Annotated in this window: 47 protein-coding genes and 2 tRNA genes; 21 read left to right on the forward strand and 28 right to left on the reverse strand. The window is 67.1% G+C overall.

All coding sequences use genetic code 11. The features are described 5' to 3' along the window. The 3 genes from ACIQ51_RS06300 to ACIQ51_RS06310 all read left to right on the forward strand — a co-directional run. Window positions 1-923, forward strand: a 923-nt coding sequence (locus ACIQ51_RS06300; protein ID WP_396204172.1) for a hypothetical protein, incomplete at its 5' end; no start/stop codon positions are given. After that, window positions 916-1,407 carry an acyl-CoA thioesterase gene (locus tag ACIQ51_RS06305; protein ID WP_396204173.1) on the forward strand — a complete coding sequence of 164 codons (492 nt, stop codon included), beginning with the start codon at window positions 916-918 and terminating at the stop codon, window positions 1,405-1,407. The genes ACIQ51_RS06300 and ACIQ51_RS06305, both read left to right, overlap by 8 nt. 28 nt (window positions 1,408-1,435) lie before the next feature. Then, window positions 1,436-2,713 (forward strand): MFS transporter, encoded by a 1,278-nt coding sequence (locus ACIQ51_RS06310; RefSeq protein ID WP_396204174.1) that lies wholly within the window; start codon window positions 1,436-1,438, stop codon window positions 2,711-2,713. A 57-nt stretch (window positions 2,714-2,770) separates the two neighbouring features. On the opposite strand, the gene rnz is transcribed toward ACIQ51_RS06310, so the two are convergent. Beyond that, a complete protein-coding gene (rnz, locus tag ACIQ51_RS06315; RefSeq protein WP_396204175.1) occupies window positions 2,771-3,709 on the reverse strand; it encodes a ribonuclease Z in 939 nt (312 codons plus the stop codon). A 149-nt stretch (window positions 3,710-3,858) separates the two neighbouring features. On the opposite strand from rnz, the gene ACIQ51_RS06320 reads away from it, so the two are divergent. Then, entirely contained in the window at window positions 3,859-4,224 is a 366-nt protein-coding gene (locus tag ACIQ51_RS06320) for a KGG domain-containing protein (protein WP_396204176.1), read from the forward strand. A 127-nt stretch (window positions 4,225-4,351) separates the two neighbouring features. On the opposite strand, the gene ACIQ51_RS06325 is transcribed toward ACIQ51_RS06320, so the two are convergent. Next, on the reverse strand, window positions 4,352-5,335 hold the full coding sequence (locus ACIQ51_RS06325) for a threonine/serine dehydratase (protein ID WP_396204177.1): 984 nt from the start codon (window positions 5,333-5,335) through the stop codon (window positions 4,352-4,354). Window positions 5,336-5,457: 122 nt separating this feature from the next. Beyond that, window positions 5,458-6,936, reverse strand: coding sequence for a deoxyribodipyrimidine photo-lyase (locus tag ACIQ51_RS06330; protein ID WP_396204178.1), 1,479 nt, complete (start codon window positions 6,934-6,936; stop codon window positions 5,458-5,460). Window positions 6,937-7,068: 132 nt separating this feature from the next. Here ACIQ51_RS06330 and ACIQ51_RS06335 point away from each other — a divergent pair. Beyond that, window positions 7,069-7,141: transfer RNA gene (locus ACIQ51_RS06335), tRNA-Ala, on the forward strand. Between the two features lie 250 nt (window positions 7,142-7,391). Here ACIQ51_RS06335 and ACIQ51_RS06340 read toward each other — a convergent pair. Further along, window positions 7,392-8,690, reverse strand: a complete 1,299-nt coding sequence (locus ACIQ51_RS06340) for a hypothetical protein (protein WP_396204179.1) — start codon at window positions 8,688-8,690, stop codon at window positions 7,392-7,394. 141 nt (window positions 8,691-8,831) lie between these two features. Between ACIQ51_RS06340 and ACIQ51_RS06345 the strand changes: the two genes are divergently transcribed. The 4 genes from ACIQ51_RS06345 (at window position 8,832) to gyrA (ending at window position 13,904) form a co-directional block, all read left to right on the forward strand. Next, window positions 8,832-10,523 carry a glutamine--tRNA ligase/YqeY domain fusion protein gene (locus tag ACIQ51_RS06345; protein WP_396204180.1) on the forward strand — a complete coding sequence of 564 codons (1,692 nt, stop codon included), beginning with the start codon at window positions 8,832-8,834 and terminating at the stop codon, window positions 10,521-10,523. 74 nt (window positions 10,524-10,597) lie between these two features. Then, a tRNA-Gln gene (locus tag ACIQ51_RS06350) sits at window positions 10,598-10,670 on the forward strand. Between the two features lie 158 nt (window positions 10,671-10,828). Next, entirely contained in the window at window positions 10,829-11,254 is a 426-nt protein-coding gene (locus tag ACIQ51_RS06355) for a carboxymuconolactone decarboxylase family protein (RefSeq protein ID WP_396204181.1), read from the forward strand. A 196-nt stretch (window positions 11,255-11,450) separates the two neighbouring features. Further along, the gene (gyrA, locus tag ACIQ51_RS06360) at window positions 11,451-13,904 is read left to right on the forward strand and encodes a DNA topoisomerase (ATP-hydrolyzing) subunit A (protein ID WP_396204182.1); all 2,454 of its coding nucleotides are present in this window, start codon (window positions 11,451-11,453) and stop codon (window positions 13,902-13,904) included. 10 nt (window positions 13,905-13,914) lie between these two features. On the opposite strand, the gene ACIQ51_RS06365 is transcribed toward gyrA, so the two are convergent. The 5 genes from ACIQ51_RS06365 to ACIQ51_RS06385 form a co-directional block, all read right to left on the reverse strand. Next, entirely contained in the window at window positions 13,915-14,706 is a 792-nt protein-coding gene (locus tag ACIQ51_RS06365) for a sulfite exporter TauE/SafE family protein (protein ID WP_396204183.1), read from the reverse strand. A gap of 75 nt (window positions 14,707-14,781) precedes the next feature. Continuing rightward, entirely contained in the window at window positions 14,782-15,150 is a 369-nt protein-coding gene (locus ACIQ51_RS06370) for a DUF423 domain-containing protein (RefSeq protein WP_396204184.1), read from the reverse strand. A gap of 77 nt (window positions 15,151-15,227) precedes the next feature. Beyond that, window positions 15,228-17,417, reverse strand: coding sequence for a DPP IV N-terminal domain-containing protein (locus tag ACIQ51_RS06375; RefSeq protein ID WP_396204185.1), 2,190 nt, complete (start codon window positions 17,415-17,417; stop codon window positions 15,228-15,230). 72 nt (window positions 17,418-17,489) lie between these two features. Then, window positions 17,490-19,109 (reverse strand): GMC oxidoreductase, encoded by a 1,620-nt coding sequence (locus tag ACIQ51_RS06380; protein WP_396204186.1) that lies wholly within the window; start codon window positions 19,107-19,109, stop codon window positions 17,490-17,492. Then, a complete protein-coding gene (locus ACIQ51_RS06385; protein ID WP_396204187.1) occupies window positions 19,106-19,765 on the reverse strand; it encodes a gluconate 2-dehydrogenase subunit 3 family protein in 660 nt (219 codons plus the stop codon). The genes ACIQ51_RS06380 and ACIQ51_RS06385 overlap by 4 nt, the downstream gene beginning before the upstream one ends. Window positions 19,766-19,954: 189 nt before the next feature. Between ACIQ51_RS06385 and ACIQ51_RS06390 the strand changes: the two genes are divergently transcribed. Beyond that, window positions 19,955-20,386, forward strand: a complete 432-nt coding sequence (locus tag ACIQ51_RS06390; protein WP_396204188.1) for an OsmC family protein — start codon at window positions 19,955-19,957, stop codon at window positions 20,384-20,386. Between the two features lie 135 nt (window positions 20,387-20,521). Then, window positions 20,522-20,854 carry an ArsR/SmtB family transcription factor gene (locus tag ACIQ51_RS06395; RefSeq protein ID WP_396204189.1) on the forward strand — a complete coding sequence of 111 codons (333 nt, stop codon included), beginning with the start codon at window positions 20,522-20,524 and terminating at the stop codon, window positions 20,852-20,854. A 117-nt stretch (window positions 20,855-20,971) separates the two neighbouring features. On the opposite strand, the gene ACIQ51_RS06400 is transcribed toward ACIQ51_RS06395, so the two are convergent. Then, window positions 20,972-22,054 (reverse strand): alpha/beta hydrolase family protein, encoded by a 1,083-nt coding sequence (locus tag ACIQ51_RS06400; RefSeq protein WP_396204190.1) that lies wholly within the window; start codon window positions 22,052-22,054, stop codon window positions 20,972-20,974. A gap of 125 nt (window positions 22,055-22,179) precedes the next feature. On the opposite strand from ACIQ51_RS06400, the gene ACIQ51_RS06405 reads away from it, so the two are divergent. The 3 genes from ACIQ51_RS06405 (at window position 22,180) to ACIQ51_RS06415 (ending at window position 27,747) form a co-directional block, all read left to right on the forward strand. Next, window positions 22,180-23,664 (forward strand): flavin-containing monooxygenase, encoded by a 1,485-nt coding sequence (locus ACIQ51_RS06405; RefSeq protein WP_396204191.1) that lies wholly within the window; start codon window positions 22,180-22,182, stop codon window positions 23,662-23,664. Between the two features lie 82 nt (window positions 23,665-23,746). Further along, window positions 23,747-24,322: a hypothetical protein gene (locus ACIQ51_RS06410; protein WP_396204192.1), complete on the forward strand. Its 576-nt coding sequence runs from the start codon at window positions 23,747-23,749 to the stop codon at window positions 24,320-24,322. Between the two features lie 122 nt (window positions 24,323-24,444). Next, window positions 24,445-27,747 carry a WD40/YVTN/BNR-like repeat-containing protein gene (locus ACIQ51_RS06415; RefSeq protein ID WP_396204193.1) on the forward strand — a complete coding sequence of 1,101 codons (3,303 nt, stop codon included), beginning with the start codon at window positions 24,445-24,447 and terminating at the stop codon, window positions 27,745-27,747. Between the two features lie 136 nt (window positions 27,748-27,883). Here the strand turns inward: ACIQ51_RS06415 and ACIQ51_RS06420 are convergent, their stop codons facing one another. Together ACIQ51_RS06420 and ACIQ51_RS06425 are read right to left on the reverse strand one after the other, a co-directional pair. Then, entirely contained in the window at window positions 27,884-28,996 is a 1,113-nt protein-coding gene (locus ACIQ51_RS06420) for an AP protein (RefSeq protein ID WP_396204194.1), read from the reverse strand. After that, window positions 28,993-29,763, reverse strand: a complete 771-nt coding sequence (locus tag ACIQ51_RS06425; RefSeq protein WP_396204195.1) for a DUF1028 domain-containing protein — start codon at window positions 29,761-29,763, stop codon at window positions 28,993-28,995. Before ACIQ51_RS06425 ends, ACIQ51_RS06420 begins: the two co-directional genes overlap by 4 nt. 263 nt (window positions 29,764-30,026) lie before the next feature. Here ACIQ51_RS06425 and ACIQ51_RS06430 point away from each other — a divergent pair, with 263 nt between their 5' ends. The 3 genes from ACIQ51_RS06430 to ACIQ51_RS06440 all read left to right on the forward strand — a co-directional run bounded on the left by ACIQ51_RS06430 (window position 30,027) and on the right by ACIQ51_RS06440 (window position 32,309). Then, window positions 30,027-30,374, forward strand: a complete 348-nt coding sequence (locus ACIQ51_RS06430; protein WP_396204196.1) for a hypothetical protein — start codon at window positions 30,027-30,029, stop codon at window positions 30,372-30,374. A gap of 388 nt (window positions 30,375-30,762) precedes the next feature. After that, window positions 30,763-31,860, forward strand: a complete 1,098-nt coding sequence (locus ACIQ51_RS06435) for an alpha/beta fold hydrolase (RefSeq protein WP_396204197.1) — start codon at window positions 30,763-30,765, stop codon at window positions 31,858-31,860. Between the two features lie 14 nt (window positions 31,861-31,874). Beyond that, entirely contained in the window at window positions 31,875-32,309 is a 435-nt protein-coding gene (locus tag ACIQ51_RS06440; RefSeq protein WP_396204198.1) for a DUF983 domain-containing protein, read from the forward strand. A gap of 118 nt (window positions 32,310-32,427) precedes the next feature. Here the strand turns inward: ACIQ51_RS06440 and ACIQ51_RS06445 are convergent, their stop codons facing one another. The 6 genes from ACIQ51_RS06445 to queC all read right to left on the reverse strand — a co-directional run bounded on the left by ACIQ51_RS06445 (window position 32,428) and on the right by queC (window position 38,674). Beyond that, on the reverse strand, window positions 32,428-33,378 hold the full coding sequence (locus ACIQ51_RS06445; RefSeq protein ID WP_396204199.1) for a hypothetical protein: 951 nt from the start codon (window positions 33,376-33,378) through the stop codon (window positions 32,428-32,430). A 119-nt stretch (window positions 33,379-33,497) separates the two neighbouring features. Next, window positions 33,498-34,334, reverse strand: coding sequence for a YdcF family protein (locus ACIQ51_RS06450; protein WP_396204200.1), 837 nt, complete (start codon window positions 34,332-34,334; stop codon window positions 33,498-33,500). A 25-nt stretch (window positions 34,335-34,359) separates the two neighbouring features. Beyond that, window positions 34,360-36,423, reverse strand: coding sequence for a S9 family peptidase (locus ACIQ51_RS06455; RefSeq protein ID WP_396204202.1), 2,064 nt, complete (start codon window positions 36,421-36,423; stop codon window positions 34,360-34,362). 204 nt (window positions 36,424-36,627) lie between these two features. Further along, window positions 36,628-37,203: a C40 family peptidase gene (locus tag ACIQ51_RS06460; protein WP_396204203.1), complete on the reverse strand. Its 576-nt coding sequence runs from the start codon at window positions 37,201-37,203 to the stop codon at window positions 36,628-36,630. Between the two features lie 102 nt (window positions 37,204-37,305). Next, a complete protein-coding gene (queE, locus tag ACIQ51_RS06465; RefSeq protein WP_396204204.1) occupies window positions 37,306-37,977 on the reverse strand; it encodes a 7-carboxy-7-deazaguanine synthase in 672 nt (223 codons plus the stop codon). Then, a complete protein-coding gene (gene queC / locus ACIQ51_RS06470; RefSeq protein ID WP_396204205.1) occupies window positions 37,952-38,674 on the reverse strand; it encodes a 7-cyano-7-deazaguanine synthase QueC in 723 nt (240 codons plus the stop codon). Before queC ends, queE begins: the two co-directional genes overlap by 26 nt. Before the next feature lie 81 nt (window positions 38,675-38,755). Between queC and ACIQ51_RS06475 the strand changes: the two genes are divergently transcribed. Together ACIQ51_RS06475 and ACIQ51_RS06480 are read left to right on the forward strand one after the other, a co-directional pair. Then, window positions 38,756-39,481, forward strand: coding sequence for a TerC family protein (locus ACIQ51_RS06475; RefSeq protein WP_396204206.1), 726 nt, complete (start codon window positions 38,756-38,758; stop codon window positions 39,479-39,481). A gap of 92 nt (window positions 39,482-39,573) precedes the next feature. Then, window positions 39,574-41,406, forward strand: coding sequence for a hypothetical protein (locus ACIQ51_RS06480; protein WP_396204207.1), 1,833 nt, complete (start codon window positions 39,574-39,576; stop codon window positions 41,404-41,406). 90 nt (window positions 41,407-41,496) lie between these two features. Here the strand turns inward: ACIQ51_RS06480 and ACIQ51_RS06485 are convergent, their stop codons facing one another. From ACIQ51_RS06485 to ACIQ51_RS06530, 10 genes are all read right to left on the reverse strand, one after another. After that, window positions 41,497-42,108 (reverse strand): hypothetical protein, encoded by a 612-nt coding sequence (locus tag ACIQ51_RS06485; RefSeq protein WP_396204208.1) that lies wholly within the window; start codon window positions 42,106-42,108, stop codon window positions 41,497-41,499. Next, complete coding sequence (locus tag ACIQ51_RS06490) at window positions 42,105-43,163, reverse strand: agmatine/peptidylarginine deiminase (protein WP_396204209.1); 1,059 nt, start codon at window positions 43,161-43,163, stop codon at window positions 42,105-42,107. The genes ACIQ51_RS06485 and ACIQ51_RS06490 overlap by 4 nt, the downstream gene beginning before the upstream one ends. Next, the gene (locus ACIQ51_RS06495; RefSeq protein ID WP_396204210.1) at window positions 43,164-44,084 is read right to left on the reverse strand and encodes a carbon-nitrogen hydrolase; all 921 of its coding nucleotides are present in this window, start codon (window positions 44,082-44,084) and stop codon (window positions 43,164-43,166) included. Window positions 44,085-44,200: 116 nt separating this feature from the next. Beyond that, on the reverse strand, window positions 44,201-44,923 hold the full coding sequence (locus ACIQ51_RS06500; protein ID WP_396204211.1) for a TetR/AcrR family transcriptional regulator: 723 nt from the start codon (window positions 44,921-44,923) through the stop codon (window positions 44,201-44,203). Between the two features lie 109 nt (window positions 44,924-45,032). Next, window positions 45,033-46,580: a glycerate kinase gene (locus ACIQ51_RS06505; protein WP_396204212.1), complete on the reverse strand. Its 1,548-nt coding sequence runs from the start codon at window positions 46,578-46,580 to the stop codon at window positions 45,033-45,035. Between the two features lie 53 nt (window positions 46,581-46,633). After that, entirely contained in the window at window positions 46,634-47,206 is a 573-nt protein-coding gene (locus ACIQ51_RS06510) for a peroxiredoxin family protein (RefSeq protein ID WP_396204213.1), read from the reverse strand. A gap of 471 nt (window positions 47,207-47,677) precedes the next feature. Next, window positions 47,678-48,562, reverse strand: a complete 885-nt coding sequence (locus ACIQ51_RS06515; protein WP_396204214.1) for a diacylglycerol/lipid kinase family protein — start codon at window positions 48,560-48,562, stop codon at window positions 47,678-47,680. 36 nt (window positions 48,563-48,598) lie between these two features. Next, complete coding sequence (locus ACIQ51_RS06520) at window positions 48,599-49,138, reverse strand: peroxiredoxin (protein ID WP_396204216.1); 540 nt, start codon at window positions 49,136-49,138, stop codon at window positions 48,599-48,601. Between the two features lie 104 nt (window positions 49,139-49,242). Next, window positions 49,243-51,927, reverse strand: a complete 2,685-nt coding sequence (acnA, locus tag ACIQ51_RS06525) for an aconitate hydratase AcnA (RefSeq protein ID WP_396204217.1) — start codon at window positions 51,925-51,927, stop codon at window positions 49,243-49,245. Window positions 51,928-52,165: 238 nt separating this feature from the next. Then, window positions 52,166-52,702, reverse strand: coding sequence for a ferredoxin (locus ACIQ51_RS06530; protein WP_396204218.1), 537 nt, complete (start codon window positions 52,700-52,702; stop codon window positions 52,166-52,168). Window positions 52,703-52,743: 41 nt separating this feature from the next. Here ACIQ51_RS06530 and ACIQ51_RS06535 point away from each other — a divergent pair, with 41 nt between their 5' ends. Next, a complete protein-coding gene (locus tag ACIQ51_RS06535; protein WP_396204219.1) occupies window positions 52,744-53,421 on the forward strand; it encodes a response regulator transcription factor in 678 nt (225 codons plus the stop codon). Further along, the coding region (locus ACIQ51_RS06540) for a sensor histidine kinase (RefSeq protein ID WP_396204220.1) at window positions 53,414-54,562 on the forward strand (1,149 nt) is incomplete at its 3' end. The genes ACIQ51_RS06535 and ACIQ51_RS06540, both read left to right, overlap by 8 nt.

The raw sequence follows: 54,562 nt of genomic DNA on the forward strand, positions 1-54,562 counted from the left end.
TGGCGTCATGGCGCAAGGCACACCCTGCCGAACTCGAGGTAGATCCGAGCGCCGATGATGTGCCCGACGATCCGCGGACCGTCGTGCACGACGAGATCGAGATCCTCGATGTGCATGGCCCCTACATCACCTTCGAACATCTGCTCAATGCCGACGTCGACGGTGGCCCGCCCCATCAGCATCGCGGTAAGCGGTACGTGGTGGATGTGCGCTCCGGCCATGGCCCCCAGCTGTCCGAGCTCCTCGGCGGGCCCGAAGCCACGCGCGTACTGACCGACGCCCGGGCGTCGCTGACGCAGCTCACCGACAGCATTCGCAAGGCGGGGGCGTCGGGCGACGACCGAGCCGCCGCGGCGGTCGAAACGCTCGACAGCTTCGTGTTCGACTCCACCAGCTTCGGCATCACCGATCTCTCGCGTGAGCCGGCGGTATCGTTCATGGTGCCCGGCAGTGCGGAGGACGGCGAGGCGCTCGCGCTGTACCTCCCCCCGCTCCGGGTGAAGACGCCGGTCTGGTGGCAGGCCGTACGACGCACGTTACCCGAGTGGAGCGCCGACTCCAGCCGGGTGCGATGGGCAAGAGCTCCATACGAAGTGGTGGCCTCCCCGTCGGAGGATGGTGAGTCGCTGGCACTGGTCCTGCGCTCACGTGGGCTGGCCTCGTCGAAGCGCGAGTGGCCGGTCGCCACGGTGGCTGCGCCGGCCTACCAGCTCATCGCCCTCGACAGCCCCCCGCTCGACAGCGCCGCTCGCGCTGCCCTCGCGCGCGCGTTCGACATGTCCACCGCGCTCGATGGACTCGTGCAGCGGGCCGCGTGGCCGTGGCCTTCACCGGTGCGGCCCGTACGGAACCGCGCGCTTCGCAGGGCTGCGCGCGTCGCACCGCCCGCCAACGCCCCTCCAATCGGTTTCGCGAATGACTGATCGTGCCGCTCGATCCGTGGCTGCCTCGCAGCACGAAACCAGTGAGCTGATCATGCCGCAGGATGCGAACATCCTCGGCCATGCCTTCGGTGGCGCCATCATGGCCATGGTCGACAAGGCCGCCGCCGTGGCAGCGTTCCGACATGCGCGGACGGCGTGCGTGACGGCGTCGATCGATCGTGTGGATTTCCGCGAGCCGATTCACGTGGGCGACCTGGTCACCTGCAAGGCCTCGGTCAATTTCGTGGGCCAGACATCGATGGAAATCGGCGTGCGCGTGGAGGCTGAGGACATGATCAACGGCACGCGGCGCCATACCAATACCTGCTACCTCACGTTCGTCGCGATCGACCGCAATGGGCGCCCAGTGCCGATCGCCAAGGTCCTGCCCGAGACCGACGAACAACAACGGCGCTACGACGCGGCGCAGGCGCGCCGGCGTCGGCGTCTGGAAGAGCGTGAGGACGAGGCGCGGCAGGGGTAGCCGCCGGGGTAGCCGTGTAGATTCGGACATGTCCGTTTTCGCCCCGGAGGGTGAGGCGCCGCGCGACACGTTCGCCGCGCTCCGCTTTCCCAACTTTCGCCGCTACATCCTGGCGCTGTTCACGCTGACCCTTGGCATCCAGATCCAAGGGACGGTGGTGGGGTGGCAGATCTACGATCTCACCCATGATCCGCTGGCGCTTGGCCTGGTGGGGCTGGCGGAGGCGTTGCCGGCGATCAGCATGTCCCTCTTCGCCGGTCACGTGGCGGATACGCACGACCGTCGGCGCATCGCATTGGCTGCGCTCCTCGTGCTGGTGGGATGTTCGATCGGCCTGTGGTGGTTGGGGTACCCGCACCCCATCGCCCTCGGCGCACTCACGGCCCCGGCGCGCGTGCGTGCCATCTATGCCGTGATCGTGGTGAGCGGAGTGGCGCGCGCGTTTCTGCAACCGGCACGCCAGGCGCTGAGCGCCGAGTTGGTGCCACGCACGTTGTATAGCAATGCGGTCACCTGGCGAAGCGGCAGCTGGCAGTTGGCGGCGGTGCTCGGTCCCGCCCTCGGCGGACTGCTGTATGCGATCGGTGGCATCACGTTGAGCTACGCCATCGATGCGGTCCTCATGATCTTCGCCGTGGTTGTCCTCGTCACCGTGCGCCACCGATCTCCGGCACGCGATGTGACGCAGGCCGAGCCGATGCGCGTGGCGATCCTTGGAGGTCTGCGTTTCGTGTTCGGCGATGCGCTGTTGTTGAGTGCCCTCACGTTGGATCTGTTCTCGGTGTTGTTTGGCGGCGCCGTAGCGCTGCTGCCGGTGTTCGCCGGTGAGATCCTGCACGCCGGTCCCACCGGGCTCGGACTCCTGCGCGCTGCTCCGGCTGCGGGGGCTGTGGTGTCGAGCGTGCTGCTCACCCGCTTTCCCCCCTTCGCGCATTCGGGGCGCAATCTGCTGCTGGCCGTGACCGGCTTTGGCCTCTGCACGATCGGCTTCGGACTCAGTCGGAGCCTGCCGCTGTCGATCGCCTTCCTCGCCCTCGGCGGCGCAAGCGACATGGTGAGCGTGGTGATCCGCAGTCTCATGCTGCAGATGCGGACCCCGGAGGCGCTGCTGGGACGCGTATCCAGCGTCAATCAGATCTTCATCGGGAGCTCGAACGAGATCGGCGCGTTCGAGAGCGGGCTGACTGCGCGGTGGTGGGGCGCGGTCACGGCCGTCGTCGTGGGTGGCGTCGCCACGCTTGGCGTGGCGGCAACGGTGGCGTGGCGCGTCCCGGGGCTGCGGAGGCTGCGGCAGCTCGCGAAGTAGGCACGCAAGCACTCGCGGCGCGTCTCGCGAAGCAGCAGCAAAGGCGAGCGGGGTCGTCTACGCCTTGGTGGCGAGTTCCTCGGTGAGATCGAGTTCGATCTCGAGGCCGTCCTTTGCGATCGTGGTATTCCTGAACACCTGCCGGGCCTCGCGCTCCAGTTCCTTGGCATTGAGGGAGTACCGCGCCGAGATGTGGGTCAGCACAAGGCGGCGGGCGCCGGCGGCCAGCGCCACCTGCGCGGCTTCGCGGGCGGTGCTGTGGCCCGTTTCCACGGCGCGGGTGGCTTCCTCGTCGGCGAAGGTGGCCTCGTGGATCAGCAGGTCGGCGTCGTGTGAGGCGTCGATCGTGGCCTGGCAGGGGCGGCTGTCGCCGGTCAGCACGATCCGGCGACCGCGTCGACGCTCGCCTACCAGCACCGACGGTTCGATGACGCGGCCATCCTCGAGCGTGATCGCCTCGCCGCGGTGGATGCGTCCCCAGAGCGGCCCTTCAGGAATTCCGAGCTCGCGGGCGAGGTCGGGGTTGAAGCGCCCCTTCCGCTCCTCTTCCACCAGCGCGTAACCGAGGGACGTGGACGGGCCGTGGTCAACGGCAAAGCACTCAATCCGGTAGTCGCCCCGCTGGAGTGTGGCGCCGGCTTCGAGTTCGGTGATGTCCACAGGAAACGTGGTGCGCTCGCCACCCAAGCTGATGCATTGACGCAACGTTTTTCCCGCACCGCGGGGCGCCCACAACCTCAGTCGTTCGGTTCGTCCCTGCAGCACCAGTGTGCGGATGAGGCCGGTAAGGCCGAGCACATGGTCGGAGTGCGTGTGCGTGAAGAAGAGGTCTTCGAAGGCAAACGAGACTCCGTATCGCATCATCTGGCGCTGCGTTCCTTCGCCGCAGTCGAACAGTAGAGTCTGCCCTTCGCGGATGATGGCGAGGGAAGCGACCCCCCGTTCGACGGTGGGGCGTGAGGCGGCGGTGCCGAGGAAGCGAACGAGCAGTGGCATGGGAGGAATATAGACCAGTCCTGCCCGCGCCAGCGCGCGGCATTGGGCTTGCAGTAGAGGCCGGATACAATCGCCGCGGTGTCCGATTTCCGCCACACAGTAAATGATCGGAAATGGTGGGCCGCACTTCAATACAAAGTGGAGGGGATATGACCGGAAAGAGCCGACGCGGCTTCGCGTCCATGGATCCGACGCGTCAGCGCGAGATCGCGAGCAAGGGTGGCCGAGCGGCCCACGAAAAGGGGACCGCGCACGAGTGGTCGTCCGACGAAGCACGGCAAGCGGGTCGCAAGGGCGGAGTGACGGTAAGTCGTGATCGTGCGCACATGGCCGCCATTGGACGCGAGGGCGGGGAATCGCGAAGTGCTGCCGCTCGACAGGCGCGCCTCTCCCGAATGAACGAGCGGGAGATACCCATGCCGGTGGCCCGCGACGCCAACAGTGAGCAGCGCACGGCGCCCGCGGAACGCCCCCACAGCGACGGGCCGCGCGTCGACGACGCCTCCGCCCGCTGACCTGCGGCGGTGCACCGTGTCGTCATACAGAAAGGCCGGGCTACCCTGATGTAGGCCCGGCCTTTCCATTGCTGCCGTCAGGAAACCCGCTGCGTTTGAGCAGCGGGTTCCATGAAGGTGAGCGGACTCAGGCGGGAAAGCGGGTGGTCAGCAGGTCGAGCGTCGACGGGTCGATGTTGCGTCCGCTCACCAGCGCCACGAGGGGGCCGGTGGCCGCGTCGATGTGGCCGTGACGCAGCGCCGCTACCGTAACCGCCCCGGCGCCCTCCACCGCCATCCCCGTGGTGCGGTGCAGCCACGCGATGGTTTCGCCGAGCTCTTCCTCGCTCACCAGCACCAGATCATCGGCGCAGCGTTGCCCGATGTGCAGCGCGTCGGCGTCGATCTGGCCGGCCAGACCATCGGCTAGCGTGGGGGTCACGACCGTATCGATCACTCGGCCGGCCCGCACGCTGTGGGTCATCGCCGCGGTCTCCACGCTCTGTACCCCCACCACGCGCACGCCCGGGGCCAGCTGTCGCAGCACGCTTCCCATGCCCCCCAGGAGGCCACCACCGCCGGTGCAGATCACGACGGTTTGCATGGCTGGACACTGGTCGAGGAGCTCCAGCGCCACCGTCCCCTGGCCGGCCAACAGGTCCAGCCCAAGACAGGGATTGATGAAGCGGATCCCTTCCCGGGCGGCGTGCGCCTTGGCCACGACCATCGCCGCGTCGTAGTCCGGCTGTTCGTCGTTCACGAGGGTGCCGAGCGCCCGGATGCCGTCCTTCTTCACCTGCGGCGCGGTCCGCGGCACGTAGAGCATGGCCGGGGTCCCAAAGGCCTTGGCCGCGTAGGCCACCCCCAACCCGTGGTTGCCAGCGCTGGAGGCGACGACGCCACGGGCACGCTCCTCCGGAGACAGACCGGCCAGCACGTTGTACGCGCCACGCACCTTGAACGACCCCGTGGGGTTCTCCAGCTCGAGCTTGAAGAGCACCTCGATCCCGAGCTGGTCGGAGAGGGCGTCGGAGCGGACCAGGCGCGACGGCGACATGAACGAACGCAGCCGTGTGGCGGCGGCGCGCACCGCCGCGGCTTCGGGAACGATGGAAAAGTCGAGCAGGGACATCACACGAAACTACAGCCCGCGGTCATGATCGGCGAAAGCCCGACCGGCGACAACGCGACCGGCGAATCGGCGCGGGGAAGCGCTCCTTCCCGCGGGTGCACGTGGTGCCGTATGGCGGTCCATCACAGCAGCCGGCTTTCCGTCACCCTCGCCACATATCCCTCCACATCGAACTTGAGCTTCGCGCGGCTTGTGACCATCGGGCGGATGCCGCCCCAGATCGGCTTGTTGCCCCACGGCCGGTCCCAGAGCCCCAGGCACCACATGATGCCGCCCACGCTGTTCGGGTCACGACCGTCGAGGGCGTACTTGTCGTTCAGGTGGAAGAGCCACGTGCGCGCCTGCTCGTAGTTGGCGGTCCAGAGCAGCACGGTCTTGCCCCAGAGCATGCGTGGGTAGTTGTGAATCACCCCGTCCGTCACCAACTCGCGCTGGGAGGCATTCCACAGTCGGTCGACGGTCGCGCCGGACTCGAGCGTGTGGAGATCGTACTCATATGGACGAGGATCGTTCGCATGCTCCGCCATGGTGCGCTGTATCCAGTCGGGAAGCGCCTCGAGGCGATCGAAGTTGGGGGTGCGCAGGCACCAGTTGAACGCCAGCTCACGCCAGGTGGTGACCTGCTGCACGAAGGCGTCGTGGCTGGTGGCCGAGAGTCCGGCGGTGCGGGCCTCGCGCACGAGTCGCGCCGAGGGGATCTGACCGTAGTGCAGGTAGGGTGAGAGCCGCGAGGTGCCGTCGCCGTCGCTCGCCTCGTTGCGCCGCACGTCGTAGTCCGGCAGCACGCGCTCCAATACGTGCTGCCAGCGTGCGTCGGCCGCCACACGGCCACCGGCCAGCGACACCGCCGGCACCGAATGGTCGATCTCGCACGATGCCACCTCGGCCGCAATGTCGGGGTCGCTCATCGTGTCGATCGGTAGCGGAGCCAATCCGCCGCCGGCCGCGATGGTTTCACGAAGGGACGCGCGCAGCGCGTCCGTTACCGCCACCCGCGGCTGGCCCTCGGCGACCGGCTCGATGGCATGATCGAGCAGCTTCGCGATCTTGGGGCGGATGGTGCGCGCTGCGAACTCGGCCTTGGTGAAGGCGCCGCTCGGGACGGTGCACACGCTATCGACCGCAAGCACCCGGCAGGTGACCCGTTCGCCGAAACGGGCCACCCGCTCGCGGATGCCGGCGGTGGGGAACAGGTCGGTGAAGACCACATAGGCCCGCGCCGCCAGGCGGTCCACCACGCGGCGATCGTCGTCGCGGCGGCGACGAAGTACAAACTGGTAGTGCACCCCGCGTTGCGCCGCGTCGCGCGCTGTATCGCGCGCGCCCTGCAGGATGAACGTGTGGTGCCGGTCGCTCGCGTGCGGATAGGTGGGGTCGAGCCCTTGATGGATGACCAGCGGCAGGTTCACGCGATTGGCGGTGCGGATTGCTGCGCGCAGGGCCCAGTTTTCGTCGAGGCGATGCGTGCTTTGCATCCAGTAGAGCACGTACTCGCCGGTGGGGTGGTAGGTCTTGCCGTTGACGTCCACCGTGCGCGGTACCAGCTGGTCGCGGACGTAGTCGGATTCGAGGGCGTGCGGCGTGTGCGCTGAAGGGCTCATACGGAGGAGCAACGCGACGCCGCGCGTTGTTGTGCCGTCCCTTGACACTTGCCGGTCACGGACTAGCTTCTACGATGTTACCCGATGGGCCCCGCGCCACAGGAGCGGGGCTTTTGTTGTCCGGGCAACCATGGGGCTGTAGCTCAGCTGGGAGAGCGCTGCATTCGCATTGCAGAGGTCAGGGGTTCGAGCCCCCTCAGCTCCACTGTACATTCCGGGTCGTGGCACGAATCTCGCCAGACCGGATACCGGATGGTTACCACGTGTGACTGATCCGCTGCTGGTGTGACGCCGGAACCCGGTGCATCGTCCAGTGTACAACGACGCAAGCCCGCCGCTGTTCGGTAGGACGGAGAGTTCCAATGACGGCGCGCGCGGCAGTCTGAGAACCCCACCAGGTCTGACCTGGTGGGGTTCCGTGTTTCCGGGCGGCCGCGGCGCATCGTCCAGAGCGGCTAGGAGGTGCGGACCAGCGCCTCCATATCCGAGCGCATCGCCCGGAATAGCTCGATCAGGAACAGGTTTTCCTCCTCTTCGACCTTGCCGGCAAAATCGCTCATGGCGGTAAAGCCGAGGTTGCCAAGCCACCGCATGATGGCGCTCTCCTGGACGGCCACATCTACCACGCGCTCACTGAGCGTCTGGCCAGTGGGTCCCGTGTGCAGCCCCAGCTTGAAGTACACGCCCTGCCCCTCGAAGGGGTGACGGATGGCGGCGCTGAGCAGTCGTTCGGCGATCAGCGGCAGGTGCCACTTGGGCTCCTTGGTGAAGCGGAGCTGCCACGCCCGTTCGCGCGGCGTGTCGACGTGCACGAACTCGCCCACCATGTTCGACACGCCGACGGAAAACAGCCCAAGCTTGGCCAGCGCGTCGACGGTGAGCTGTAGCGTGTCCGGCATTCGACGGGCGGCGCCCGCCAGCGGCTGGAGCGCGCCATTGCGCGTGCGGAAACGTACGGTGAGCACGCGGTTCACGGCGCGCATATCCCACCACTCCGCGCCGTAGCGGTCGGTCAGTCGAAAACGATAGCGGGCCGGTTCCACGTACTGCTGCAGATACTTGGCGTACGCCGGGAATCCGGCGGCGATGTTTCGCGCATCGAGGCGGATCTGCATCGACACCACCGTGGACCCATCGAGTTGCGAGACGGCGCTGATCGTGTCGATCGAGAGGAGTCGGCCGAGTGCGGTCGCCGTACGGGGAAACGCCGTGCGGTAGTCCACACGCATGGCACTCCCGGGGCGCTCGGCGGACTGCAAGAACGCGCGCGCCACGGCGTTGAGACGTGACGGGGGGACCGTGCCCACGTGGTGTTCCACCACCGTGTGCCAGAACCAGTCGTGTTCGCCGCGCTGGCTCACCGCGATGAGGTGACGCTGGTCGCCCACCCGGGCCGGGGTGGGCGTGTCGTGGCGCGCCGCGAACTGGTACTGATTGTTCACCATCCCGGCCTGCCACTCCGCTTCCCGCTCGGCTCCGGTGCGGGTGGTCCGCATGGCCGTCCAGATGGCGGTGTCGTTCACCAGCTTGGATGGGGCAAAGGCGTACCGGGCAATCCGCATGCGCCCGTAGTTGACCTTGGACTGGCGCGTCACGTTGGTGAAGCGGTATTCGAAGCCGGTCACCAGGGCGTCGAGATTCACCTGGGCGCCGGCCGGGTCGTTTCCGTGCGCAAAGACCGCCGCGCGGCACCCGCCGGAGAGCGCGAGAGGCACGAGGGCCGCGGCTACGAACGTGGCGAAACGACGGGGCATGCAGGCAGGATAACGCGGAGACCGACGCAACGGATACGGGGCGGCACCTTCGCAGCGGGGGTCCCGCCGTACCCCGATGTATACCGATCGGGATTAGATTCACGAGTCATCCTTACCCGCACACTCGTGTCCGATTCCCCGATGTCTGACAATACCCTGTCGCCGCGCCGCGACTTCATCCGCGAGATGGTCGCGGACGACGTCGCCACTGGCCGTTTTGGTCGTGGGCCGGCGACGCGTTTCCCCCCCGAGCCGAACGGCTTCCTGCACATGGGGCACGCGAAGTCGATCTGCCTCAATTTCGGCATCGCACAGGAGTTCGGCGGCACCTGCAACCTCCGCTTCGACGACACGAACCCGGCCACGGAAGACGTGAAGTATGTGGAGGCCATCCAGCGCGACGTGCAGTGGCTTGGCTTCCAGTGGGACGGGCTGTACTACGCCTCCGACTACTTCGAGAAGCTGTACGAGATCGCCGAGATGCTCGTGCAGAAGGGGAAGGCGTATGTGGATGACCAGAACGAAGAGCAGATCCGCACCAATCGCGGTACGGTGACGAGTGCTGGTACGCCCAGCCCCTGGCGCGATCGCACGGCGGACGAGAACCTCGACCTGCTGCGCCGCATGCGCGCGGGTGAGTTTCCCGACGGGGCCAAGGTGCTGCGCGCGAAGATCGACATGGCGCATCCCAACATGATCATGCGCGATCCGCTGCTGCTGCGTATCCGACATGCGCATCACTATCGCCGTGGCAACGACTGGTGCATCTACCCGCTGTACGATTTCGCCCATGGCCTGAGCGACGCGATCGAGAGGATCACGCGCTCGCTGTGCACGCTGGAGTTCAAGGATGCGCGGGAGATCTACGACTGGCTCGTGCGTGAAGCGGGCTACGAGAATCCGCCCACGCAGATTGAGTTTGCGCGTCTGGAGCTCGACTACACGGTGCTCAGCAAACGGAAGCTGCTGCGGCTGGTGAACGAGGGGTATGTGAGCGGCTGGGACGATCCGCGCATGCCGACGATCGCCGGGCTGCGCCGTCGCGGTGTGCGTCCCGAGGCGATTCGGGCGTTCGCCGAGGTCATCGGCGTGGCGCGCAAGGATGCGCGCGTGGAGATCGCCACGTTCGAGCACGCGGTACGCAACGACCTGAACATGGAAGTGCCGCGCCGTCTGTGCGTGCTCAATCCGCTCAAGGTGGTGCTCACGAATTACCCCGAGGGGCAGGTCGAGCAGCTCGAGGCGCAGGACTATCCGCACGACGTCCCGAAGACCGGTTCGCGCACCATCCCGTTCTCGCGCGAGCTATACGTGGATCGCGACGACTTCATGGAAGATCCGCCGAAGAAGTTTTATCGGTTGGCCCCAGGGCGCGAGGTGCGCCTGCGCTTCGGCTATCTCATCACGTGCCAGGACGTCGTGAAGAACGACGCCGGTGAGGTGGTCGAGCTGCGCTGCACCTACGATCCCGAGACCCGCAGCGGGAACGCGCCCGACGGTCGCAAGGTGCAGGGCACAATCCACTGGGTGAGCGCCCCGCATGCGGCCACGGTCGAAGTGCGACTGTACGACCGTCTCTTCTCGCAGCCCGATCCCGACGACGTGCCCGAGGGCCAGGACTTCCTCAGCGCGATCAACCCGCAGTCGCTGGTGGTCATTCCAAACGCCAAGGCGGAGCCTGGCGTGCTCGAGGATCCGATCGGGTCGCGCTACCAGTTCGAACGCGTGGGCTACTTCTACAGTGAGCCGGAAGACAGCACCCCGGAGACGCGGGTGTTCAACCGGATCGTCGGGCTGCGCGACAGCTGGGCCAAGGAAGTGAAGAAGGGGTAGGGGACCCCACCCCTTCCACTTGGATCCGGACGGGATATATTTGACGGCTCGCCGGGTTATCCCGGAGTGCCAGCTGCCCCTTAGCTCAACTGGCAGAGCGTCTGACTCTGGATCAGAAGGTTCCAGGTTCGAAACCTGGAGGGGCAATCTTCGTGTAATCGCAAGCGCCGCCATCACTTACGTGATGCGCGGCGTTTGTGCTTTTCGGGATGCCACCCAGCATGCCCGGTCGTTCGGGAGGCGTCGCCGGTGTCGTTGGTGATATCGTCCGTTCGCCCACGGCATCCCCCCTCACCGGAGTCACCATGACCACACGAACCGCTCCCTCCGCTCCCGAGCACGACGACCGGGTGAAGGCGGTGTTCGACGACATCCGTAGCACGCGCAACACGGACTACATCAACAACCTCTGGCGGATGCTGGCGTTCGATCCCGTGTTGCTGGAGCGCACGTGGACCGAGGTGAAGCGACTCATGGCCACGCCGTCCCACCTCGATCCGCTCACGAAGGAGCTGATCTACATCGCCGTGTCGATCACCAACGCGTGCAGCTACTGCGTGCATTCGCACACGGCGGGGGCGCGGGCCAAGGGGATGACCGACGCGCAGCACGCGGAGCTGCTGGCCATCGTTGGGCTTGCGGCAAAGACCAATCAGCTCGCTACCGGCCTGCAGGTTCCGGTCGATGCGCTATTCGATGCAGGCCACGAGGGATTGGCGCACCCGCGGTGAGGTCGGATGCCGCCGAATGGCCGGTTCTTGGCCGGCCTTGCTGGCCCGCACCACGTCGGTAAGTGCCGGTGACTGCCGGTGACTGCCGGTGACTGCCGTTCGCGATAACGCTGCCGCCGATCGCTGATTAAGCTTCACCGCCACCCGTCGCGTGCCCACCCACCCGGCGGCAGCGGTGGTCCCTAAGTCCCCGACGATGCCTCCACGTACGCAGTCCGCTCCGCTTCCTACCCCGCGCCGTGAACGGGTGAAGCCGCGTGAAGTCAGTGAAGAGATGCGCGAATCGTTCATCAACTACTCGATGAGCGTGATCACCTCGCGTGCCCTCCCCGACGTCCGCGACGGTCTCAAGCCGGTCAATCGTCGAATTCTGTATGCGATGAACGAGCTGGGGCTCACCCCCACGCGGGCCTTCAAGAAGGCCGCGACAGTGGTCGGCGATGTGCTGGGCAAGTACCATCCGCACGGTGACAGCAGCGTGTACGACGCGCTCGTGCGCATGGTGCAGGACTTCTCGCTGCGCTATCCGCTGATCGAGGGGCAGGGCAACTTCGGCTCGATCGATGGCGATCCGGCCGCCGCCTATCGCTACACCGAGGCGCGCATGGCGGCGCCCGGGGTGGCACTGCTCGAAGGGATCGATCAGAACACGGTCAACTTCGTGCCCAACTTCGATGATCGGCTCGAGGAACCGTCCGTGCTGCCGGCGGCCATCCCGAATCTGCTGGTCAACGGCGTGAGCGGGATTGCCGTGGGCATGGCGACCAACATGCCGCCGCACAACCTGCGCGAAATCGGCAAGGCGATCGTGCGCGTGATCGAAGAGCCCACCGTGGACCTCGCGGAGCTACGCAAGATCGTGAAGGGGCCCGACTTTCCAACCGCTGGCCTCATCGTGGGTAAAGACGGCATCCGTCACTATATGGAGACGGGACGCGGGCGCCTGATCAACCGGGCGCGCATCGTGCTGGAGGCGAAGCCGGGGTCGTCGCGCACGCAGCTGGTCGTGACGGAGCTTCCCTTCCAGGCCAACAAGGCGCGCATCATCGAGCAGATCGCCGACTTGGTAAAGGAAGACAAGCTCGTGGGGATCAGCGCGCTGCGCGACGAATCGGATCGCGAGGGGCTGCGCGTGGTGATCGAACTGAAGCGCGACGCCGATCCGAAGACATTGTTGCCACGGCTCTACAAGCTCACGGGGCTCGAGGTCACCTTCGGCGTGATCAATCTCGCGCTCGTGCCGGAGAATGGCCGGCTGGTGCCGCGCGAGCTCGGACTGCGACCGCTGATCGATCATTTTGTGGCCCACCGCCACGAAGTCTTGGTGCGTCGCACCGAGTTCGAAAAGGAGAAGGCCGAAGCGCGGCTCCACGTGGTGGAGGGACTGCTCATCGCTGTCAACGACATCGACCGCGTGGTGCAGCTCATCAAGACCGCCAAGGATACCGATCAGGCGCACGCGCGTCTCCGCAAGACGTACGACCTCACCGAGATTCAGGCGGATGCCATTCTGGCGCTGCGACTCGCGCGCCTGACCGGTCTCGAAGTGACGGCACTGCGCACCGAAGCCAAGGAGCTCGCGGCGCGCAGCAAGGAACTGAAGGCGCTGTTGGCCTCGCAGGACAAGCGCATGGCCGCACTCGCCGACGAAGTGAACGCCATCGTGGATCGTTTCGGCGATGCACGGCGGACGGAGATTGTCACCGAGGAGGCGGCGTCCGACGTGGTCGAGACGGTCGCTGATGCCGAGGTGCTGGGCGTGGTCACCTTCGGCGGGCGCGTCTTGCAAGCGCCGTTGCCGTCGGGGCGTTCGCGCAAGGCCACCGGGCGGGCGGAGACGATTGACGAACTGCCGATGGTACGCGACCGCCTGCGGCTCTCGGAGCACGTGCTGGTGCTCTCGCGCGACGGACAGGCCTACAGTCTGCTCGGCGGTGAGCTGCCGCCAGCCGCTCGCAGTGGGCGCGGCACGGCGCTCAAGGAGCTGGTGGAGTGGCCCAAGCATGGCGCGCCGGTGCTTGGCGCGATCGTGCGTGACTTCGCGCATCCGCTGTTCGTGACTATGGCGACCGCCACCGGGCAAGTGAAGCGGACCGCCATCAGCGAGTTCCGCAATGCGCGGCTGGCGGGCATCCGCGCCATTCGTCTCGACAAAGGTGATCGCGTGGTGAGTGCGGCGATCACCACGGGGCAGGATGAACTCGTACTGGCCACGTCAGGCGGCCAGGCGATCCGCTTCCTCGAAAGTGACGTGCGCGACATGGGCCGCGACGCGGGCGGTGTGCGTGGCATTGCCCTGCGCGCCGGTGATCAGGTCGTGGGGATGGCCGTAGTCCACGGGGGGCAGGAGCTGTGCGCCGGCACGGTGCAGGGGTATGTGAAGCGCGTGGTGGTGGAGCAGCTGCCGTTGCAGGGCCGCGGTGGACAGGGGGTGCAGCTGATCAATCAGGCGGAACGGGTGGGCGCGGTCGCCGGCATCATGACCGTGGAGGAAGAGATGGTCCCCTGTTTCCTCACTGGGGCCGGCGCGGCGGTGAGTGTGGTGCTCGACGACATCCCCGTGGTGACGCGGATCAGCAAGGCCACGCGTCCGTCGGATTGGGCGGGCAGTACGTCGGCCGTCGCCCTCGTGAGTACGCCTGCCGACTAGGGCGGTGGGCTCAGCGTGACGTGAAGTACAGCCACACGGCGCTGCCGATGCCGATCGTCGACACGGCAGCGCGCACCCACGCCTGCGGCACCCGCTGCGCGAGCCCGGACATCGCATAGCCACCCACGCTCGAGCCGACGGCCATGACGAGGGCAATGGGCCAGTTCACGAGCCCCTTCACTGCAAAGGTTGCTGCGGCGATGCCGTTGAAGCAGATCCCGTTGAAGTTCTTGAGGCCATTCATGCGATGGATGTTCGTCATCCCCATGAGGCCGAAGGCCGCGAGCATCACGATGCCGGCGCCCGCACCAAAGTACCCGCCGTAGATCGCCACCACATACTGCAGGACCATCATCCCCTTGGTGGGTTCGATGGGCGTGGGGCCGTGCGGCGTTTCGGTCATGTAGCGGCGCAGCCATGCCATGACGCGCGCCTGGAAGGCAAAGAGCAGCGTGGCGCCGAACACGAGCCAGGGCACGATCGCGCGGAACTGCTCGTCACTGGTGGCCATGAGTAACACCGCCCCGGTGAGCCCTCCGAGCAGGCTCGGAATGGCCAGCTTCACGGCCCAGCGTTCGGCCCCGGCGAGCTCACGACGGTACCCCATCATGCTGGCGAACGACCCAGGCCAGAGCGCGACGGTGCTCGTGGCGTTCGCCGCCACCGGTGTCACCCCCAGCCCGAGCAGGGCCGGGAAGGTGAGCAGGGTGCCGCCGCCGGCGATGGCATTCACCATCCCGCTGATGGCGGAGACCGCGGCGATCGCCGCCAGCTGCGAGACGGATGGCTGAGAGAGGAGCATTGACGAACATTCGCCAAAACGTCTCCCCTACGTCACCCCATCGCGCCGATCAATTTCGCCAGCGCGTCGGCCGCGCTACAGGCTGCGCGACGCCAGTGCGAGGCACACCCATCCGGCGATGAAACAGACGCCGCCGATCGGCGTGATGGCGCCGAGCGCACGAATGCCCGTGAAGGTCATCGCGTAGAGCGAGCCGGAAAAGAGGACTGTCCCGCCGACAAAGAGCCAGCCGGCCGCGTGGCCCAGCGCGCCGGGAGTACGACCAACCACCCACGCCACCGCCAGCAGCGCCAGGGCATGGTACATCTGGTAGCGGGCGCCCGTCTCGAACACCTCGAGCAGGCGCGGCTCGACCCGGGCGCGCAGGGCGTGTGCACCGAAGGCGCCGGCCGCTACCGAGAGGCCGGCTGACAGGGCACCCATGAGGACGAAAAGTCTTTCCATGCCGAAAATCTACACGCGGAGCAACAGGGCGGTCCTGGGGGGGGGGCCGCCCTGTCCACCCAGCTGCGCTCCTCGCCTTACGTGGGGCCGATCTGATACTCCTTGGGCGGCGTGGCGCCGAGGAGATGCTGCACGAAGTAGTCCCACCGGCGGCGCATCATGTAGTTCGTGGCAGCACCGAAGCCGTGGGCTGCGTTGGGGATCATCAGCAGATCGAAGTCCTTGCCGGCCTTGATGAGGGCATCCACCACGAGGTAGGTGTTGTCAGGCGGCACATTGTCGTCGAGGGTGCCGTGTGCGAGCAGCAGCTTGCCCTTGAGGTTCTTCGCCAGCGTCTGGTTGGCTTCGACATCGTAGTTGTCGCCGTTGCTGCTCTTCACGAGCAGGCCGTGGTAGCGCTCGCCCCAGTCGTCTTCGTAGTTCCGGTTGTCGTGATTGCCCGATTCGGAGATGCCCACCTTGAAGAAGTCCGGGTAGCGGAACATCGCGCCGGCGGTGGCGAAACCACCGCCCGAGTGTCCCCAGATCCCGACGCGATCGAGGTCGATGAAGCGATAGCGCTCGGCCAGCTGCTTCATCCCCGCCACCTGATCGGGGAGCGTGTTGTCTCCAAGGCGCGCATAGTAGGCGTCGTGGAACGACTTGGAGCGCGTGGGATTGCCGGTGCCGTCGATCGCCACCACCACGAAGCCCAGCTCCGCGAGGGCCTGGTTGTCACGCGTGGCCGCGGCGAACTGCCGGCTGCCGACCGAACCGCCCTGTGGGCCCGGGTAGATGTAGTTCACGATCGGGTACTTTTTCGTGGAGTCGAGCGTGGTCGGCGTCCACATGAGACCATACAGATCCCACTTGCCATCGCGATCCTTCACGGTGATGCGCGTGGGCGGCTTCCATCCCGCCGCTACGAGCTTGCTGATGTTCCCCGTCTCGAGCGTGGCCACCAGCTTACCCGACTTCGCGTCGCGCAGCACGGCGGTCTGCGGCAGGTCGGGGCGCGACCAGCTGTCCACGAACTGCGCGCCATCGGGCGACAGGGACACGTTGTGGTCACCGTCTTCCGGCGTGAGCAACGTGAGTCCCTTGCCGTTCATCCCCACGCGATAGAGGTGCCGGAAGTAGGGATCGCGCCCCTTCTCCTTGCCGGCGGCGACGAACCAGATCGTACGGCTCTTCGGATCAATGCGTTCGATCGACAGCACGGTGCCCTCACCGGTCGTGATCTGCTGCTTGAGGGCGCCGGTGGTGAGATCGTAGAGGTAGAGCTGGCCCCAGTCGTCGCGCTCGGAGAACCAGAGCACTTCGTTGCTTGCGGGGAGCACGCGCCAGTTCTGATCGCCGTCACCGCTTTCGAACTGCGTCTTCACGTCCTCGCGGAGGACATCACGGACGTCCCCCGTGGCTGCATCGGCCACGCGGAGCGTGGCCACCTTGTGGTCGCGCGAATTGCTGAGGAAGGCGACCTTGGTGCCGTCCGGGTACCACTCAGTGTCGGCGAGCTTGCCGCCACAGGCGATGTGATCGCACACCGAACTGCGATGCTGGTCCGGCGGCATCCTGAAGCGCACGACCTTGGCCGCGGTCCCCGAGAGGTCGATCACCACGCGCTCGATCATCGTGATGGCGCTGTCACCGGGGAGCGGGTACTTCCACTGCAGCAGTTCGGGGTGTCCCACCTTGTAGCGCACGAGGTACATCTCCCCCGTCTTGCGCTGGTCCTGCTGGAAGGTGGCGATCTTCTTCGAGTCGGGAGACCAGAGCAGGATCGCACGATCGCTGTGCACCCAGCCGGCGTTGTCGGTGGCGTAGCCGTAATCCTTCACCCCGTCGGTGGTGACCGGCGTTTCCTGGTTGGAGGCCACATCGCGCACCCACAGGTTCCAGTCACGAATGAACGCGGCCTTGGTGCCGTCGGGGCTGAGCACTTCGGGGGGGCGTGTGCGAGTGCGTGCGGCGCCTTGCGGCGCTGCCGCTGCCGCCGGGGCCGCGGGGCAGGCGGCGGGCGTGGTGGCGCAGTTGGTCCTGGCACCCTTGGCATCGACCAGCATGAGCGGCTGCGTGCCGTCGGCCTGACGTACGCGGTAGGTGAACCGGCCGTCGGGGAGCCATGAGGGCTGCACCCCCGTATTGGACACGAGGGGCTGGGTGTTGAAGCCGAGGAACTTCTCGGCGCGCGCATAGTCGGCCGAGGTCAGGGCCCGCGGCTGGGCGGCGAGTGTCGCGAACGGCGCGGCGACCGCGAGGGCGGTCAGGAGGGCGGTACAGCGCATCGGCGAAATGGGGTAGAGGGAATGCAACCGGCGGAAGTTGGCGTCGCGTAACGGGACGGGAAAGCCCGCCCCTCAACTCGCGCGCGCGATCGCAGCCGCGGTGCGCAGGCCGACCGCGGTGAACGTGAGCGTGCCGTTGCAGCAGCTCGCCGTGGGCTGCGTGGGCGCACCGCCCACCCAGAGATTTTCATGCTCGTGGGCTCGACCGAAGGCATCCACCACGCTGGACAGGGGGTCCGTCCCCATGCGGCAGCCACCCGTGGGGTGTTCCTGCCCGAGGTCGTTCGCGCTGTTCTCCATGCGCAGGATCTCGCCATTGCCGGCCTTCGCCATGCGCCGGAACAGCTCCCGCAAGGACTCCTCCTGAAACGCCCGCAGCGCGGCGCTCTCCGGTGCGTCCTTGAACGCCACGCGCGGCATGGGATCTCCCCAGCGGTTGGTCCGCGACGTGTCGAGCGCCAACGCACTGTCCCGGTCGGGGAGCACGTCGTAGTAGCCACGCACGCGCGCCGTCGCGCCCTTCGCACGTCCCTGCCACTCCTTCAGCATGGCGTCGCCCAGTAGCAAGCCGCCCTGCTCATCGCGAAGGCGCGGTTCACGCCCCACGCTCGACTCCCAGATGCGCAGGTCGTGCCGCAGATACCGCGACAGCTTCCCGGGGCGCATGAACTGCTTCGATACCAGCGAGTGCTGCACGTTGATGCCCGGGAACAGCTCCATGGGAAGACGCAGGTACGCGTTCACATTGCGATGCCCCGCCAGATACTTGCCTACGAGTCCGCTGCGGTTGGCGAGCCCGTTGGGGAACGCGCTGCTCTTCGACAACAGCAGCAGATGTGGTGACCAAACAAAACCGGCGGCAAGTACGAACGCCCCAGCCCGGATCTCGAACGGCGCACCCGCGGCATCGGTGCGATTGCCGGTGGCGCGGGTAATGCGCCCGCTCTTCGGATCGGCCTCCAGTCGGCGCACCAGTGATTCGGTGAGCAGCGTGATCTTCTTTGCCGCCAGCAACGCGTCCCACGTGAAGTCCGGCGAGTACTTCGCCCCCGAGGGACACACGGGATAACAGGTGTCGCACCGCTGGCACTGCGCGCGCCCATCGTGCGGCACGGAGTTCTTGGCGCTTGGCGTGCTCCACGTGGCGATCCCCGCCGTGCTGGCCCACCCCTGCAATTGCGCCAAGTTGTAGTTGATGGGCAACGGCGGAAGTGGATACGGCTTGCCGCGCGGATCGAGCGCCAGCGGTCCCTGCTCGCCGGCCACGCCCATGCGCTCCTCGGCTTCCTGGTAGAACGGATCGAGCTCGTCGTACGTGAATGGCCAGTCGGATCCTACGCCGTACAGTGAGCGGAGCTGGAAGTCTTCGGGCGAATAGCGCGGAGAGACGCCGCCCCAGTGCATGGCGAGTCCACCCACGTGCATGCTGGGGGAGAAACCCCACGTCGTCCCCAGCGCGTTCTGGTCGTCCACATGATCGGACTTCCAGGGGCTCTCCCCGTAGGCGAGGAAGCGCTCGCGCGCCTGCGCCCGTTGTGTGAGGGGCGTGGTGGGCTTGCCCGCTTCCACCACGAGGATGGATTTCTTGGTGTGTTCCGACAGATGGGCTGCCATCAGTGCGGCCGTGATACCGCTGCCGATGATGCAGATGTCGGCTTCGTGGGTGGTGAGCGTGCCGGTGTGGATGATCATGTGGCAGCCCCCGTGGGGGCGAGAGGTAACGGTTTGCGGATGGCGTCGTTCAGCACCCGGCAGGAGGCCGGCGTCACCTTAGCACCGAGCGCGAGGTTCCATGCCGTGGGGGAGGCGCTCCAGTGCGCGAGCAGCGCGAGCGCCACATGCCCCGCGCCGAGTGGGGCCGGCAGACGGTCGCCGCGTTCGGTGCGCAGTACCGCATCGAGGAGCTCCTGCCGCCGCGCCACGGGCAGTTGAGTGAACGGGGTGCGTGTGGCTTTGCGCGCCAGCGTATCGAGCGCCTGGAGCTGCGCGCGCCAGGCCGGGGCTGGATCGGCCGGTAGGTAGCGGACATCGGCGTAGCCATAGCCGTGCATCTCCTCGGCCACGGGCTCATAGCCGTTCACCCAGGCAACGAAGGTGGTCGTTGCCTCACGGCGTCCTGCCGCGCCGAGCGATGCCGGCAGTACCGCTTCCGCCAGCGCCTCGAGGAGTGGCTGGTCCATGCCAAGCGTCCGCGTCGTCTCGGCGTCGTCGGGGGCCGGCGTGGCCGGATCCTTGACGGCGCAGGCGGCGGCCGAGCCGACCGTCACCGTGCCGACGGCAATCACACCCGCCGTCTTGAGGAACGTGCGGCGTGCTGATTCGCCGGTGCCGGAACCGTTGTCTGTCACGTGCTGCCGCCTCGCGATGGGGGTCTGCTGTTCGATAGACAGAAGTGACGTGCCGGACGGTCGAAGGGCAAGATTCCACCGCCCCCGCAACTTGCGGCGGGGCGACCGAACGGACAGCGTTCGGCACGGCAGCCGGGGCAAGCGGCGCACGTTTGGCCCTACACGGTTCGTCACATCCTCGAGGACTCCATGATTCGTACTGGTTCGGCCGTCTGGAACGGCACCATCAAGGAAGGCAACGGCACGCTTACCACCCCGAGCGGCGTACTCAAGGCTACGCCGTATTCGTTCACGCTGCGCTTCGAAAACGAATCGGGTCAGGACGGCACCAATCCAGAAGAGCTGATCGCGGCGGCGCATGCTGGTTGCTTCTCGATGGCCCTTTCCGGTCAGCTCACCCGCGCCGGCTTCACCCCGGAGTCGCTGGCGACGTCGGCGGCCGTGACGCTCGAGCAGAAAGATGGCGGGTTCGCCATCACCAAGGTCCACCTCACGCTCGACGCGAAGGTGCCGGGGATCACGTCCGAGCAGTTCCATGAGCTGGCCAATGCGGCCAAGGCCGGTTGCCCGGTGTCGAAGGTGCTGAACGCCGAGATCACGCTCACGGCCACCCTCGGCTGATCCCGATGCGGGTGCGGCAAGACGTGCGGGGCGCCATCCTGAGGGTGGCGCCCCGTCTTGGTGTTGTATATATTCGCAAATGCGTATGTGTGTACGTCTTGGCACGCGGTGGTGACGACTGGCGGCGGAGCGACGATGGCCAACAAGCGAATGGGTCCGGAACTGCTGGAGATGGTGGCCGAGCGCTTCAAGGCGCTCAGCGATCGCGCGCGATTGAGTCTGCTGCAGGAGCTGCGCGGGGGGCCTCGGGCCGTGAACGAGCTCGTTGAAGCCACGGGTATGGGGCAGGCCAACGTGTCGCGCCATCTTGCGCAGCTGTTCGCGAGCGGCCTGGTGGCCCGCGAGCGCGACGGCGTGTACGTGCGCTACGAACTCGCCGACAAGGATGTCCTCAAGTTGTGCGAGCTGGTGTGCGGGCGGATCGAGACGGAGCTGTTGGAGAAGCGCAAGGTCGTCGCCGGCCGCTGAGCGGTACGCCTCAATGCCAGAAACCCGAACCCGAGGCCCTACACTGATCAGTGTGGGGCCTCGGGTTCGGGTTTCGGTTATGGGGACGAGTGCCCGCCGGCTCTTACGAGCGGCGAGCTACTTCAGCGTCCGCTCGAAGAACGCCCACACCTTGGTCCAGGAGTCGATCTGCTCGGGCGAGTCTTCCCGCTCGAGCGTGGTGCGATTCACGCGGCGGCTGAAGGTGTGCCCCACGCTGGTGGGCCCCGGGGTGGGGTTCACGTAGATCTTGGTTTCCGCCAGCTGCGGCTTGCGGGCCACGAGCGCATCAACGAGAGGCCGCGCTTCCTCGAAGTTCACGTCTTCGTCGTTGGTGGCCACGTGCACCAGCAGCGGCGAGGCGAGGCTGTCCACCCAGTAGTAGGGCGACCGGCGCACGTACTCCGCTCGGTTCTCGTACGGCAGCCCCTTGAGCCCCGCCTGGGTGGCGAAGGAGCGCTGGTACGACGGCCCCTTGAAGGACAGGCGGAAGAGCAGGTTGGTGACGGGCACGATCGCGGCGCCCGACTTGAAGGGCGTTCCCTGCGCTTCACGCGTGAGCAGCAGTGCGGTGATGTACCCGCCGTGGCTCCACCCCATGACACCGAGGCGGTTGGGATTCACGTAGGGCAGGCCCTTCAGGACGTCAGCCGCGGACTCCACATCATCCACCTCCATGCCGCCGTAGTCGATGGCGTTGTGGTGCTCCTTGCCGAAACCCGTGGAGCCGCGGTAGTCGGGGGTAATGATGGCGTAGCCGCGTTCCACCGCCTCGCGGATGAAGGGCCAGTAGTTCTGGTCCATGTTGCCGTGCACCCCGCCGTGCACCCACACCATCGCCGCATGCTGCCGCGGGCCCTTCGGGGTGAGGGGCTCGAAGAGATAGGCGGGGATGGTCATGCCGCCCGCCTGACTCTTGTAGGTGATCTTCGAGAACTTGAGCACCCCCTTCGCGCGCGCGGCGAAGATGCTGTCGGTGCGCGCCTTGCCCGCCATCTGCTGCTCGTAGTTCGCGAGGGGATGGTCTTCGGGGCGGTTGCTCACGTAGAGCTGGCGAGCCCGGGCCGAGTCCATGGGGACGACCTGCCGCCGGGAGGGCGGCGCGTCATCCTGAGCCTGGGCGGTCCACGCGGTGGCTGCCATCAGCAGCGTGGCGGAAAGCAGGGGGCGAAGCTGAATCATCGTTGAAGAAGGTGCGGGACAGACAGCGCACCGCCGAAACCGCCGGCGGGGCAGGGAGCCACCCCCATAACGTACCACGGGGCGCTCGCGCTGGAGCTTCGCGTGCGGACCGCTACATTCGCCCCATGCACGATGTTCATGTGGCCATCATCGGCGCGGGGTTCACCGGCATCGGGGCCGCGATCCGCCTGCACCAGCACGGCATCACCGATGTGGTGCTGCTGGAGCGCGCCGACACGCCGGGGGGCACCTGGCGCGACAACCACTATCCCGGGTGCGCCTGCGACGTCCCGTCGCGCCTCTACTCGTTCTCCTTCGCGCAGAACCCGGGGTGGTCCCGGAAGTACTCGGGACAGGCGGAGATTCAGCGGTACCTCTGCGGCGTGGCCGACACGTATGGCATCACCCCGCGTATGCGGTTCGGCCACGCGATGCACTCCGCCCGCTGGAATGACCGCACACAACGCTGGCACATTGACACATCGGGGGGGACGTACTCGGCGCGCGTGCTGCTCCTGGCGACCGGGGCGCTGAGCGATCCGGCGTGGCCCGCCATTCCCGGGCGCGACGAGTTTGCCGGCCCCGCCTTTCACTCGGCCCAGTGGCGCCACGATGTGTCCCTCGCGGGCAAACGGGTGGCGGTGATCGGAACCGGTGCCTCCGCCATCCAGTTCGTGCCGGCCATTCAGCCGCAGGTGGGCGCCCTCACGGTCTTCCAGCGTACGCCGCCGTGGATCGTGCCTCGCCACGATCGCGCGGTATCCGCTTTCGCGCGGTTCCTCTTCCGTGCCGTGCCGGGGCTGCAGTCGTTCGTGCGCGGCGTGAGCTATGTCGCCCACGAACTCACCTTTCTCCCCTTCCGGTACCGGCGCATCCGTCAGGTCACCCGCCACCTCGCCCTGCGGCACCTCGCCGCACAGGTGGCCGATCCGGTGCTTCGCGCGCGTCTCACCCCGACGTACGACATGGGGTGTAAGCGGGTCCTCGTTTCGGACGACTTCTACCCGGCGCTGACGAAGCCCAACGTCCGTCTCGAGACGAGCGCCATCGAGCGGATCGTACCCAACGGCGTGCGCACACAGGATGGCACGGTGCACGAGGCCGATGTGCTGATCTTCGGTACCGGCTTCCGGCCTACTGACCCACCGCTTGCGCCGTTCGTGACCGGCCGTGACGGGAACACCCTGGCCGATGCCTGGCGGCACACACTCTCGGCGTACGCCAGCACCACCATCCACGGATTTCCCAATCTGTTCGTCATTCCGGGGCCCAATGCGGGGCTGGGGCACTCGTCGATGATCTACATGATCGAATCGCAGATTGCCCATCTGGTGGCGGCGCTCGATCACATGGCGCGCCGCGCGATCGGTGCGCTTGAACCGACCCGCGACGCACAGCATGCGTGGACGCGCGAGGTGGACGCACGCATGCAGCACATGGTGTGGGTGGAAGGCGGGTGCGCCAGCTGGTATCTCGATCGCGGTGGGCGCAACAGCACCCTGTGGCCGGGTTTCACGTTCGCGTTTCGGCGTGCGGTGACACACTTTCGGCCCGAGCATTATCACGGCGTGCCCGTGACATCCGCCGCCACGTCGCCCATCGTGTCGTAACCCGCGCTGTTTCAACCCCCACGCCGCCGTATGGCGCTCCGGCATGGGCCGTAGCGGCCAGCTTCTCCTTCCTTCGATGCTCATGCGACCGCTCACTCTCGTTGCCGCCATGACCCTCGCGCTCTGTCTGGGCCAGGCGCCGCTTGCCGCCCAGGCGCTCGCCCACACGCACGGCGCAACCGATACGCGCATGCCCACGGAGGGGGGACAGGCCGCCTTTGCGGCCATCGCGGGGGTCGTGAAGATCCTCGAGGCGGATCCATCCACCGACTGGTCGAAGGTCAATCTCGAGCGGCTACGACTGCACCTGCGTGACATGGACCTCGTGGCCCTGCGCAGTGCCGTCACCGCCTCGCCCGTGGTCGGAGGCGCCACCTTCGTGGTGCGCGGCACCGGGGAGACGGTTGCCGCCATCAAGCGGATGACGGCGGCGCATGCGAGCATGGTCGAGATGATGGGCGGACCCCGCATGGCGCGGACCGAACTGCCCGACGGCGTGCGTCTCGTGGTCACCGCGCGCGACTCGGGGTCGGAGGCGGCTATCGCGCGCATCCGCGGGCTCGGGTTCATCGGGCTGATGGCCAGCGGCGACCATCACCCCATGCACCACCTCATGCTGGCCCGCGGCGAGGCAATGGCCGACCACGGCCACCGCTGAACGGGGCGCGCCCGAGACGCCGGCTCGTCCCGTATCTCGGGGCAACGCCGGTGCGTGCGATCGCGTAGACTTGAGTTGGCCGGGGCCGCGGTGGCGCCGGCTCCCCTCGTGACTCGATCCATATGTCCCGACCCTCCCCGCGCTCGAGGTCCGCTCTGGGCCGCCCGGGCCGCCTTGCCAGCGGACTGCTTGCGTCGCTCGCGTCCGCGTCGCTCGCCGTCGCGCCCAGCCTTCTCGCCCAGGGGCTTCCGGCCGACTCTCTGCTGGTCCGGCCGCTCACCTTCCGCAACATCGGCCCCGCGTCGATGAGCGGTCGCATCACCGACATCGCAGTGGTCGAGGCCCCGCGCGCCGTGCGCGGCGGACGCCTCGGCACGGTGATGTACGTGGCGGTCGCGACGGGTGGCATCTGGAAGACCACCAACGCCGGGCTCACTTGGACCCCCGTGTCCGATTCCATCGGCGTGGGTTCGATCGGGGCCGTCGCGGTGGCCCCGTCGAATGGCGACGTGGTGTGGGTGGGCTCGGGCGAGTCCAACAACATGCGCAGTTCGTCGTACGGTATCGGTGTGTTCAAGAGCACCGACGGCGGCAAGTCGTGGTCGAAGCCCATGCTCCCCACGTCGCAGCACATCGGGCGCATCGTGATCGATCCGCGCGATCCCGATATCGTGTACGTGGCGGCCATGGGCCCGCTCTGGGCCCCGGGTGGTGACCGTGGCGTGTTCAAGACCACCGACGGTGGCAAGACGTGGACGAACACGAAGAGCCTGTCCGAGCATACGGGCTTCACCGAACTGGTGATGGACCCGAACAACCCGGATATCCTGTACGCCGCGTCGTATCAGCGGGAGCGTCGCGCCTATGGGTTCCTGCCCAGCGGTCCCGAGAGCGGCATCTGGAAGACCATCGACGCCGGCAAGACATGGACGCGGCTCACGCAGGGCCTGCCGAGCGGTGACGCGGGCCGCATCGGGTTGTCGGTGTGCCGCTCGCGCCCCAATACGCTCTACGCCAGCGTACATGCAAAGGGCACGGCCAACGGGTTCTATCGCACGGACGATGCCGGTGCCACGTGGAAGCAGGTGGATCGCAGCAACGGCACGGCGTGGTACTACTCGCAGGTGCGGTGCGATCCTACCGACGCCGAGCATGTGGTGCGCCTCAACGTGGGCAGCACCGAATCGTACGACGGCGGCAAGACGTGGCGTCCGTATGCAGGCGGCGGTGGCGTGCACAGCGATCATCACGCGCTCTGGATTAACCCGGAGGACCCCGATCACCACGTGATGGGGAACGACGGCGGCATGGACATCACGTACGATCGTGGCCGCACCTGGTATAACGTGGAGAACATCGTGGGCGCGCAGTTCTACGCCATCTCCGTGGATGATCAGTGGCCCTTCTACCACGTGTACGGCGGCTTGCAGGACAACCAGACGTGGGGTGGCCCCAATCGCACGCGCAACAGCTTCGGCCCCACCAATGCCGACTGGGCGCGTATGGCCGGTGGCGACGGTTTCTTCAATGTGGCCGACCACTTCAATCCGAACGTGGTGTACGCCGAATCGCAGAACGGCGGCATCGTGCGCTACAATGCGCGCACCGGACAGACCAAGGGGATCAAGCCGCCCCAGCGTGACGGTGAGAAGCACCGCTACAACTGGAGCGCGCCGATCGTTCCGTCGCGCCACTCGGGTGGCACGGTGTACTTCGCCGCCAATCATCTGTTCAAGAGCACCGATCGCGGCGACGCGTGGAAGACGATCAGCCCCGATCTCACGCGCAACCTGAATCGCAACCAGCTGCCCATGCGCGGCAGTGTCCCCCCGCGGGATGCACTGGGTCTGCACGAGGGCACGGCGGCGTTCGGCAACATCAGTGCCGTTTCGGAATCTCCGCGACGCGCCGGCGTCCTCGCTGTGGGCACCGACGATGGGGTGATCGCCGTAACGCGGAACGACGGCGGTAGCTGGACGCGCGTGACGAGCTTCCCCGGGGTACCTGACACGACGTACGTGAGCGGTGTCCAGCTGTCGAAACACGCCGACGGCGTAGTGTACGCGACCTTCGACGGACATCGCAGCAACGACATGAAGCCGTACGTGTACAAGAGCACCGACTTCGGTCGTACCTGGACGAGCATTACCGGCAATCTCCCGGCAATGGGCTCGGTGCAGGTCGTCCGCGAGCATCATCGTCAGCCCAACCTGCTGTTCGTGGGGACGGAATTCGGGGTGTTTTTCACGGTGGACGGCGGCACCACCTGGACGCCGATCCGCAGTGGCATGCCTGCCGGTGTCCCGGTGTGGGATCTGCACATCCAGGAGCGCTGGAACGATCTCGTGGTGGGGACGCACGGACGTGGCGTGTACATCCTCGATGATCTCTCGCCGCTCGAACACCTCGCCGAAGCGCGCACGGCGCAGGCGGCGTATCTGTTCCCGGCTCGTACGGAGCTCGCCTTCCAGCTCGACAACAGCCGCATCAGCGGCATGGGGTCCACCGGCTTCACCGGGCAGAACCCCGAGCACGGTGTGCGTCTTGCCTACCTGATCAACAGCGTGTCCGCTGACGCGAAGGGCAAGCTGGAGATCGTCGATGCCGGTGGCCGCGTGGTGCGCGAGCTGCCGGTCAACACCAAGCCCGGTCTCTATCGCCCGGTGTGGGATATGCGGGTGGGCGCGCCGCTCACGGGGGCCGCTGCGGCGGCGCCGGCCGGCGGTCGCGGGCAGGGTGGTGGGTTCGGAGGCGGCTTTGGTGGCTTCGGCGGTGGCAACCGCTCGTACCCCGCGGTGCCGGGCAACTACACCGCGCGTCTCACGATCACGCCAGCGAGCGGCGCGGCGACGGTGCTCACACGCCGCTTCACGTTGCTCCCCGACCCCGAGCAGACCATGTCGGGTGGCGAACTGCGATCACTCGACACCTTCCGGCTCGAGGTGATCACCTTCCAGCGCAAGGTGACGGAGGTGCAGAACAGCGCGGACAGCACCATCCGCTCCTTCGCGTCGCTGAAGCAGGTGGCCACGAAGGACAGTGCCAAGCTCACGCCGGCGCTCAAGGACCAGCTGGCGTCGATCGATAAGGTACTGAGCGGCTTCACGCGCGAGATCGGTGCTACGCCGGCCGCACGCGCGGCGCAATTCCAGGCGCGCAGCGCCGGGGCGACGCCGCCGGAGCTCGACATGGAAGACGAGAACCGCGGGGCAAGCGGCGCTCCCGACATGTCGTTCAGTGGCCGACTCGGCACACTCAACTCGGTGGTGAGCGCCAGCTTCCCCGTGAGCGCGGCGCAGCGCTCGCTGCTCGGACAGTTGCGCCGAGAACTCACGTCGCAGGCGGCCGAGGTGGCGAAGGTGAAGGCCACGTCGCTGCCGGCGCTCACGAGCGCACTCAAGGTCGCTGGCATCGCGGTGCCGTAACGGCGGAACAGCTCGTCGAGGTACACGGAGGGCGGAGGACACGGGGAACGGCCCGTGCCCTCCGCCCTCGTCGCTTTTCTGTTCCCCGTATCTCCGTTTCCCCGTGCCCCCCGACGAGCGGTTACCCCCGCGACACTCAGCGAAACACCGGCAATGCCGGCGCCGCACGCGACTCGGCCGCCCGCCAGTCACGCCCCAGCAGCGCGGCGATCGTGGCCGCCATCTGCGCCTGCTGCGTGGGCGTGCCGGCGCGCACACCGAGGGCCGGCGTGTCGGGGCCGATGACGGCGCTCCAGATGTACTGCGCGCCTTCCACATCCTCGCCATGGTCGGTCCACTTGGGGCCACGGCCGCGACCGTGATCGGTGGTCACGATCAGCGTGACCTTGTCACGGGTGCGCGGGTCACGCTGCCATCCGTTCCACAGCTCGGCGAGATAGCGGTCCACCTGCTTCGCACTGCGGAGATACATGTCGTAGCGGCCACTGTGCGCGTATTCATCGGTCTCGCCGTAGCCCACGAACAGCACGCGCGGAAGTTCCGCGCGGGTGCCGAGCCGCAGTGCCTGCTGCATGAGCGCGTCGAAGGCCACATCGGGCCACAGTCTGGTGTGGTCGGCATACAGTGTGCGCAGCAGCGACGTCGTGGCGTCCGCACCAGGCGGTACGCCCTTGTCCCATCCATCGTACACGGGCACGCCGCTGCGATCCGCGTTGATGATCCGCCGGAACACGTTCCACGTGCCGTACGCCTGCACCTTGCCCGCGAACGCCTGCTGACGGTTCAGCCACTCGAACACCGTCGTGTTGGGGTTGGAACCGTAGCCGTTGCTGTCGATGCGCGGATCGAAGAAGCCGGTGAACGTTTCGCTGTAGCCCGGATAGGAGAACCGGAAGCGGTTCACGATCTGCGCCACGCTGCCACTGGCACTGTCACCGAACAGTTGCCCCTGCTTCGCCACCGTGCCCCAGAGAAACGGCAGCAGGGTCTCGCGTCGAGCCTGCGGCGTGTCGCGCCAGAAATCGCGTCGCAGTGACGCCGTGTCGTTCACGTACCGGCGCTGCATGAGCGAGGCGTCGGCCCCACGAAAGACCTCCTGCCAGCGGAGCCCGTCGGTGATGACGAGTACCACGTGCTGGGTGGCCGTGTTCGTGGGGAGCGGCTGCGTGGACTGGGCATGCGCCGTCCCTCCGCCGAGTGCTGCAACGGCAAGAGCCAGGTGACGCGCGCGACGCGCGTAGTGCATCATCGGCGTGGCCGCCGCTGCGTGGCGGCCTTCTCCACAAGACGCCGGAGTTCCTTGATCGGCTCCGGATTGTCGTCCACCTGCAAGCGCATCACCACATCGTTGTGCAGCCACACGCCGCCGTCCTTCTTCACGATCAGGATGGCGGCACTCTGCATGCCGCGCTTGTCGCCACCCGCAGCCTGTCCGGCTTCGAGTGCTGCGAGCAGGCGGAATGACAGATGCCCCGGCGTGTCCTCGAACGCCTTCACCATCGCGGTGACCACGTCGGGGCCGGCCAGGATGTTGCCCTGCGCGGTGCAGAATTTCCCTTGCGTGTCACCGGCCCAGTCGCTGGCCTTGGGGCCGGTGTAGGCGGCCACGTTGCCCTGCGCATCAATCACAGCGAACTGACGGCCGTACTTGGTCCAGTCCTGCGGCCGCGGATCGGGATCGCTCTCCCACACCTTCTTGATCACATCGGCGGGCTTCATGCCACCGCGCAACAGGGCGATCGCCTGCGGCCCGTAGCTCACATCCACGATCGCCTGCGTGGCGGCCACACCCACACCAGCCTCGGCCCACAGCACGCCGTTACCCACGGAAAACACGCGGCTCTGGACCGCGCCGCCCACTTCACCGGTCGTCGGGTCGTAGCCAAGAATGGAGAAGGTGGCTACCGGCGGCCACGGTGCCGGCGGCATGGTCGAGAAGTTCTTGTCAGCCGTCTGGGCTGAGAGGGCCGGCGCGAGGGCGAGGCCGGCGAGCAGGACGAGGAGGGGTAGGCGCATAAGGCAAATCTGCAGACGAAGCGCGTCGGTCGCAGCTTTCCCGATGAGCTTTCCCGTAATCCTGAGCGTGTGAACGCCCTCGCGCGTAGCATTCTCATCCCCTCTGCACTCACGGAGCATTCATGAAGCACTGGCGCATCTCCGCCATCGCTTTCGCATTGCTGGCCTTGCCCGCTGCCGCACACGCGCAGCAGGCCGTCGACGTCGAATACACGGCCAAGATCAAGGAATAACTGCAGGACCCACGCATCACGACGGAGCTGGTGGACCATTTGCCCGCGTCGGCCACGGTGCCTACCCCGCTCAAGTTCCACGGGCGGATCGTGGGGACGCCGGGCGAGCTCACCAATGCAAAGGACATCCACCGGTATTTCGAGGCCCTCGCCAATGCGTCGCCGCGCGCCAGATACTGGACCATCGGCAAGGCCGAGGAAGGGCGCGATATGGTCGTGCTGGCGATCGCCGATTCGGCCACGATCGCCAATCTCGACAAGTACAAGGGGGACATCGCCGCGCTCACCGACCCGCGCAAGACCAGCGAGGCGGACGCGAAGCGCTGCAGAACCGGGCACCGCTCGTCGATGCGCCGCTCGGCAAGGGGCACGTGGTGATATTCGTCATCCGCCTGTTCTGGCGCTGGCAGACGCAGGGCACCTACTTCCTCGGCTTCAACACGATCCTCAACTGGAACGATCTGGACGCCGGAAAGTGACGCCGTAGCATGATGGCAGCGCCGTGAGGCAGCGAGACACGCCGCGGCCGGTTCCCTCAAGGAACCGGCCGCTTGGCATGGAGCGCCTCACTCGGGCGCCCCACTCGGGCGCCTCAGGCGCTGTTTCTCGCGTGGGGCCCGATGGCTGGCCTTAGCCGTAGTGCCATAGGCCAAACGTGGCCGCTGCAACACGGACAACGAATGCAATGAGGGAAAATGCTGGCATCTTTTTCTGCCGGGCGCATCGCCGGTCGTGTCGTCGGGGTGCGCATGCGGTAACTTGCGGTATGCACACTCCCCGTCTGATGCCGAGAATCCTCGCCGCGGCGCTCGTTGCCATTGGGCTCGCCACGACGGCGCGTGCCCAGACCACCTGGGCCCGGGCCGGCACGCAGGGCGACTTCGTCGTCCGGAACTTCCGCTTTGCTACCGGTGAGACGCTGCCGGAGCTGCGCCTGCACTACACCACGCTCGGCACCCCGCAGCGCGATGCGCAGGGCACCGTTCGCAACGCCGTGATGATTCTGCATGGGACCGGCGGGTCGGGGCGGGGCTTTCTGTCGCCCAGCTACGCCGGTGAGCTGTTTGGGCCAGGGAAGCTGCTCGACAGCAGCAAGTACTACATCATCCTCCCGGACAACATCGGGCATGGGGGCTCGAGCAAGCCCAGCGACGGCCTGCGCGCGGCGTTTCCCCGCTACACGTACGACGATATGGTCGCGGCTCAGCACCGCCTGCTGACCGAGCGGCTCGGAGTGAACCACCTGCGGCTGATCATGGGCACGTCCATGGGCTGCATGCATGGCTGGGTGTGGGGTTACACGTACCCCACGTTCATGGACGGCCTTGCGCCGTTCGCGTGTGTCCCCGCGCAGATCGCCGGGCGGAATCGCATGATCCGCACGATGGCGATGGACGCTATCCGCAACGATCCCGCGTGGATGCAGGGCAAGTACGTGGCGCAGCCCCCGGGCCTGCGCGCGGCGCAGATGATGCTGTACATCATGTCGAGTGCGCCGCTGGTGCAGCAGACGCAGGCGCCCACACGCGACAAGGCCGACTCCGTGATCCGTGCCTATCTCGACGCCCGCATGGCCAGTACCGACGCCAACGATTTCCTCTACCAGTTCGATTCGTCGCGCGACTATGATCCGTCGTCGCGTCTCGCGCAGATCGGTGCGCCGGCGCTGTTCATCAATTCGGCCGATGATCAGGTCAATCCGCCGGAGCTGGGACTGGCGGAGCGCCTGGCGGCGCAGATGTCCCGGACCCGTTTCATCCTGCTGCCCATTACCGCGGAGACCCGCGGCCACGGCACGCATTCGCTCCCGCGCGTGTGGGGAACGTACCTCGCCGAGTTTCTGGCGTCGCTGCCGCAGCGATGAGCCGGAGTCTCGCGATGGAGCTGCCACGTGCCACGGTCACGCAACTCCTGACGAGAGCGCTACGGCTGGGGTGTCCGCATTGCGGTGGTGGGCAGATCTTCAAGAGTTTCTTTCACCTGAAGACCAACTGCCCAACCTGTGGGCTGCGCCTCGAGCGTGGTGAGACGGACTACTTCGTCGGCGCGTACATGTTCAATCTGATCGCCGTCGAACTGATTCTGTTCTTCGGCGTCTGCGGATTCGTGTTCCTTACCTGGCCCAATCCGCCCTGGGACATGATCACCTATGTCACGGGGGGGCTTATGCTGGCGGGATGCATCGTGTGCTACCCCTTTGCCAAGACCACCTGGCTGGCGGTGGATCTGGCCATCCGCCCGCTCACCCCGGAAGAACTGCAGTGGCACCATGAGGGTGGCGAGTTCGGCGACCGGGAACTCCCACACCTGTAGCCGGCATGGCGTCAGGAGGCGTCGGTAGGCTGACGGCCTTCGGGCCGCTGATCCTCGCGCTGCCGCCGTCCTGCTGGAGGTGGCCGATGCGCGCCACCTCCATGTGACCTGCGGGGCGTTACTTCTCGACGATGATCAGGTAACGCGACGGTCCCCAGAACTTGGCGGGGTCGGTGATGCGGAGGCTCTCACCGCGGAACGACCCGTCCTTCTCCTTCTTGGCGACTTCGATCAGCCCCACATCGTGACGCGACACGATCCGATAGGCACGGTCGCTGCGCGGAAGCGGAATGGTGAGGACCTCGCGGCGATCGGCGCGGGTGAAGCGCCCCTCGTCGAGCGTGCGTGCCGGCACCAGCGTCTTGCCGAGCTTCACGATGAGCAGGCCGCGTGACCCGCCTTCTTCCATCACCACGCCGTCGTTGAGCAGCTGGCGACGTGCCCCGACCGTATAGAACACACGGTTCTCCCGCACGTCCATCGCCTTGACCGTATCGGTGAGCACGGCCTTCTCGGCGGTGAGCTGCGCGTTCTGCGTACGCAGCGATCGGATCTCCTCCTGGAAGACCGCGATCTCCTTGTCGCGCTGCTGGAGGCGCGCGTTGAGGTCGGCCAGCAGCGACGCCGCGGCCGTGGAGTCCGCGCGCATGGTCTTGAGGGTGTCGAGCAACGCACGCACCTGCGCCTGACGCGCATTGAGGCGCTGGCGCATCTGCTTGAGGCGGTCGAGAATGTCCTTCTGCGCGGCGGCGGCTTCGGTCTTGCCCGACTCGTCGCTCGTATTCACCGCGACCTTCGAGGTGAGGCCGCGCACCTGGCGCAGTTCGGCGTCTACTTCGTCGGCGAAACGCGAGGCTTCGACTACCTGTACCAGCGCACGATCCTTGTCGGCACTCGCGCCCTGCATGAGCCCCTGCAGCGAGTCACGTTCGGCGCTGGCCAGGGCGAGTGCGGCCGAGAGGGAATCCGCGCGGGCCTTTGTGGCGGAATCGGTGCAGGCTCCGACAGACAGCGCGGCAAGCACCACGGTCGTCGCGATGGCGCGCTGGCGGGAAGGGAGTCGATGCATGGAGGACAGGTGTTGGAGAGAACATTCAAGCGACCGTTGGAAGCTACCGGTCTCGGCCGCACCGTGAAAGTGCGCCATGTCACAGATCGCGCAAGCAGCTGTGCGCGGCATCACACCGTCTACAGCCACCCGCGCAGGCGGTACAGCACGGCGGCGGCCGCCTCATAGGTGACGTCGGCGAAGGCGAGCCGGCGGGGCTCTGCACGGTGGAGCCGAGCCAGGGAATAGCTGCGCGAGACCGCGGGCAGGCACTGCACCGGCAGGCCGGTGGCCTCGACGGTCGCGCAGGCGCGCCGCGTGTGGATGGGGGAGGTGACGAGCACCACCCGTCGCCACCCCTGCGTTCTGGCGAGTGCCGCGAAGGCCAGTGCCTCGTCCCGGGTGCTCCGTACGTTGCGCACGAAGCGCAGCTGGAGCTCCGGGGCGAAGGTCCGTGTGAGCGCACGCTGGTCACGCTCCGACGTGGCAACCGTCGGATCCGATTCGTCGCCTACAATCGACAGCGCCAGATATGGAACCTGCCGGCGCTTTGCTTCCGCCATGCCAGAGAGCAAGCGGTCGAGCGCCGGGCCCATCACGTGTCCCTCCGAGGTCACCGCGCCCGAGAGCACCACGACCGCATCGGGAGTCTGGGCGCGGTCGGCGTCGCGACGGACGAAATACGGCGCGAGCGGCACCACGAGCGGCGTGTACGACACGACGAGCAGTAGCAGCCCGATGGCCCCGCTCACGCGCCACAGCCAGACGCCGCGCGGTGTCGGCGCGAGCCACAGGCCAACCACGAGGGCGAGCACTCGCGCCGTCGTCACCGATATGCCCATCGCTTGCCAGACGCCCAGCGTGGCCGCCATCTGCACCGCGGCGAGGGCAAGCAGCGCACCCGCCACGCGTATACGCCAGGTGGGGGCGCGCACGCCAACGTCGGCGTTGCGCCCCCGGAACAGCAGATCACTCACGGCTGCGGAGCGGGGCGGTGCCCATTCACTCCTGGGTCACCTTGGCCGTCGGCGGCTGCTTGTACTTGTCGAACCAGCTGCGCAGGTAGAGCTGTGTGCGGAGGAAGTTGGACGGCGTGGAGCTTGTGCCGTGCCACTCGTTGTTGAAGCGGACCATGGCGGTGGGGATCTTCCGCACCTTGAGCGCCTCGTAGTACTCCTCCGTCTGTCCCATGGGCGTCCGCAGGTCGTTCACGCCCGTCATCAGCATCGTCGGGGTCTTCACATTGCCCACGTACATGAGCGGCGAGCGCTTGAGATGCTCGCTCGGATCATCCCACGGGTACTTGGCAAAGTTGTAGTACCAACTCGACCCGTCCGTCGTGCCCACGAAGCTGAGCCAGTTGGTCACCGGGCAGTTGGCGCTCGCGGCCGCGAAACGATCGGTGTGCCCCACGATCCAGCTGGTCAGCACGCCACCGCCAGAGCACCCGAACACGTACAGTCGATTGCTGTCGATGTAGCCGCGGTTGATCACCGTGTCCACACCGGCCATGAGATCGTTGTAGTCCTTGCCGGGATAGGCATTCTTGATGGCGTTGCCGAACGCACTGCCATAGCCGGTGGATCCGCGTGGGTTCGTGTACAGGATCACGTACCCGTTGGCGGCGTGGTCCTGGCGGGCAAAGCTGAAGCCCACGTTGTACATGCTGTGCGGACCGCCGTGGATCTCGAGCATCATGGGGTACTTCTTCTTGGCGTCGAAATCGGCCGGCTTCACGATCCATCCCTGAATGCGATAGCCATCCACGCTCGTGTACCACACTTCCTCCGTGGTCGCGAGCTTCTTGCCGGCCAGCAGGTCACCGTTCACGTCGGTCAGCTGCTTCGGCGTGGCGGTGCGCACGTCGAATGCCACCACATCCGTGGGCTTGCTCGACGTGCTCATCGTGCCGACGGCGAGAAACGACTTGCCGAGATCACTGACGGTGAGCACCTGCGCGCCCTTGGTCACCTGGCGCACATCACCCTTGAGGGCCGCGAAATACAGGTTCCGCGCGCCTTCGTTCTCGGCGTTGAAGTACACACCAGTGCCATCGGGAGACCAGAACATTCCGCTCGGCGAGCGGTCCAGCTTTTCGGTCAGCGCCCGCGGGTTGCTGCCATCGGCATCCATCACGTACAGAATGGCGTCCTTCCACGTGGCATCCGTGCTGTCGTACCCCGTGTAGGCAATATGCCGGCCATCAGGACTCGGCACCGGGCCGTTGTCGGGACCGTTGCGTTTGGTGAGCTGCGAAATGCCACCACTCGCCACGTCGACCCTGTAAATGTCGCTCTGGCGCCACGTGTACTCCGCATCGGCTACACGGTTTGACGTGAAGAGCAGCGCCTTGCCGTCGGGGGTCCACGTGTTGCCGTTCGCCGGCCAGTCACCACCGGTGATCTGCCGCGGCGTGCCGCCGTCGGCGGGCACGGTAAACAGCTGTCGTAGGCCGTTCTCGAGGAAGCCCTGACGATCGGCGCGATAGCGCACCTTGGTCACCACGCGCGGCGGCTCTACCCACTTGGCACCGCGCGGCGGGGTCGGCATGGCGATGCGCCAGTCGTCGCTCTGCCGCACGAGCATCCCGAAGGCCAGTGACTTGCCGTCGGGGCTCCACTCGACTTCACTCGGTGATTCGGTGAGCCGCGTGATTTGCGTGGTGGATCCCTCGGCGTCCATGTAGCGCACCCAGATCTGCGCGCCGCCGGGTTCACCCGGCGCTACGTAGGAGATGCGTGTGCCGTCGGGGCTCCAACGTGCGTCCGATCCCTTCACGAGGAATCGGTTCTTCGTGCCATCGGCGTTCATGATCCACACCGACGACTCGCGGCGGTCGTTGAGCTGATCGATCCACGTGCGGGTGTAGATGATCTGCTTGCCGTCGGGGGAGAGTGACGGGTTGCTCACGTCTTCCCAGTTGAAGTAGTCGGCGATGGTGAGGCGGTCCTTCGGGGCGGTCTGCGCCTGTGCAAGAGCCGTGGACGGGACGGCGGTCATCGAGGCGGGGACGGCGAGCGCGGCAACGAGCCAGGCGCGCCGCCACAGACGGGTCGGGTGATGCATCGGGCGTGATCTCCGTTGAGGCAGGGATGTCCGGCGTATACGGGCACTACCGGAAACGGTGCGGCCCGGGCGGCGGCTGCGCAACGTTTGGCGGCGAAAAGCTCGTGGGGGCCACGGGGAGCGGAGGACGTGGGGAGCGGCAGGCACAAAAAAGCACGTCCCCGATAGGGAACGTGCCGCTGCACCATCTGGATTGCTTGACGATCAGCGCAGTGAATCCGCCATGGCGAGGATGCTATCCCGGAGCTGGGCCGTGTTGGCGTCAACGAAGCGACGCACACCCTTCCACTGACGGATCAGCGGACTGCGCTTGGTGATGGTGGTTTCGACCACACGGCGCTGCGAGGTGCTGGCGTGGATCATCTTGCCGTCTCCCACGTAGATGCCCACGTGCGAGATACGCTTGCCGCGCCCGAACGTGAGGACATCGCCGGGCTTGAGCGCGGCCACATCCTTGGGGACTGCCTTGCCGAACTGGGCCTGCTTCTGTGCCGTACGGGGGAGCGCCAAGTCGAGCATGCTCATGGCGTAGCGCACCAGACCACTGCAATCGAGGCCACTGCCCGGCTTCGTGCCGCCAAGCTTGTAGCGCGTGCCCACGCTTCCCTTCGCCTTCAGCACGATGCTGTCGCGCAGCCTCTCCGCCGACGAGCTGAACGCGGCAAACGGCTTCTTCGACTCGAGCGACACGCCACGCGCCTCCTGCGCGTGCACGGACGACGTCGCCGCCACGAGGGCAGCGGCGATGACCGGAAGCAGCGTGCGAGGGAGACGAGTCACGGAAGCGATGAGCACGGGAAAAGACGGCCGGGAGGGACCGACGACTCTGTCAAACTATTGAAGGGTACGGCCAATCGCCAGCGTGCGGGGTGCCGAGGCGGGCTACCGGATGCCCAATTGCTTGTGGGTCTGAACCGACAGCCGCCATTGAGGGTGTGCCAAGCAGTAGGCCAGTGCGGCGCCTGTGTTCGCTTTTTGTTCGGGGCCATCCATCGGCTGCAGCAGAAAGTGCCGGAAAGCGAGCCCCTCGAACCGTTCGGGCATCGCCAGCGGCTGTGGGTACACGAGCTTGAGCTCGTCGCCGGCGGTGAGCACGACCGGGGCGTTGGCCTTGGGGCTGACGCAAATCCAGTCGAGTCCGGCCGGGGCGGGCTGGGTGCCGTTGGTCTCCACGGCCACCTCGAACCCCTCGGCGTGCAGCGCGGCCACGGCAGCGTCGTCGAGCTGCAGAAGCGGTTCGCCCCCCGTGCAGACCACGAGCGGCCGTACCGCGTCCGGCGCATTGGCGGGCCAACGGCTCTTCACGAACGCCGCGAGCTCGGCGGCCGTGGCGAATTTCCCGCCATCGGGGCCCACCCCCACGAAGTCGGTGTCGCAGAAGGTGCAGACCGCCTGACGGCGATCCGCCTCGCGCCCCGACCACAGGTTGCAGCCGGCGAATCGGCAGAAGACGGCCGCCCGTCCGGCGTTCAGCCCCTCGCCCTGCAGGGTGTAGAAGCACTCCTTGACCGTATACGCCACCGCCGCCTCAGCCCGCGTAGGCGATGGGGTCATGCGAGCCCGCGTCGGCGAAGCCGCGCCGTCGCAGCTGACAGGCGTCGCAATGACCGCAGGCGGTGCCGTCCGCGGCGGGATCGTAGCAGCTGGTCGTGATGGAGTAGTCCACTCCCAGGTCGTGGCCCAGGGCGACGATCTGCGCCTTGGTGAGGTGCTGCAGCGGCGCGTGAATACGCAGGCGCTGTGTGCCCTGGACACCCGCGGCCGTCGCCAGATTGGCCATCTGCTCGAACGCCGCAACGTACTCGGGGCGGCAGTCGGGATAGCCGGAGTAATCGAGCGCGTTCACGCCGATGAAGATGGCATCGGCGCCGAGCACCTCCGCCCAGGCGAGGGCGAACGACAGAAAGATCGTGTTGCGGGCCGGCACGTAGGTCACGGGTATGCCGTCGGCCCCGTCGCTCACGTCGCGGTCCTTGGGGACGTCGAGGTCACCGGTCAAGGCCGAGCCCCCCCACTGCCGGAGGTCGATGTCGACCACCACGTGGCGGGCCACCCCTTGGGTTTCCGCCACGCGCCGGGCGGCCTCGATCTCGACCGAGTGCCGCTGCCCGTACCGGAAGGTCATGGCATAGGGGGTGTACCCGTCGCGCTTGGCAACGGCTAGGACGGTCGTGGAGTCCAGCCCGCCGGAGAGCAGCACCACCGCGGGCTTGCCGGCGCCGGTGGCGGTTGATGTTGGTTCGCCGTTCATATCGCGCGTAAACTAACCACTGCCGGCAGGTCGTGTCCCACCGGCCTTGGCCAACGCCATCTCGTTGATGAGCTTACGGCAATGTTCGACTGGCTGACCGATCCGCAGGCGTGGATTTCCCTGCTCACCCTGTCGGTGCTCGAGATCGTGCTCGGCATCGACAACATCATTTTCATCTCCATCCTCTCCGGAAAGCTGCGGGCGGAGGACCAGCCGAAAGCCCGTTCGTTCGGCCTGGCCGGGGCCTTTGTCACGCGCGTGCTGCTGCTGCTCAGCATCACATGGGTGATGCGGCTCACACAGCCGCTGTTCTCGCTGATCGGCCGAGAGATCTCGGGGCGCGACCTCATTCTGCTGCTTGGTGGCCTCTTTCTGATCGGCAAGGCCACGATGGAGATCCACCACAAGCTCGAGGGCCCCGACGAGGAGCAGGAGCAGGCGGCCCGAGCATCGCGGTCGCTCTGGACGACCGTGGCGCAAATCATGGTGCTCGACATCGTCTTCTCGCTCGACTCGGTCATCACCGCCGTCGGCATGGCCGACGATGTGTCGATCATGATTCTCGCCAATGTGGTGGCGCTGGCCGTGATGCTCTTCGCCGCCAAGCCGATCGGCGACTTCGTGGAGCGGCATCCCACGGTCAAGATGCTGGCGCTCGCCTTCCTCGTACTGATCGGGACCAATCTCGTGGCCGAAGGCATGGGCCAGCACATCCCCAAGGGCTATACCTACGCCGCCATGGCCTTCTCGGTCCTCGTGGAGATGCTCAACCTCAGGGTGCGCGGCAAGGCCGGGCTTCCGCGCTGACGCGACGGCGCGCCGCGTTTGGTGGTCCCGCAGCGGCGCCCTCGATCCCACGAGGGCGTCCGGTACGGTAGGTTGCAGCGTCCCCCCAGCCGATGACCCTCGTGGACTTCGTGGAGCAGCTCGTGAAAACAGCCCAACGTGTGTTCGGCGCCCTCGCATGGGGCGGAGTGCTTGCCGTGAGTGCGATGGCATGGCCGACTGCCTCCTCGGCGCAGTCCGGTGCTGGTGCGGCCGCGACCACCACGCCCACCGACACCACGCGCGCCGCGGTGTCGCGTGACCCGTTGCGCGGCGCATCCGCCACGCTGAGCGCGCTGGGTTCGCAGGCCCGCGGGCAGCAGGATGCCTTCGAGCGCAATCACCGCCTCGGCCTCCGCTTCTACAACGGCGGCGCCGATGCCTCGTGCGAAGTGCCGCTTGGTCGCATCTGCTACTGGAACAACAACGGCGATGTGCCGCCACCGGCAGAGCGCGCCGATGCGAAGATCGAGCGCGAGCAGCTGCTCGAACTGCTCGCCCGCGCGCAGGCGGCCGATGCCAAGGACGACTGGGTGAGCGGCATGCGCGTGCGCTACGCTGTGGAGGGCGGCTCGCCGGCGCTTGCCATCGAAGCGGCACGGGCCTGTGCCGGCACCGAATGGTGGTGTCATGCGCTTCGTGGCCTCGCGCTGCACAATGCCAACCAGCATGGGGCCAGCGGTCAGGCCTTCGAACGTGCGTTGGCCACCATGCCCGAGGCGCAGCGGTGTGCGTGGACCGATCTCACCATGTGGCTTGATCCGCTCATGCACGAGGGGTACCGGGGCGTCAACTGCGCGGATCGTGGTCGACGCAATGAGCGCATCCTCCGGCTTGCGCAACCGTTGTGGATGCTGCCCGGCAACGACATCGCGAATGAATTCTACGCGCGTCGCACAATGTCGCGCGTGCATTCGCTGGGGCGTATCCCGTACGACCTGCAGTGGGGGGACGACCTGCTCGAATCGCAGATCCGCTACGGGTGGCCCACCTCGTGGTCGGTGCAGAACGGCGGCGTGGCCGATCCTCGTCCGCCTCAGGTGATCGGGCACGAGCCCACGCCAAGCTACGACTTCATGCCGGTGCCGGCCGCAATCGATCGTCCCGTGGGAGCCGCAAACGACAGCTGGGACCCGCGTCGGAAGAAGGCCCGCATGCGCTATAGCACGCGCTATGGGGCCGGGTTCGGCAACCTGCCGCATCAGATCGCGCGCTTCCGTCGAGGCGGAGACACCACACTCGTGGCGGGTGGGTATCGTCTCATGCGTGAACTCGAGATGGGGCGCGCGCCGTATACGGCGGGATTCACGCTCGATCGTCTCGATGGCACCGCGCCGGTGCAGGTGCTGAAGGACAGCGCCGGTGCCAACGGCGCGCTGCTCGCGCCGATCACGCAGCCCATGCTGGGGAGCATCGAGGTACTGGCTCCCGTCGGCAAGCGCGCGGCACGGGCGCGCACCACCGTGGAGCCGTTGCCGCGCGAGGCGCGTCTCTCCGACTACCTGCTGCTGCAGCGCGGCGACCCAAGCCCTACCCCCAGTCTCGAACGCAACGCGGCACAGGCCTACGGCTCGCTCGAGATCGAGGGCGGTACGCAGATCGGCATCTACTGGGAGATGTATCGCCCGGCCACCCCGAGCGCGCCGCTGCAGGTGTCGCTGCGCGCCACGCGGCAGGGGGCGAGCTTCATGCAAAAGCTCGGGGCGTCGATCGGCTTGTCAAAGGCGCTCACGCCGGTCTCGATTCGCTACAACGACAACGGGCGGCCCGATGGCGGCGCGGGGCGAAGCCTCACGCTCAACTTTCCCAACGTCCCGGCGGGCGACTACCAGCTCACACTCGTCGTGAGTGGTGTGGCGGGGACGGATTCGACAACGCAGACGATCAAGGTCCGGCCGGGGCGATAAGCCGCGCTGGCTCTCACCGGCATCACCAGGGGTGGCGTCCCTCGACGATGACCACCCCGACTGGCGCCCCGACGTCGTCGTTGCCGGCCGTCATCCCCCGAGCTGCGCGAGGGTGATCATCACCATGAGCGCGAGAAAGATCACGGTGCCCATGCGGTTCACGCCGCCCATGCGCTGCATGAGCGACAGCCCTTCGCGTTCTGGCAGCGCCTGCATGCTGACGAAGCGGTTGGCGGCGCGCGCCCGACGGAACAGGAACCAGTTGGCGGTGCCGCCGGCGGCCAGCGCCACCGAGATTTGCACGGCGAGCGCCATCACACGGAATGACTCGTTCTCGGGTTTCGCAATCTCCGAGAGTGTGGCCGGTGCCGTGGAACCGGTGAGGTAGCGCAACACGAAGCTCGGTACGAAGAAGAACAGGGCGAACGGAAGGTAGAGCTTGCGGTACAGGAACCAGATCGATGGCGTGAAGAACGACGTGAGCGCCGCGCTCCAGTTCCAGGTGGGCACGAAGCTGGGATCTTCGAAGAACGGCGCCAGCTTCCGCTTGTAGCTCTTCTCCCACTTGCCGCCGAAATACGCCACCATGCGCGCATCGCTCAGCTCCGGCGAAGCGGCCGCCGGACGTGCCCAGCGCGGCAGTTCGGGTTGGTGCGGCGGCTCGGGTTCGTGCCGATCGTCCGGTGACTCGGGAGCCGTCACCGGACGCTCCGCCGGGACGGCTGCTGCTGCGAGAGGCAGTGCAGCGTGCCCAGCCCCCACACGAGATCCACGGCGTGAATGCCGATCACCTGATGCTCGGGGAGCAGTTCGGCGAGCGTGTTGAGCGCCACACGATCGTTGCGGTCGTTGAACGTGGGCACGAGGCACACGCCGTTCGCGATGTAGAAGTTGGCGTAGCTTGCCGGCAGGCGCATGTCGTCCATGATCACCGCCCGCGGGAACGGCAGGGTGACCACCTCGATCTGCTGGCCGCGGGCATCGGTGCTGCGCTGCAGGCGGTGCAGATTGTCGAGCGAGCGCGCATGATTTTCGTCGTTCGCGTCCTCCTCGTGCGCCAGTACCACGAGCCCGGGCGCCACGAAGCGCGCGATATCGTCGATGTGCCCGTGCGTGTCATCACCCACGCACCCCTCACCGAGCCAGATGGTCTTGGTGATGCCGAGATACTCGTGGAAGGCGCGCTCGTACATGTCGCGTGTGTAGCCGGGGTTGCGCACCTGCACGTCGCTCAGCAGCCACTCCTCGGTCACGAGGAGCGTGCCCTCGCCGTCGGTCTCGATCCCGCCGCCTTCGAGGATGAGTGGCGCCCCCGTATCGTGGCGCACCGCGCTGATCACCGGCAGGCCGGTAATGTCCGCCATCCGCGCCGGCACTTCGTTGTCGAGGGCGTAGTTGTCGTACTTAGCCCATGCATTGAAGCCCCAGCGCACGAGCGCCGTGCTGCCGTCGGCCCGGTGGACACCGGTGGCGCCGGAATCGCGCAGCCACACGCGATCGGTGCCTTGCAGGTGCAGCCGATAGTTCGCGTCGCTCACGCCGTGTAGCGTGAGGCAGGCGCGCGCCTCCTCCGCCGCCCGCTCGTCGTAGCAGAGAATCTCCACGCGCTCATGGCTCGCGAGTCCCCGCACGATCTCCGCGTACACCCACGGGATGGGCCCGAATTTGCCCGGCCAGTCCGGCTCATGGTGCGGCCAGCCGATCCAGGTCGCGTCGTGGCGCTCCCACTCGGCGGGCATGCGCAAGGCGGTGTGCACTTACTTCCCCAGCCAGCGATTCAGGATCGGGCCGTACGCATCGATCCGACGGTCGCGTAGGAACGGCCAGTTGCGGCGTGTGTCCTCGATGAGGTCGAGGTCGCACGCGGCCGTAAGTACCGCTGGCTCGGTCCCGGCCTGCGCGAGGTACCGCCCGAACGGATCGCAGATGAACGACTGGCCGAAGAATTCGAGGCCGTCGGTGCCCGGCTCGTCTTCGTGCCCCACGCGATTGGGGGCCGCGACGAACACGCCGTTGGCGATGGCATGCGCGCGCTGCGCCGTGCGCCACGCATCAACCTGCGCCTCGCCGAAGGTGGCCTTCTCCGCCGGATGCCAGGCAATGGCCGTGGGGTAGAAGAGGATCTGCGCGCCTAGGAGCGCGGTGATGCGCGCGCCCTCTGGATACCACTGGTCCCAGCAGATCAGTACACCGATGTCGGCGTACTTGGTCTTCCACACCTTGAAGCCATTGTAGCCGGGATGGGCGTCGGTGCGCTGGTCCCCGGTCACATCGCCCGGGGCGAAGTAGTACTTCTCTTCGAAGAGGGGATCGTGCGGAATGTGCATCTTGCGGTACGTGCCCAGCACGCTGCCGTCGGCATCGATCACCGTAGCCGAGTTGCGGTAGAGCCCCGGCGCTTCGCGCTCGTAGTAGGGCACCACGATGACCACCTCGAGCTCCTTCGCGAGCGCCTGAAAGGTCTGCACGATGGGACCGGTGCTCGGCTGGGCAATGTCGAAACGCTCGGGGCGGACCGACTTGCAGAAGTACGGCGCGTTGAAGAGTTCCTGCAGGCAGATGATCTGCGCTCCGCGCGCCGCGGCGTCGCGCACCCGCGCGACGGCCGTGGTCACGTTCGCGGCGAGATCCTCCGACGCCGTATCCTGCACGATCCCGATGGTGACGATATTGGCCATGAGCGGAATCTAACGAAACCGGACACCAGGGACGCGGGGCCCCGATCGTCCCCGCGCTCGGCTGAGCCGTGGCGGGAGCCGCGTGACGGGCGGCGGGTTTTGGGCCAGCGCGTGCGCTACGACGCCGCCCGCTTCCTCGTTTTCTTCGCCTCCACCGGTTCCAGCAGCGGCTGCAGGTAGACGAGCAGTAGGCGGCGTAGGTCGTCCACGAGCGGCTTCTTGTCGGCGGCCACGGCCCGGGCGCGGCGTGCGAGGACGGCCTGCCCGACGGTTGCGGCCACGAGGGCCGCGCGGCGCCGGTCACGGGTGCTGAGACGGGGGTTGCGAGCGGCGAACAGTACGTCGAGCCGATCGACAAACGATTCGAACAGCTGCGCGCGCAGGCGGGCGGGAGCCGACCGGGTGTCGTCGACGGGGCCGTCGTTGATGGCGAAGACCCGTCGGAATGCCGGGTTGCGGTCGTGGAACTCGGCGAGCGGCTTCACTACCCGATCGATGAGACGCTCGAGCGGGAGTCCGTGCGGGTCGATGGGGAACGCACGCTCATGAATGGCGCGCATTTCGTCGGCGTACCGGAGAGCGAGCGCTGCCAGCACCGCATCACGGTTGGGAAAGAACTGATACAGCGATCCCTTGGCGGTGCGCGCCTGCGCGGCAATGGCCTCCGCCGTGGCGGCCTCGAGCCCATGCTCGGCGATGACCGCGGCGGCCGCATCGAGCAGGAGCTCCACTCGCCGCTGTCCGCGCGACTGGCGTGGGCGCCGGCGGTAGGCGTCGGTCGATTCCGCATTAGCGGGCGGTGCGTCGGTCGCTAACGCGGGTGCTCGTCTGGCTGGCATGGCGTGACGTTACGGCGACGCCCGCCTCTTGACAATATGACGGTGCCGTCGCGTTCTCCCCCCGGCGTCGTCCCAACGGCGGACGGACGGTGCCCGCTCCGATCCTCGCCTACCCGCTGACGAGGATGGCCACCACGTCCATCACATTGGTGCCGGTTGGCCCGGTGCGGAGCAGGGCATCGGCGGCATCGAGAGAGAACCAGGTGTGTCCCGTAAGCAAGTCACGCTCGGGGACTCGGCCGTGGCGGCGGGCCAGGGCGGGCACGGCGGCATCCACGATTGCGCCGGCGGCGTCGGTCGGGCCGTCGCGTCCGTCGGTGCCGGCGGCCAGCAGCACCACGCGCCACGCGTGCCGGTCGCCACGTGCGGCGGCCTGTTCGAGGGCGAGGCTGGCCGCCACCGCGAACACCTGCATACGGCCACCTCGCAAGGGTTCGTCCGCGCTCGACGCCTGCGGCGACAACGCTTTCCCAGTCAGCTGCTCGTCACCGCTCGGCAATAACGCCGCTTCCGCGATGCGGGCATCGTCTTCATCACCGGCCTGCATCGCGCGCGCGATGGTGTCACGCAGATGTACGACCGGCTCACCACCGGCCACGAGCAACGCGCGCTCGCCGGGGGCGAGTGTACGCGCCAGATGCACGGCCCGCTGCGCGAAGAGGTCACCGAGGGTGGCCGCGTCTCCCTCAAGTGGGATGTCCTCCACGATCACGCGAGGAATCCCCTCGCGATGGGCAGCCCTGGCGAGCGCTTGGACGGCATCCGCGTTGCGCGCCACCAGCGAGTAACGCACGCGCGCGAAGGCCTCGTGTGACGCCGCAGGCACGGAGGGTGGAGCGCCGGCACCTGCGATGCCCAATACGTGCGCCATGGCGCGCTGCAGGCGGGCACGCATGCCATGCGCATCGAGCACTGCGAGAAACTCCGCATCGGACAACGGGTCGGGAGAGCAGGGGCCCGAGCCGATCACGGACGGATCGTCGCCGATCACGTCGCTGATGGCGAACGTGGCAATGTGTGTGGCCCCACGCGCGGCGAGTGCCGTGGCCAGCCGGCCCGCCCCGAACCGAAGCACACGCCGGCGGATGGCGTTCATTTCGTGAATGGCAAGCCCCGACTCGAGCAGTGTTTGCGCGAGGTTCGCTATGAGCGCCTGCGCTTCCTCGGCATCGCCCACCGCCTGCGACAGCGACGCAATGGGCGCGGCGCAGAGCGCGGTGGTACCGCCGGAAAGCAGGACGAGTGCCACCCCGCCCGGTTCCATGGATCGCAGCAGATCATCGATTGCATCGGCGGCCTCGAGGGAGCGTGGGCCGGGTACCGGGTGATCGCCCTGATACACCGCGACGGTGTCGGGGAGGGGTAGGTCGTGAAAGTCGCTCGGGCCGGCGCGGTGCGCCGCCACCACAATCCCCCCGGTAACCGGTACGTGCAGGTCGGCGAGCCCGGCGAGGGCGCCCGCGACCATGGCGGGCGCCGCCTTACCGAGCGCGATGAGGTACACCGGCGCGGGGGAGGGAGCGGTGGAAGGAATGGACGCGGCGTGCGCGCGCCACCAGTGCGACACGGCATCACGCGTGCGCGCAAACGGCGCCGCGCCCTGCACCGCCGCCTCGTGCAGGGCGGTGAGCAGGGCGCGGGAGTTTATCGTGGGCATGCGGACAAACTACTGCGATGACACGGCGGGCACCGGGGCACCGCGGCGCCGAGTTACTTCGTCCCCGCCGATTTCGCGATGGCGTCGCCGAGCTGCGTGTACGCGTCGGCCGACATCTGGTTGAACGGCGTGGTGATGTACGCGATGCGTCCCTGCGGGTCGATCACATACAGATGGCGCTTGTGGTAGCCCGTTCCGGCATTGGCACCATAGGCCACGCCCACCTTCCGGTCGGTATCGGCGGCGAAGTGGAACTGAAACTTCGCATCCTTGGCCCACGACACGAGCGCTGTGTCGGGATCCGCGCTCACGCCCACGAGCGTGACCTTCTTGCCGCCCTTGAAAACGTCGGCGTACTTGTCGCGGTACGACTCCATCTGCACCGTGCAGCCGCTCGTGCGCGCCTTCGGGAAGAACGCCAACACAATCGTTTCCCCCTTGTGCTCAGAGAGCTTGAACGGCTTCGCGTCCACGCCCTTGGCCGTGACGGTGGTCACCGTGAAGTCGGGGGCCGCATCGCCCACCTTGAGTGCAGTCTGGGCGCCGGTGAGCGACGGCGACAGCCCGAGCGCCGAGGCCACAAGAGCCGCGCCAAGGTGCTGGGCGAAACGCGAACGGAAGGACATCGGATACTCCTGAAATTGAGTCGGTCGGAAGGAACTGTGGGAACGCTACGCCGTTGCGGGCGGGAGTGCCACCGGCCTGTGAGGGGCAAGCCCGATCTTCCTGGCACCGCGTTTCCGGTGTCCACCCATGGGACAGGCCAGTGACCCCTACAGGGGACAACGAGTCTCCCAAAACGGCGGTTTCCGGTGCTCTTGCCCCCCTCTGGGGGCGGTTTTCACGTGGCACGACTTCTGCTTTGAACCGAGGCGCACATGTCGGCCATCCTCGCCGGGCTTGGTCCCCGTCGTTGGACGGCTGCGGCAGCCGGGATTCGTGAATGAAGCGGCGGGGCACCCTTCCAAGAGGGGGCCTGTCGAATGCATCGGGGGGTAGGAAGCGCAGGGAAGCGGCCCGGAGTTCCGTGGAGGGAGCAACGGGGGAGGCACGCCCGGATCGCATCAGCGGTCCGGGCGTTGTCCTTGTGGCACGGATCAGGGAATGATCACGGTCACTGCGGCGGAACGCACGCCCACTTCGAGGGTGCTGGATCGGGCGCGGTACAGCTCACCATCGGCCTCGAACATGGGTGGTGCCTCGAGGGTGAGCGTATACGCCGTGCCGCGCTGTACGTGCACGCCGTGGTCCTGCAGGTGACGCCCACGCACCGCCTTGACGAATAGCCAGGGCCGCGCGATTGGGGGCACGTGACCAATGTCGATCACATCGAGGCAACCGTCCCGCAACTCGGCCTGCGGGGCGATACGGAACGCGCCGCCGAAGCATCGCCCATTGGCGAACACCGTCATGAGGCGATGGCGCAACGGTGTCGGCACGTCGCTGCCAGAACTGAGTGTGCCGGCAAAGCCGCGATATCCCCCCAGGGCGCGCAGTGCGGTCCAGACATATGCGGCGGTACCGCGCAGGAGCATGGCGGTGCGCATACGCTGCAAGACGTCAACGTCGAACCCGACGCCGGCGGCATTCACAAACGGCACGTCGTCGATCGTGCCAACGTCGATCGCCTCACGCCGGCCGCCCGCCACGCACGCAGTCATCGCGGCGACATCGTGCGACGGGGTCCCGAGGGTCTTCACGAAATCGTTCCCGGTGCCAGCCGCAAAGATCGCGAGCGGCACGGTCGCGCGTGCGGCGAGGAGGCCGCGCACGGTGTGGTGGACGGACCCATCCCCTCCCACCACCGCCAGTACGGTGGCTCCCTGCTGCACCGCGTCGTGAACGCATCGCTGTTCATCGCCTCGCGCACGCGTCGTGAACACACGTACCTCGTTCACTGCGCGGAGTGCACGCGCGACCTCGGACGCGCGGTGTGCGGCCCGACCGCTGCCGGCTGCGGGATTCACCACCAGGGCGATCATGGGAGGCGTCGATGGCGCATGGGTACGCGGTACGCGCTATTTGCCCGATGCGCTGACCGCCTGCCCCAGCGCGCTATACGCATCTTCCGACATCTGATTGAACGGCCGCGCCACGTACGCGATACGCCCCCGTGGATCGATCACATACAGGTGGCGCTTGTGCCACAGCATGCCGCTCGCACCATAGGCCTTGCCCACGGCCTTGTTGCCGTCGGTCGCGAACTTGAACGGGAAGTTCTTCTTGCGTGCCCAGCCAGTGAGATCCTCCACGTCGTCGGTGCTCACACCCACGAGCGTGACCTTCAGGCCCCCCTTGAACAGTGTCGCGTAGCGGTCACGGTACGCCTCCATCTGGGTGGTGCACCCCGGGGTGCCTGCTTGCGGGAAGAACGCCAGCACCACGGTTTCGCCGCGGTGGGCCGAGAGCGTGAATGGCGTCGCGTCGGCGCCCTTGGCGGTCACGGTGGTGACGGTGAAGTCGGGAGCCAGATCGCCCACCCTGAGCTCCTGGGCGGCGAGGGGCGTGGCGCCCGCCAGTGCGACGAGCGTGAGCAGAGAGCGAAGTGAGCGGAGCAACGGATCGGTTCTCGGGGTTAGGATGTCGAGTCGCGCGGGCGCAGCGGCAAGCAGAACGGGCCCCGAGCCGAAGCCCGGAGCCCGTTGCGTTGCCCCGAACGGCCTTAGCGGCCCACCAACGAGCGCAGGACGTACGGCAGGATGCCGCCGTTCTTGTAATACTGCATCTCCTCGGGCGTATCGATGCGGCACCGCACGCTGAATGACTTCACGGCACCGTCGTTCGCCGTGGCCTTCACGGTGAGCGTGGCCCGCGGCGTGAGTGTGTCGTCGAGCCCCACGATCTCGTAGCTCTCGAAGCCCGTGAGACCGAGCGACTGACGCGTTTCGCCGTTCACGAACTCGCACGGCAACACACCCATGCCCACCAGATTGCTGCGGTGGATGCGCTCGAAGCTCTCGGCAATGACCGCGCGGACACCCAGCAACATCGTGCCCTTGGCCGCCCAGTCGCGCGACGATCCGGTGCCGTATTCCTTGCCCGCGATGACGATCTGCGGCACGCCAGCCGCCTGACGTGCCATTGACACGTCGTAGATCGCCTCGGGCTCAGCGCCCGGCGCGGTGGCCGTCCACCAGCCTTCCTTGCCACCCGTCAGTTCGTTCTTGAGACGGATGTTGGCGAAGGTCCCGCGCATCATGACTTCATGGTTGCCGCGACGCGCGCCGTACGAGTTGAAGTCCTTCTTTTCCACGCCGAGGCTCGTGAGGTACTTGCCGGCGGGGCTGGCCGCCGCGATCGAGCCGGCGGGGGAGATGTGGTCGGTCGTGATGGAGTCGCCGAACATGCCGAGGGCTCTGGCGCCAGCGATGGGGCGGATGCCCGGCGGCGTCATCGTCATGCCTTCGAAGTACGGCGGGTTCTTCACGTACGTGCTGTTGCCGTCCCACGCGTACTGATTGCCGGTGGGGGCGGCGATCTCCTGCCAGTATTTGTCGCCCTTGAAGACATCGGCGTACTGCGTGGTGAACTGCTCCCGCTTCACGCTCTCGAGGATCGTGTGCTCGACTTCCTGCGGGCTGGGCCAGATGTCACGCAGGTACACCGGACCGTGGGTGCCTTCGCCGAGCGGCTCGGTGGCGAGATCGATGTTCATCGTGCCGGCAAGGGCATACGCCACCACGAGCGGCGGGCTCGCGAGGTAGTTGAAGCGCGTCTGCGGATTCACGCGCCCTTCGAAGTTGCGGTTGCCCGACAGCACCGCCGCCACGTTGAGCTTGCCCGCGTCGATCGCGTCGCTGATCTCCGTCGGCAGCGGGCCGGAGTTGCCGATGCAGGTGGTGCAGCCGTATCCCACCACGTTGAAGCCGAGCGCATCGAGCGAGTCCATGAGCCCCGCCTTGTGGAAGTACTCGGTGGCCACCTTGGAGCCCGGTGCCAGCGACGTCTTCACCCACGGCTTGGTCGTGAGTCCCTGTTCCACGGCCTTCTTCGCCAGCAGGCCCGCGGCGAGCATCACGCTCGGGTTGCTGGTATTGGTGCAGCTGGTGATGGCGGCGATCACCACCGCGCCATCCTGCAGATCAAACGTGCTGCCCTTGTAGGACACCGACTGCGCCGTGCCTGCGCCCGTGGCGGCGTGCTGCGCCGCGAGCGCCTCGGTGTACTTGCTCTTGCTGTCGGTAAGCGCGATGCGATCCTGCGGACGCTTCGGGCCCGCGAGGCTCGGCACCACCGTGCCGAGGTCGAGTTCGAGCGTATCGGTGAAGACCGGGTCGGGGGTCGCGTCGGTGCGGAAGAGCCCCTGCGCCTTGGTGTACGCTTCCACGAGCGCCACCTGTTCGTCGCTGCGGCCGGAGAGGCGCAGGTACTTGAGCGTTTCGGCGTCAACGGGGAAGAAGCCCATGGTTGCGCCGTACTCGGGCGCCATGTTGGCGATCGTGGCACGGTCGGCGAGCGCGAGGCTCGACAGACCCGGGCCGTAGAACTCCACGAACTTGCCCACGACCTTCTTCTTGCGGAGCATCTCGGTGCAGGTGAGCACCAGGTCCGTGGCCGTGGCGCCCGCGGGGAGCTTGCCATGCAACTTGAAGCCAATGACTTCGGGAATGAGCATGCTCACCGGCTGTCCCAACATGGCCGCTTCGGCTTCGATACCGCCCACACCCCAGCCCAGCACCCCGAGGCCGTTGATCATCGTCGTGTGCGAGTCGGTGCCTACGAGCGAGTCGCAGTAGGCCAGCGTATCGCTCCCGTCAGCGGCCGTGAACACGACCTGCGCGAGGTACTCGAGGTTGACCTGATGGCAGATGCCGGTGCCCGGCGGGACCGCGCGGAAGTTGCGGAGGGCCGTCTGCCCCCACTTGAGGAACTGGTAACGTTCGCCGTTGCGCTCGAACTCGAGTTCCGTGTTGAGCAGCAGCGCGGCTTCGGTGCCGTATTCGTCCACCTGCACCGAGTGATCGATCACGAGATCGACGGGCTGTAGCGGATTGATCCTCGTGGGGTCACCGCCGAGGGCAACCATGGCGTCGCGCATCGCGGCCAGGTCCACCACGCAGGGAACGCCGGTGAAGTCCTGCAACAGGACGCGCGCCGTGCGGAAGGCGATTTCCTTGTCGACCGGTGCCGTGACGTCCCAGCGCGCGAGCGTCTCGACGTCGCTCTTCTTCACGAACGCGTTGTCTTCACCGCGCAGCAGGTTTTCAAGGAGCACACGCAGCGAGAAGGGGAGCGTGCGGGCCGTGCTTCCGGGGAGGGTCTCGAGGGTGTCGAGCCGGAAGTACGCGTACTGACGGTCGCCCACCTGCAGGGTGGAGCGGCTGCCGAACGAATTGGGATGCGACATGAAGGGGAGTGTCCTGCGCGCACCACCCCACGGGCGGCCACGCGCGTCCGGAACGGAGCCACTCATCGCGCCGTAATGCCCCCATTCGGGGATACCCGGTACCGACGAGGCTAGGGGAAATATCGGAGCCTGCACGCAGCAAGGGAACAACCCCGCCCGATCCGCTGGGTCCGCCTGGGTGCCGGCCGCTACCCCAGTTGGGCCAGTTCGTCGCTCACGAGGGCGCCTGCCGAGGCGCCTACCGGGGCGCTGCCGGGGCGCCTGCGATCACCGGCGACACTTCGATGGCCTGGGTGGGGCAGCACCCCGCAAAAGCCGCGTCGGCTGGAGAGAAGTCGTGCACCGGCTGCAGCGGGTACGCGCGCCGGGACGGGTCGAGCACCATCAGCGCCGGGTGGTGCGCCGCGCAGAGCCCGCAGCCCGTGCAGCGGTCGCGGTCCACGCGGATCTCCATCTGTTCGCGCGGGAAAATGCCGCCTGGTGCAGCGAGCGTATCCAGCAGGTGCGTGAGCGCCCGGCGGGTGCTGTCATATCCCAGGTGCAGTAGCTGTTCCACATGCGTAACGGAGAACCAGCCGATGTGCGACACCTTGGGGCGCGCCAGCAGCATCGGCGGGCCCACCCAGCGGGCCAGGGAGGCCTGTTGCATCTCGTGCATCATCATCGTGGCCGCCCGCATAAAGATCGACGCGAACCCCTGGTCAGCGACGCCGGCCACGTGCGGTCCGGTGCAGTCGATCGCCGTGCCATTGTCGGGGAGCCTGAACCTCCTCATTCACCTGCCTCCATCGCTCGTCCCGCCCATAGATTACCCGCATGCGTGTGCTGCTCGTGGAAGACGACGACACGTTGCGCGACAGCGCAACCGCCTATCTCCGTGCGTCGGGGTTTGCCGTGGATCCCGCCGACACGGGAAAGACGGCGCGTGCGCTCGCCGCCGTCAGCCCGTACGATGCGGTGGTGCTCGACGTGCGCCTCCCCGATGACGACGGCTTCGTCCTCTGCACCGCGCTGCGCCAGCGCGTGCCCGCTCCCCGGATCCTCATGGCGACGGCGCGCGATGGCGTGGAGGACCGCATCGCCGGCCTCGATCTGGGTGCCGATGACTACCTCGTGAAGCCGTACGCCCTGGGCGAACTCGTGGCGCGCCTGCGGGCGCTGCTGCGCCGTCCCGATACGGCGGCCCCCACGGTGCTGCGCGTGGCCGACCTGATGCTCGATCCGGCCACCCGCGAAGCGAAGCGCGGCGCGCGGGTGATCGCGCTCACGACCAAGGAGTTTGCGGTGCTCGAGGTACTCATGCGCCGAACCGGGCAGGTGCTCACGCGCGAGTACATCGGCGAACACGCCTGGGACGACAACTTCGATCCGATGAGCAACGTGATCGATGTGTACATCGCCCGGCTGCGACGCAAGGTGGACGGCGAGGGCGAAGCGCCGCTGCTCAGTACCGTGCGCGGTGCCGGCTACCGGCTGGTGGCGCCCCATGGCTGACCGGCACCACCCCCGCATTCGCCTGCGCTTCACGGTGCTCTACGCGACCACGTTGCTCCTGGTGCTCGCGGGCGCGGCCACGGCCTTGCGCTTCGCCCTCCGCGCGACCCTCGAACGCGAGTTCGAGGAGTCGGTCCGGGCGTCGGCGGGACTGGTCACGCAGTTCTTCAAGACCGAGGTGAACGAGTACCGCACGATCGAGGCCACCCTCACACATATCGCCGGCGAGCTGGTGTTCGAGGATCGCATCATCCGCTATCGCCACCCCGACGGGCGACTGTTTCGAAGCAAGGTGCCGCCGTCCACGGCGCGGCCCGAGGCGCTCCCAACGCCCATGCATTCGGTGCGCTTTCCGCTCAACCCGGACCTCGCACCGGGATGGGAAGTCGAGGTGGAGGCGAGCATGGCCAACATGCTCGCGCTGCAGGCCCAGATCGATCGCTGGTTCGGGTTCGGCATTCCCCTGCTCGTGCTGATCGCGGCCATCGCCGGATGGTGGCTGACGGGACGCACCCTGCACCCTGTCGGGGAGATGGCCGCCGCCGCTGCGCGCATCGCACCAGCCAGCGGGACGCGCCTCCCGGTGGCCAACCCGGACGATGAACTGGGGCGCCTTGGGCTGCGCTTCAACGCGCTGCTCGATCGCCTCGATGGTGCGCTTGCCCAGCAGCGACAGTTTCTTGCCGACGCCGCGCACGAACTGCGTACGCCTATCGCTCGGATGCGCGCACGGGTGGAACTCGCACTGCTGCAAGCCAACGGCGGACCGGTACCTGCGCCCGACCATCCTCAGCTCCTCGGGGCTCTCGATGCCGAGTTGCGGGGCGTGTCGCACCAGCTCGACGAGTTGCTGCAGCTCGCGCGGGCTGACGCGACGACTGACGACGAGATCACCGGTGCCCAGCCGCTGTTTCTCGATGACCTCGCCGTCGACGAGGCGCCGCGTTGGCAGCCGCAGGCACAGCAGCTCGGCATGCAGCTGACGTTCGGTCGGCTCGAAGAAACGCCGATCACCGGCGACCCCACGCTGCTGGCGAGACTCGTCGGCGTGCTCGTCGACAATGCGTTGCGCTACGGCCGCGCGGACGGGCACGTGCAGCTGTCGGTGCGCCCCGAGGGAAACGAGGCCGTGCTGGAGGTA

Origin of the sequence: Gemmatimonas sp., assembly GCF_044344655.1 — a bacterium.
GTDB lineage: Bacteria > Gemmatimonadota > Gemmatimonadetes > Gemmatimonadales > Gemmatimonadaceae > Gemmatimonas.

Coding starts and splice junctions, on each gene's coding strand:
- ACIQ51_RS06305 (WP_396204173.1), top strand. CDS start 916: ATGACTGATCGTGCCGCTCGATCCGTGGCTGCCTCGCAGCACGAAACC.
- ACIQ51_RS06310 (WP_396204174.1), top strand. CDS start 1,436: ATGTCCGTTTTCGCCCCGGAGGGTGAGGCGCCGCGCGACACGTTCGCC.
- rnz (WP_396204175.1), bottom strand. CDS start 3,709: ATGCCACTGCTCGTTCGCTTCCTCGGCACCGCCGCCTCACGCCCCACC.
- ACIQ51_RS06320 (WP_396204176.1), top strand. CDS start 3,859: ATGACCGGAAAGAGCCGACGCGGCTTCGCGTCCATGGATCCGACGCGT.
- ACIQ51_RS06325 (WP_396204177.1), bottom strand. CDS start 5,335: ATGTCCCTGCTCGACTTTTCCATCGTTCCCGAAGCCGCGGCGGTGCGC.
- ACIQ51_RS06330 (WP_396204178.1), bottom strand. CDS start 6,936: ATGAGCCCTTCAGCGCACACGCCGCACGCCCTCGAATCCGACTACGTC.
- ACIQ51_RS06340 (WP_396204179.1), bottom strand. CDS start 8,690: ATGCCCCGTCGTTTCGCCACGTTCGTAGCCGCGGCCCTCGTGCCTCTC.
- ACIQ51_RS06345 (WP_396204180.1), top strand. CDS start 8,832: ATGTCTGACAATACCCTGTCGCCGCGCCGCGACTTCATCCGCGAGATG.
- ACIQ51_RS06355 (WP_396204181.1), top strand. CDS start 10,829: ATGACCACACGAACCGCTCCCTCCGCTCCCGAGCACGACGACCGGGTG.
- gyrA (WP_396204182.1), top strand. CDS start 11,451: ATGCCTCCACGTACGCAGTCCGCTCCGCTTCCTACCCCGCGCCGTGAA.
- ACIQ51_RS06365 (WP_396204183.1), bottom strand. CDS start 14,706: ATGCTCCTCTCTCAGCCATCCGTCTCGCAGCTGGCGGCGATCGCCGCG.
- ACIQ51_RS06370 (WP_396204184.1), bottom strand. CDS start 15,150: ATGGAAAGACTTTTCGTCCTCATGGGTGCCCTGTCAGCCGGCCTCTCG.
- ACIQ51_RS06375 (WP_396204185.1), bottom strand. CDS start 17,417: ATGCGCTGTACCGCCCTCCTGACCGCCCTCGCGGTCGCCGCGCCGTTC.
- ACIQ51_RS06380 (WP_396204186.1), bottom strand. CDS start 19,109: ATGATCATCCACACCGGCACGCTCACCACCCACGAAGCCGACATCTGC.
- ACIQ51_RS06390 (WP_396204188.1), top strand. CDS start 19,955: ATGATTCGTACTGGTTCGGCCGTCTGGAACGGCACCATCAAGGAAGGC.
- ACIQ51_RS06395 (WP_396204189.1), top strand. CDS start 20,522: ATGGCCAACAAGCGAATGGGTCCGGAACTGCTGGAGATGGTGGCCGAG.
- ACIQ51_RS06400 (WP_396204190.1), bottom strand. CDS start 22,054: ATGATTCAGCTTCGCCCCCTGCTTTCCGCCACGCTGCTGATGGCAGCC.
- ACIQ51_RS06405 (WP_396204191.1), top strand. CDS start 22,180: ATGCACGATGTTCATGTGGCCATCATCGGCGCGGGGTTCACCGGCATC.
- ACIQ51_RS06410 (WP_396204192.1), top strand. CDS start 23,747: ATGCGACCGCTCACTCTCGTTGCCGCCATGACCCTCGCGCTCTGTCTG.
- ACIQ51_RS06415 (WP_396204193.1), top strand. CDS start 24,445: ATGTCCCGACCCTCCCCGCGCTCGAGGTCCGCTCTGGGCCGCCCGGGC.
- ACIQ51_RS06420 (WP_396204194.1), bottom strand. CDS start 28,996: ATGATGCACTACGCGCGTCGCGCGCGTCACCTGGCTCTTGCCGTTGCA.
- ACIQ51_RS06425 (WP_396204195.1), bottom strand. CDS start 29,763: ATGCGCCTACCCCTCCTCGTCCTGCTCGCCGGCCTCGCCCTCGCGCCG.
- ACIQ51_RS06435 (WP_396204197.1), top strand. CDS start 30,763: ATGCACACTCCCCGTCTGATGCCGAGAATCCTCGCCGCGGCGCTCGTT.
- ACIQ51_RS06440 (WP_396204198.1), top strand. CDS start 31,875: ATGGAGCTGCCACGTGCCACGGTCACGCAACTCCTGACGAGAGCGCTA.
- ACIQ51_RS06445 (WP_396204199.1), bottom strand. CDS start 33,378: ATGCATCGACTCCCTTCCCGCCAGCGCGCCATCGCGACGACCGTGGTG.
- ACIQ51_RS06455 (WP_396204202.1), bottom strand. CDS start 36,423: ATGCATCACCCGACCCGTCTGTGGCGGCGCGCCTGGCTCGTTGCCGCG.
- queE (WP_396204204.1), bottom strand. CDS start 37,977: ATGACCCCATCGCCTACGCGGGCTGAGGCGGCGGTGGCGTATACGGTC.
- queC (WP_396204205.1), bottom strand. CDS start 38,674: ATGAACGGCGAACCAACATCAACCGCCACCGGCGCCGGCAAGCCCGCG.
- ACIQ51_RS06475 (WP_396204206.1), top strand. CDS start 38,756: ATGTTCGACTGGCTGACCGATCCGCAGGCGTGGATTTCCCTGCTCACC.
- ACIQ51_RS06480 (WP_396204207.1), top strand. CDS start 39,574: ATGACCCTCGTGGACTTCGTGGAGCAGCTCGTGAAAACAGCCCAACGT.
- ACIQ51_RS06495 (WP_396204210.1), bottom strand. CDS start 44,084: ATGGCCAATATCGTCACCATCGGGATCGTGCAGGATACGGCGTCGGAG.
- ACIQ51_RS06500 (WP_396204211.1), bottom strand. CDS start 44,923: ATGCCAGCCAGACGAGCACCCGCGTTAGCGACCGACGCACCGCCCGCT.
- ACIQ51_RS06505 (WP_396204212.1), bottom strand. CDS start 46,580: ATGCCCACGATAAACTCCCGCGCCCTGCTCACCGCCCTGCACGAGGCG.
- ACIQ51_RS06510 (WP_396204213.1), bottom strand. CDS start 47,206: ATGTCCTTCCGTTCGCGTTTCGCCCAGCACCTTGGCGCGGCTCTTGTG.
- ACIQ51_RS06515 (WP_396204214.1), bottom strand. CDS start 48,562: ATGATCGCCCTGGTGGTGAATCCCGCAGCCGGCAGCGGTCGGGCCGCA.
- acnA (WP_396204217.1), bottom strand. CDS start 51,927: ATGTCGCATCCCAATTCGTTCGGCAGCCGCTCCACCCTGCAGGTGGGC.
- ACIQ51_RS06530 (WP_396204218.1), bottom strand. CDS start 52,702: ATGAGGAGGTTCAGGCTCCCCGACAATGGCACGGCGATCGACTGCACC.
- ACIQ51_RS06535 (WP_396204219.1), top strand. CDS start 52,744: ATGCGTGTGCTGCTCGTGGAAGACGACGACACGTTGCGCGACAGCGCA.